Raw genomic sequence first — 55,210 nt, 5'->3', positions numbered from 1 at the left:
CGCCTGCCACAACCGCTCCACGCTGCCCTCCGCCATCAGCACGAGCGCGGCGTGCACGCGTTCCACGTCCTGGTTGCCGGTCTCGGCCAGGGCGAGGGCCTCGAGGGCTTCGGCCGCGCGGTCGCCGAAGTCGCGGCCGATCCGGTTCGCGATCCGCTCCGACACGCTCATCGGGGTGCCACCCGCGGGCTGTCCGCGTCGGGCAGCGGGCGGGCCTGGTCCAGCACCTCGTCGGTGTACTTGTCCAGCAAGCGGGTTCCGATCTGTTGCGCGTAACCGAAGATGACCGCCCACAGCAGCAGCGCGGCGGCCGACGGTATCCCGATCAGGCCGCTCGTGACACCGGCTCCGAGCGCCAGGATGCCGACCACCGCGAGGGCCGCGCCGAGCATGATCTTGATCAGCGCCTGGTAGCCGATCATCACGTACGGCGAGAGCGATGGCCGGCGGCGTAAGAGGAGCACCACGGCGGCCAGCACCGCGCCGAACGAGCCGAGCACCTGTACGAGCCACACGTCCACACCGGACGCTTTCGCGGTGCCGCCCGGGCACACCGTCGGCAGCGCGTTCTCCTTCGGATCGACGCACAGCGGGATGATGCCCGGCTTCACGATGCCGACGACGCCCAGCACGGTGTTGATCACGAACAGCACCAGCGACGCCGCGATCAGCTTGTTGCGCAACGCCCGTGAGCCCGCGTGCGCGAAGTCCGAGTTGTCGTACGCCGCCCGCAGCGCGTCGACCACGATCGCGCGCTCCACTGCCGGCGTGAACTCCCCCGGCCGCAACGCTTCCAGGGCTCGGCGACGCGGATCGTCGTCGTCCAGGTACTGCGCCACGCGCGCCTGCAGACCCGGCAGCCGGCCCAGAAACCCGCGCTCCGCCGAGATCGTCGCCACCTCGGCCTCGTGCAGCGCGCGCCACGCCCGTTCGATGTACCAGCCCGACCACCAGGACGGCACCATGCGCCACCACGGCTCGCGATCGCTCAGCATCGCCTCCACCACCGCCGCCTGCTCCTCGGCGGTACGACGCCACACGTCGCCCTCGGGATCGACCGGGTCCGGCGGGCCGAGCGCAGCCAGATCCGCGCGGACCCGGTCCAACCGGGACTGCACGACGAGTCGCCAGTCGGTGACTCTCGGTTTACGTTCGGCCATGTTCCGATGGTGACAGGAGGGTCTGACAATTTCCGCAGCCATCCGTGTGACGTGCGCAAACATCACCGGAACGCCCATATCCACTTGCGCTTATATACGCCAGCAGTTATAAAACACCCCGTGGACGTCTTCGAGGCCGTGGCCGAACCGAACCGCCGGCACCTGCTGGGCCTGCTGGCCGAACGCGACCGCACCGCGGGCGAACTCGTCGACAGCCTGCCGACGCTGACCCAGCCCGCCGTGTCCCGCCATCTCCGCGTTCTCAGAGAAGTCGGCCTGGTCGAAGTTCGCCCGGACGGCCAGCGCCGCATCTACGCGTTGAAACCCGATGGCCTGCAACGCGTCGACGACTGGATCACGCCGTATCGCCGCTTCTGGCGCGACCACCTGGCAGCACTCGAACAGCACCTGGAGAACCGATGAACGACCTCGGCACCGTGACCACGACCGGCGACCACGCGATCCTCACGTTCGAACGCAGGCTGCCGTTCCCGATCGACCGCGTCTGGGCCGCGATCACCGACCCGGCCGAACGCAAAGCCTGGTTCGGCGCGGGCACCGTGGAACCTCGAGAAGGCGGCGAGGTCGTCATCGAACCGGACGACCCGCCCGCTCCGATGGAGGCCAAGCGCGTCACCGGCCGCATCCTCACCTGGCAGCCACCGGCCAGCGGCCACGCCGTGTTCGAACACGAATGGCAGCAACGAATCGTGGAAGACAGCGTGGTGCGCTACGAACTCAAGACCGAAGGCGACGGCACTGTGCTGACCTTCACCCACATCGGACTGTCCGAACGCAACGCACTGGGTTTCGCCCCGGGAACGCACGCCTTCCTCGACCGGCTGACGGCGCACCTCGACGACGAGACGCTGCCGGGCTGGAGCGAGCGCTACGCCGAGGTCGCACCGGCGTACCCGGCCTGGAAGTGAGTGCTCACCACCACTTCCGGGCGTCCGGGTCCCAGGCTTCGCGCAGTTCTTCGCCGGCCAGCGGATCCACGAACTCGACCACAGCGGCCACGACGTCCCCGAACTGATCGGGCAGGTGGTCGCCATCCGGTCCGAGACGCTTCTTGAACGCCGAATACGCCTGCTGACGCAGCACCGCCAGATCGCCGATCACGACGGACAGCGGCTGTACCTCGACACCGCGGTGACGCGCCGTCGCGTCCAGAGCAGATTTGGCTGATTCGTACGTCACGGTTTGTTTGCCGGTCAGCGTGTAGAGGTCGGCGTAGTCACGAACCCTCGTGTTCGCCTCTCTGAGCGCGATGGCGGTGCTGACCTTCTCCGCCAGGACCGTCTCGATCGGGTAGCCGAGCACGGGGACCGCGGCGATCCCCGGCCGCTGCGACGGCAGGTCGAGCAGCTGGGGTGCGGGGGTCACCGGATCGCCGAAGTTGACGTCCAGCTTGAGTTTCACACTCGCGGTGGAGATCCGGCAGCCCATGCTGACCCGGACACCCGTGTAGAGGTCGTCCTCACGGATCGACTGTGCCACGGTCGTGTCGACCAGGAACTCCACACCGTCTTCGGCGTCCAGTTCGACACCGGCGACGTCCACGACTCGCTCGACGACGGCATCCTCTTCGTTGGCGAGATTGCGGGCGAGCAGGTCCGCGTCGGCAGTGGACCGGCGTGCGTCGAACACCGCGAGGAGCATGCCTCCCTTCAACACGAAGTCACCCGCATGAGGAGACGCGGCCAGGCGAGCGAGCCATCGTTCCAACACGTACAGCGTCTGCAGCTCCTGGGTGGAACGGCGCTCGCGGCGCGCCCGGTTCTGGAGGTCCAGGTAGGCACGGCCACCAGGCGTGGCCTTCGTCGGCCTGCTCACTCGGCGATCACCGCGTCCACCGCAGCACGCACTGGCCCGAAAACACCGAGCTCTCGAGCGAACGTGAACACCTGCCCCGGCCGTGCGCCACGCCGGAGCAGGTACCGGCGGAGCGCTGACAGGGCCAACGGCTCACCGAGCCTGCCTCTCAACCTCATGAGGTCGACGACTGTCCTTTCCGGGCTGTAGATGCGAACGTTCTCGCCCGGTGCCGCTTCGACCTCGGTGAGCCCGAGGTCGAAGGTGGTGGCGCTGAAGCGAAAAACCTCGGTTGGCGGATAGTCGATGAGGGGCGGTCGCCGGCCACGCGGAACCGCGATCTGGACTTCCCGCGGGATCTCGTCGGTCAGGTCGTGGACCGCGGCAGCCGACACGCAGCACACGACCGCAAGCGGCGTGCGCACCGACACCGCCAACAGATCAGGCCACGTCGGAGCCGGTGCGTCCGCCTTGCGGAAGACACCCCTGGAGAGCTCCAGCAGATCACCCTCGTCACGAAGGCGGTACAGGTCGCGATAGTGCAGGCCTGCCTTGTTCGCCCCGCTCGTGGTGAACGTGTCCGGCAACGCCTCGAAGGCTCCCATGGATAGAAGTGTTGCCAGGTCGAGTCGATCTGGCAACACTTCTATCCAACTACCACCACCACTAGGCGGTCTGCGAGGGCTCCACCAGCGCACGGAGCCGGGGAGGCATCCTCTTCTCCAACCCGTACGGTTCGAGGTGAGCCTGCAGCACGCCCGTGAACGCCCGCTCCACCGAAGCGGTGTCCCAGTTGTCGCTCTCCAGAATCGGCTGCTTGAAGTACGGCTGCCCCACGATGTGGAGCTGACGCCCGTTGCAGCGGATGACCTGGCCGGTGATGCCCTCGGCACGGTCCGAGAGCAGGAACAGCACCAGCGGCGCCACCTTGCCCGGCGTGCGGTCCGCCGGAATGGCGCGCAGGGAACGTTCCGACTTCCACACCATCCGCGTGTGCGCGACCGGGCAGACGGCGTTCACGCGGATGCCTTCCGACTCCAGGTCGAGGGCCCACGAGTAGCTCAACGACGCCACGGCGCCCTTGGTCGCCGAATAGGTGGCGAGTTTGCGCTGGCCGAAGGAGGCGCCGGAGGAAATGTTGATGATCGAGCCACCGCCGGTCGCGCGCATCGCCTTCATCGCCGCGATTCCGACGTAGATGACGCCGAGGACGTTCACCTCGACGACGTGCTTGATCGTCTCGGCCTCGTCCTCCCACGGCAACGTCTCGTAGTTGAGGCCCGCGTTGTTCACCAGACCGTCGACGCGGCCGAATTCGTCGACGCACAGGTCGACGATCTTCGCTGCCTCGCTCGGGTCCGCGACCGTGTGGTTCGAGGCGACGGCACGACCGCCGTACCCGCGGATGTGCTCGGCCACCCGCTCCGCGAGGTCACCGTCGTTGTCGTTGACCACCACCGATGCGCCTGCCAGGGCCGCGTGCATCGCGTAGGCCTCGCCGAGTCCTCGGCCCGCCCCCGTGATGACGACCGCTTTTCCGTCCAGGATCCCCATTGCACGCTCTCTTTCATCTTCGGCGGCGGTTCCCCGGAACCCCCCTGTGGTCCTGTACCCGCCTTCGACAAGCGTGCGGACTATCCGAAGCGGCGCAGAACATGTTTCGTTGAGACGTCGCTGCCGAGCGCCCAATGGCGACCTGAGTTCGGCCCGGCAGATAGTGCCGGGCTAATCAGTCCCAAGTGCACGGGGGCTTTAGTCCTAACCCGATCGAGTGACAAAAACGGGCCGCCCTCCCGCGAGGGGAAGGCGGCCCGGAAAACGAGAATTCACCGTTCCGTGTAAGTCAGGTTCCTGCCGCTGGACGGGTCGAAGAGCTGCACCTTGTCCGCGTCGAACCAGATGTCCGCCGAAGCGCCCTCCACCGCGCCGGACGCCGACGACAGGCGCGTCACGAGCGAGATGCCGTCACCCGGCACGTCGTCCGATCCCGCGTCCGCCGCGAGCTCCTGGAGCTCGGCCGAGGCCGCCTGCTCGCCCGTGAGGTTGAAGTAGGCGTACTTGTCCGATCCCATCGACTCGAGCACGTCCACCTGCGACGTGAACTTGCCACCCGCCGACAACGCGGCGGCGTCGACCAGTTCCGCGTCCTCGAAGTGCTCCGGGCGAACGCCCATGATCACCTCGCGGGGCGCGTCGGCACCCTCCAGCAGCTGCCGCACCCGGTCCGTCAGCGTCACGTCGCCGAGGATCGAACGCAACGAGCCGTTCTCCAGCGTCGCCGGCACGACGTTCATCGACGGGGAGCCGATGAAGCCCGCGACGAACAGGTTCGCCGGCTGGTCGTAGAGGAACTGCGGCGCGCCGATCTGCTGCACGACACCGCCGCGCATGACCACGACCCGGTCGCCGAGCGTCATCGCCTCGGTCTGGTCGTGCGTCACGTACACCGTGGTCGTGCCCAGCTGCTTCTGCAGGCGCGACACCGAGGTGCGCATCTGCACGCGCAGCTTGGCGTCCAAGTTGGACAGTGGTTCGTCCATGAGGAACGCCTTGGGGTTGCGCACGATCGCGCGCCCCATCGCCACGCGCTGCCGCTGACCACCGGACAGGTTGGCCGGTTTGCGGTCGAGGTGCTGCGTGAGGTCCAGGATGTCCGCGGCCTCCTGCACCTTGCGCTCGACCGTGGCGTTGTCGACCTTGGCCAGCCGCAACGGGAAGGCCATGTTCTCCTTCACCGTCATGTGCGGGTAGAGCGCGTAGGACTGGAACACCATCGCGATGTCGCGGTCCTTGGGCGCTTTCTCGTTGACGCGCTGCCCGCCGATGCGCAGCTCGCCATCGGTGATGTCCTCCAGGCCCGCGATCATGTTGAGCGTGGTGGACTTCCCGCAGCCGGACGGTCCGACCAGGATGATGAACTCGCCGTCGGCGATCTCGAGGTTGACCTCCTGCACGGCCAGAGCGCCGTCGGGATACCTCTTGGTCACCTGATCCAGAACGATTTCTGCCATTAGCAACTCACCCCTTGACGGCGCCGGAGGTCAGGCCGGCGACGATCCGGCGCTGGAAGAACAACACGAAGAGGATGATCGGGATCGTGATCACGACGGCGGCCGCCGCGATCGATCCGGCCGGGTCCTCGAACTGCGAGCTGCCGGTGAAGAACGACAGCGCCACCGGCACGGTCCGCGACTGCTCGGTCGAGGTGAGCGAGATCGCGAACAGGAAGTCGTTCCAGCAGAAGATGAACACCAGGATCGCCGTGGTGAACACACCCGGCGCGGCCAGCGGCGCGATGACGCGACGGAACGCCTGCCCCGGCGTCGCACCGTCCATCTTCGCCGCCTTCTCGAGCTCCCAGGGGATCTCGCGGAAGAACGCCGACAGGGTGTAGATCGCGAGCGGCAGCGCGAACGTGATGTACGGCAGGATCAGGCCGGGCCACGTGTCGAAGAGCCCCATCGAGCGCTCGATCTCGAACAACGGGGACACCAGCGAGACCTGCGGGAACATCGCGATCAGCAGCGAGACGCCCACCAGCAGGTTCTTGCCCGGGAAGTCCAGCCTGGCGATGGCGTAGGCGGCCATCGTGCCGAACACCACGGCGATCGCGGTCGCGATGATCGCGATGCCGATGGAGTTGATCAGCGCCCTGGTGAACTCCGACGTCGAGAAGATGTTCTGGTAGTTCTCCAGACTCCACTCGCGAGGGATGAAGTTGCCGTCCGCCAACGTCTTCGACGACTTGAACGACAGCGACAGGATCCACAGCACCGGGATCAGCGCGTAGATCACGACGACCGCGTTGAGCAGGCCCCAGCCCCACTTCTTGCCGGTGGTGTCCGCTCCTCCGATGCCTGCCATCAGCGCTTCCCCCCGTCGTCGCTGCCCGGGGCAGCGGTGCCGAAGAGCTTGATGAACACGAACGCGATGATCGCGACCATGATGAAGATCAGCACCGACATCGTCGATCCGATACCGAGGTTCAAGCCCTTGATGAGGTTGTTGTAGGTCAGCATCGACACCGACGACGTGCCCTGCGAACCCGCGGTGAGCACGAAGAGGTTGTCGAAGATGCGGAACGCGTCGAGCGTGCGGAACAGCAGTGCCACCAGGATCGCCGGCTTCATGATCGGCACGGTGATCTTGATGAACCGCTGCCATGCGCTCGCGCCGTCCATCGCGGCGGCCTTGAGCAGGTCGTCCGGCACCAGCGCCAGACCCGCCATCAGCAGCAGGGCCATGAACGGCGTGGTCTTCCAGATCTCCGCGAGACCCACGACCATCAGCGCCGGGATCTTCTCCGTGAGCACGGGATCGCCGCCGAGCGCCTCGGCGAGGTAGCCGGTGCCGGGTGTCCAGGCGAAGCGCCAGGAGAACGCGGCCACGACCGTGACGATGCCGTACGGGATCAGGGTCGTCGTGCGGACGATGCCTCGGCCGACCAGTGCGCGGTGCATGATCAGCGCGAGGACCATGCCCAGCACCAGTTCGACGGCGACCGTGACGACGGTGAGCAACACCGTCACCCACACCGCATTCCACCAGTACGGGCTGCTGAGCACGGTGATGTAGTTGTCGAACCAGATCCACTCGGTGCGATCCGGGAACTTCAGGTCGAACCGCTGCATCGACAACAGCAGCGAGTAGAGGATCGGCCAGCCGGTCACCGCGATCATGGTGATCGCGGCGGGCGCGCAGAGCAGCCAGCCGAGCCTGCGCTCAGCCCGCTTGCCCTCGCTCAGCGCGACCTTCTTCTTCTTGGGGGCGACGGTTTCCGGCGCTGTCCCACCGGCTTTCGCCGTGTCTTCCGTGGTCGCGTGACTCACGGCAACACCCCCTTGGAGTCGAGAGCGTCCTGCAGTTCCTTGCGCAGCCTGTCGGCGGTGGCCTGCGGGTCGATGCTCGCGGGCGGCGACAGGATCGTGGAGATGACCGTCGAGACGTTCTGGTAGGCGGGTGTGCGCGGCCGCACACTCGCGTTCTTGAGCGTCTCCTTGATGTCGTCGCGCATCGGGTACGCCTCGGCCATCTCGGGCTCGTCGTAGACGGCCTCGATGGTCGGCGGCACACCGTCCTTGAGCGCGGCGATCTTCTGGCTTTCCGCGCCGCGCAAGCACAACACCGCGTCGAACGACTCGTCCGAGTGCGTGGTGTAGTTGCTGACGGCGTAGTTGATCCCGCCCACGGTGACCTTCGCGGCCTCACCGCTGACAGTGGGGTACGGCGCCCACTTGAAGTTCTTCGCGAAGTCCGGCTTCTTCTGCGCCGCCGCGTAGACGTACGGCCAGTTGAGCTGGAACGCCGCGTTGCCACCCTCCATGGCGAGGCGCGCGTTGTCCTCGGCCGCGTTGGAGAACGACGGGTCGATCGCCTTGGACGTGGCCAGCTTCTTCAACGCTGCCAACGCTTGTACGGCCTTGTCGTCGACGATGGCCTTGGTGCCGTTCTCGTCGAGGATGGTGCCGCCGTTGGAGTTGACGAGGGTGTTGTACAGCACGACGAGCCCCTCGTACTGCTTTCCCTGCGCCACGATCTGGCCGGGCTTCCCTTCCGCCACCAGCGCCTCGGCCATGGAGATCATCTCGTCCCACGTCTTCGGCGGCGTGGGCACGAGGTCCGAGCGGTACCAGAGGAGCTGGACGTTCGTGTTGTCCGGCGCTCCGTACAGCTTGCCCTCGTAGGTTGCCGTGTCGAGCGGCGTCTTCAGCGTGCCGCTTTCCACCTGCGACTTGACGGAGCCGGTGAACTCCTTGATCCAGCCCGCCTTCGCCAGCTCCGCGGTCCACGTGACGTCCAGCCCGAGGACGTCCATGCTGTCGTCCTCCGCGGCAAGTCTGCGCACCATCTGCTCGCGCTGACCGTCCGCCTCACGCGGCAGTTTGTTGTAAACGATGTTGTAGCGCCCGCCGGCCTTCGCGTTGCAGCTGTCGACGATGGCCTGGAAGTTCTCCTGCGGATATTTGTAGACGTTGACGGTGATGCCGCCGTCGCCCGACCCGCACGCCGTGAGCGTTCCTGCCGCGAGTACCGCGGCTCCCACTCCGGCGGCAAGTCGATAGCGCCGTGTCGCACCCATCGGCCCTGCCTCCTTCCCGACTACACGGAGGAGCCAGACCGCAGCGCCCGGCACCTCGTCGTGCCACCGGCCGCACCGGGCGGACCGGTCAAATGAACCTAGGCCTGGTGATCAGGAGCCGCAACCAAGGGAAGCAACGATTCAGAACCAATGCGCTTTTCGGCGTCTCAATTGCCGGGGTTCACCGGCCGCATCGCGAGCTTCGCGAGCAGGTCACGGCCCTTTTCCGCCGACTTCGGGTGGCAGAGCACGTCATACCGCCCCGCAACAAGTTGACTGGCGGACTGGAAGTCCCGCTTGCCCCGCGCCGACCCGTACCCGACCGCCGCGAACACGAGCCCGAAGAACACGCCGGTGATCAGACCGGTCAGGACCGGCCCCACCGTCACCCCTGGCTCCGGGCTGAACAACGTCAGCAGCAAACCCACGAACAGACCGAACCAGGCACCGCTGGCCGCACCGGTCATGAGCACCCTGCTCCAGGTGAGCTTGCCGGTGATGCGCTCGACGAGCATCAGGTCGACCCCGACGATCATCACGTCCTGCACCGGGAAGTCCTCGACCGCGAGGAAGTCGACCGCGCGCTGCGCCTCCTCGTACGTGGCGTACGAGCCGATCGGCCACCCCGTCGGCGGGGTGGGCAGGCGGGGCGGGACGCCGGGCCGGTTCGGGTTGGCGAACGGACTCGTCACAGGGACCACCTCTGTCGGACGCGCTGATCGTTCCATCCTGCCAGTGCCCGCTGCGGAGTGCTGAGACGCCTACGGGTGTTTTGCCGGTTTCCCCGTCTCCAGCAGCGGGAGCACCTCCTGGGCGAGCGCGCGGACCTCGGCCCACTGCGGGGCGTCCGCGAGCGCGTCCACGTGCCACACCGGGCTCGGCCCGCTCATCGCGTCGAGCAGCCGGTCGATGCGGGCGACCGCCACCGCGGCCTCAGTGCTGCTGGTCAACGGCCCCTGACGTGCGTCGTCGAACTCGAGGGCGAGCTCGTCAGCCGACGGTGCGGTGCCGATCGACTCGAGCCACGCGCGCTGGGCGTCAGCGGGCATCGCCAGCCGCCGCACGCAGTCCTTCAGCCACTCTTCCCTCGACGCGGGCCCGATCCTCAACCACCGCTCGACGTGCGCCACCGCATCGGCCACCCGCTGATGATCGACCGGTCGCTCGCCGTCCGCCTCGACGTGGAACGGCAGCCTGCCGGACGGGAACGTGTCGATCTTGATCTCCGCCCCGTCCCGCGCACGCGTGATCACCCAGACGTTGTCGTCGTCGTTCGGGTTCAACACCGCCAGTCGCTCGACCCGTAGCCCGCGGACTTTCTGCCGCAGGGCCGCGAAGAGTTCGTCGACGGGGCCTCCCGTCACATCGGACGCGTCCCACGGAACGCTCGGATACGACCGCACGATCAGTCCTCCTCTTCGGGCACGACCACGTGTTCGTCGTCGCGATACGGCCGAAAGAACCGCCAGTCCTCATCTCGCACCACACCGTCCCGGCGCACCTCGAGCCGGAAGCCGTCCGAGAGCGAGACCGTCAGATCACCGAGGGAGGTCACCTCGACCGACGTCACGACGATCCGCCCGCCGGCCAGGAACTCGGTCAGCTGCCCGGCTCTGGCGTCGAACCTGTTGGCACCCTGCACGTCCCAGTCGAAGTCACCGTCACCGGTCCAGTCCGGTCCCGGCACGTAGATGTGGGACGACCTGGTGACGAGCCGATCCCCGTGGGTCACCCGCCACGGACACTGCAGGTGCAGCGCGTACTCACCGATCTCGCGGGTCTCACCTCGATGATCGGTCACCTCGCGGTACGGGCCGAACCCCAGCCAGACGAGGTCGCAGGCACGCCCGATGTACAGCCACCGCTCACCGATCAGCTCTGCCGTGGACCGTCGTGCCGCCTCGATCACGGACAGCGCGACCTCGGCCGGGTCATCACTCACCAGGGCAGTGTCGCCGTGACCCCGTCAGCCGGGAAACGCAATTTCGAACCTGTGCGCGAACGCCCGGTACGACCGCGCGTAGACGTCCACTTTGTCCGCCACCCGCTCGAGTTCCTTCTTCAGCACCTCACCGGCCGCGCGGGCGTTCCCGTTGAGCAGGTGGATGATCGCCAGCTTCCGCGCCCGTTCGAAGTCCAGCAGCGACTCCGGCTTGCCGACGAGTTCGCGGGACAGCGCGTCCCACTTGGCGTGCCGGTCGATGTACGGCACACCGTGCTTCACCACAGCACCCACCAGCGACGAAGCCACCGCCGCGTGGTCGCCACCTGGCGTGAAGGCCCACTGCCAGACCGGCTTCTCCCCCATCAGGTAGCCCACCGGCGCGGACACCACGGGTGTCCCGGGGATGCCGACGCCGAGCGCGCGGCAGACCTCGTCGTACCGGCGGAAGCAGACACCCATCAGCGGGGTGACGTCGAGTGAGCCCGCCAGACCGAAACCGAGCCATCCGAAGACGCCGTCACCGCGCTCCTGCAGCCAGACGTGGCCGCGGCGGACGAAGCCCGTCGGTCGCAACGCGGTGTCCACAGCTACGAGCACGTCGGTTTTCACGGAGGGCCTCACCGTCACAGGGTGCCAGGACGGGCCGGATCTCGCCGGGCAACGTCAGCCGAGCTTGCGGAACTCGAGACCTTCGAACTCGAAGATCGCCTGCCTGATCGCGACGCCCACGCTCTCGTGCATCGTGTCGGAGACGACGTTCCACTCGTCGTCGCAGTAGAAGAGATAAACGCCGCTCTCCTCGCCGTACCTGGCCAGGGCCAGACCGGTGACGGCCTCCGCGAAGGTCGTGACGGTGGACGGTGCCGCCCGTCGGCGTCTGCCCGGCACCGACCAGGGCGAACATGAACACCTCTGCGCCGTCCAGCTCGCGAGGCGGCTGTCGCGTCACCTCGCGACCGGCCAGGTGCTCCGCACAGGTCGTGGCCAGGAGCATCCGCCCGCCTTGCTGTACAGCCTCAGCTCGGAATGGCCGACGCCGTAACTCCACAGCTGGAACGACATGCCGGTACGCCACGGAAGCTCGTGCATCTACAACCCTCCCAGGTTCAGTGCAGCACCGGCGCCAGGAACTTCGCCAGCGCGTCCACCGCCTCCGAGGGTACTTCGTCGAGGTGTTCGGTGAGCTGCAAAAGGATTCGGCCGCCGCCCAGGTCCAGCACCGACGAACACGGTGCGGTCGCGCAAACCTCTTGCACGCCACCCAAAGCGGCGACTTGGCGTGGGCCGAGCAACGTCACCCAGTGCGCGCCGCGGGCCAACTCCGCGGCCATGAAAAGAGATTCGTCGAGGCCCACGCCCACGGCGACCTCGTGTGCGGTCCGCACTCCCACGCGGTCCAAGGTGATCCAGCCGCCCGACGCGCGGACCAGGGACGCGCCCGTGCGAAACATCGACAACCAATCTTGTTGCGCGGCATGGGAAATCCAGCCGCCGAACAACGAGCGGGACGCGGTGACCACCACCTGGTGCGGGAACGCGGGGTCGTCCTTCAGCAGGATCTCGGCGCACCAGCCGTCCTCGACCAGGGGCAGGCCCTGGGAGTCGAGCTGGACGAGTTGCACGCGCAGGAACGAGGGCAGGTCCGCCAGTGCGGCGTGCCACGACGGAAGGGTGAAGTCACCCGATGAGAGCAGCAGTCGGGCGTAACCCGGTGGACCCCAAGGAGTTGTGTCAGATGGCATGTAATCGCGGGCCACCGACACGAGCTCCTCCACCGATGCCGGGCAGAGGGGTGCGAGCAGGTCGGTGAACACGGCGCCGAACCAGGTGGCCAGCGCGGGACGGTCGACGGCGGTGAACGTGTCCAGCTCCAGGCGGACGACGTGCGGCGGCGACACAGGTCTCGGAAGCGTCAGATCTGTGCTCAAAGTGAGCGAACCTTAAGGCCCCCAGGCAAAAATCGTTAGGGGCCACTCTCGTGAAAGAATGGCCCCTAACGGGGGAACGTCGAGCCGCGTGTCAGCCGCGTGACTGGTAGTCGCGGAGCAGGCCGCGGGAGATGATGGTCTTCTGGATCTCCGACGTGCCTTCGCCGATCAGCAGGAACGGCGCTTCACGCATCAGGCGCTCGATTTCGTATTCCTTGGAATAGCCGTAGCCGCCGTGGATGCGGAACGACTCCTGCGTCACCTCGGCGCAGTATTCCGACGCGATGAGCTTGGCCATGCCGGCCTCGACGTCGTTGCGCTGGCCCGAGTCCTTCAGGCGCGCGGCGTTGACCATCATCAGGTGCGCCGCCTCGACCTTGGTGGCCATCTCGGCGAGCTTGAAGGCGATGGCCTGGTGCTCGGCGATGATCTTGCCGAACGTCTTGCGCTGCTGGGAGTACTCGATCGCGAGCTCGAAGGCGCGGATCGCGATGCCGCACGCGCGGGCGGCCACGTTCACCCGGCCCACCTCGACGCCGTCCATCATGTGCCGGAAGCCCTGGCCCGTGACACCGCCGAGCACCTGGTCCGCGGCGATCTCGAAGCCGTCGAACACCATCTCGGTGGTGTCGACGCCCTTGTAGCCCATCTTGTCGATCTTGCCGGGGATCGTGAGGCCCGGCAGGACCTCCCCGTAACCCTCCGGCTTCTCGACCAGGAACGTCGTGAGGTTCTGGTGCGGCTTCTCCGCACCCTCGTCGGTCTTCACGAGCACCGCGGTCAGGTTCGACGTGCCGCCGTTCGTCAGCCACATCTTCTGGCCGTTGATCGTGTAGCCGGAATCGCCGCGAACGGCGCGAGTCCGGATCGCCGCGACGTCGGAGCCGAGTTCGGGCTCGGACATGGAGAACGAGCCGCGCACCTCGCCGGCGGCCATCCGCGGCAGGTACTTCTCCTTCTGCTCGGGCGTGCCGTGCTGCTTGAGCATGTGCGCCACGATGAAGTGCGTGTTGATGACACCGGAGACGCTCATCCAGCCGCGCGCGATCTGCTCGACGACCAGCGCGTAGGTCAGCAGGGACTCGCCGAGGCCGCCGTACTCCTCCGGGATCGTCAGGCCGAAGAGGCCCATCTCCTTCATGCCCTCGACGATGTCGGCGGGGTACGTGTCGCCGTGCTCCAGCGTCTGGGCGTGCGGGATGATCTCCTTGTCCACGAACGTGCGAACGGTCGCGAGGATTTCTTCCTGGATGTCCGTGAGACCCGCGGTCTGGGCGAGGCGCGCCATCGCACTTCCCTTCCAAGGCTTTGGTTACCGGCGAGTATGGACCGGTTAACGCCCGTTTGCGACCGCGGTGTGCTCTCCGCAACACAGCAGCGCCCGCTGTACCGAAACAGCATCCCTGACAGGTGTAATCGCGCACCCACACGCGACGAACTCAAAGTGTGGACTTTAAGATCCCGGCTCACCACATCTAGGGGGACCGCATGACCTACGACCCGTACAACCCGAAGCAGCCGGGCGATCCGTACGGCCAGCAACAGCCATACGGACAGCAGCAGCCCTACGGCCAGCCCGGACAGCCTGGCCCGTACGGCCAGCAGCCCATGTACGGCGGTTACGGCTACACGCCGCCCAAGTCTCAGACGAACGCGATCCTCGCGCTCGTGCTGTCGTGCGTGGGTCTTGCCACCTGTGGCGTGACGGCGATCGTCGGCGTCATCTTCGGCCACATCGCGATGGGGAAGATCAGGCGGGGCGAGGAGGACGGCCGCGGCATGGCGCTCGCGGGGGTGATCGTCGGTTACGTCGTCATCGCCGGCTGGCTGCTCTACCTCGCGATCATCATCATCGCGGTCATCGCAGCGGCAAATCAGGGCTACAACTAGCGGGAAGCGGGCTCAGCCCGCGAGGGCGATCTCCAGCGCGCCTCCGCAGTGGCGGCAGACGTCGGCGAACACGTGGACGTCGGCATCGCATCCCGGGCAGCTGCGGAAGCTGCGCTCGAGCAGGTCGTCTTCACGGCGTTTGAAAAGCCGCAACCGTCTGCTCGCCCTGCCGTTACTCGAATGTGACATGCCCAGAGCATGCCCCCACCACGGGGGCGGACCGCAAACTTCGGTGACGGATTGTGCGCCACTTCACCCGTTTTGAACGCAACCTGTGACGGTCGACCACGTCCAGTAACAATCGGGGTGAAGTAGCGCACAATCCGTAACGGATTTGAACCCCGATCAGTCCTCCGGCGGAGACCAGACGTTCGACCGCGACATGCCCGCGGCACGCCCCTTGCCGGAGATCACCAGAGCCATCTTCCGCGACGCCTCGTCGATCATCTCGTCGCCGAGCATCACCGCGCCGCGCTTGCCGCCCGCCTCGGACGTGAAGTACTCGTACGCGTCGAGGATGTTCTCGGCGTGGTCGTAGTCGTCCTGCTTCGGGCTGAAGACCTCGTTGGCCGCGTCGATCTGGCCGGGGTGCAGCACCCACTTGCCGTCGAAGCCCAGCGCCGCGGAACGACCGGCGACGCGCTTGTAGCCCTCGACGTCGCGAATCTGCAGGTAGGGGCCGTCGATGGCCTGCTTGTCGTGGGCCCGAGCGGCCATCAGGATCCGCATCAGGATGTAGTGGTAGGCGTCGCCGACGTCATAGCCCGGCGGCTGCTCGCCCACGACCAGCGACTTCATGTTGATCGACGCCATGAAGTCCGCGGGGCCGAAGATGATCGTCTCGACGCGCGGGGACGCGGTGGCGATCGCGTTGACGTTGTTCAGGCCGAGGGCGTTCTCGATCTGCGCCTCGATGCCGATCTTGCCGACCTCGTAGCCCATCGTCTTCTCGATCTGGGTGATCAGGAAGTCGAGCGCGACGACCTGCTCGGCCGTCTGGACCTTCGGCAGCATGATGCAGTCGAGGTTCGCGCCCGCGCCCTCGACGACCTCGGTGACGTCGCGGTAGGTCCACTCCGTCGTCCAGTCGTTGACGCGCACGACACGGGTCCTGTTGCCCCAGTCGCCCTCGTTGAGCGACGCGACGATGGTCTTGCGGGCATCGGGCTTGGCCAGCGGCGCGCAGGCGTCCTCCAGGTCCAGGAACACCTGGTCCGCCGGCAGCGTGCGCGCCTTGTCGATCATCTTCTGGCTCGAGCCGGGGACCGCCAGACACGAGCGACGGGGACGCTGCTGGTCGACCACTGGAGTACCTCCTTGTACCGGCCGGTAACTATGAGCGCCACAGTGGCACGCATCATCTCCGGGCGCATATTCGCTGAGTCCCGTTTCACAAACGCGAGTTCGCGTTGGTCGTCCGGTCAACCGCTCACGGCGGATTCGGCGAAGCCCAATCCGCCGTGAGCGATTCGGCCGGACGACCAACTACTCGGCGAACTCGCCGCCGTCTGCGGAGCAGCGGCCATCCAACACTGGCAGGCTGAACCGGTGGAGATCACTCGAGTCCTCGATGCGGCGCTGCGCAAAGCGGCGGCCGTCTGGATCACCTCAACCGGCCACGAACCCCGTCTCGTGCACGCGCACTGGCGTGACGACGCCTTGTGGGTCGTCACCGGCGGCAGCGAACAACAGGTGCCGGGCCTGAGCGACCAGGCCCAGGTCACCGTCACCGTGCGCTCCCCCAGCACGCACTCCCACCTCATCGACGCCGAGGCCGTCGCGCACCTGACCGAGCCCGACGAGGAGACGACGCAGGCCCTCAGAACGGCCCGCCTCAACACCAAACCGGAGTGGGAAGCGGTGTACCGGCTGGAGTTCAGCTCATGATCACCGTTCCGGAAGGCTTCGGGAAGGCTCTCGGCGACCGGGCCGACGAGTGGGTGGCCTCGCTGCCGAAGCTCGCCACGAAGGCGTGCTCGCGGTGGCGGCTCACCCCGGACGGGCCGCTGATGAACGGGTTCTGCGCCATCGTGCTCCCGGTCCGCCGAGCCGACGGACACCCGGCGGCGCTCAAGATCACCTGGGTCGGCGAGGAGACGGAGGGCGAACCGCTGGCGCTCAAGCTCTACGACGGCAACGGCACCGTGCGGCTGCTCGACCACGACGAGGAGCTCGGCGCGCTGCTGCTCGAACGCCTCGACCCCGCGCACTCGCTGGACGACGAGCCGATCGACAAGGCCGTCGGGGTGATCTGCGGGCTGCTGCGCCGTCACCGCGACCTGCAAGCCCCCGCGGAGATCCGCGGGTTCCAAGGCGAACTGCGAGATCACCCGGCGATACCGCGCACACTGTTCGACGCGGCACGTGACGTTGCCGACAACAGGACCATGGGCACCACGCTGGTGAACGAGGACCTGCACTACGAGAACGTGCTGCGCGGCGACCGCGAGCCGTGGTTGATGATCGATCCGAAACCGCTGTCCGGTGACCCCGAGTACAGCGTGATTCCGTTGCTGTGGAACAGGTTCGACGAGCTCGACGGTCGCAGGGGGTTGACCGACCGCTTCCTCACCATCTGCGATGCCGCCGAGCTGGACGTGACGAAGGCGCGGGACTGGACGCTCTACCGGGCGGTCGCGAACTGGGCCTGGTGCCTGGAAGAGGACTTGGACGACTTTGCGGTCAACCTCGCCGAGATCGCCCGGTGGGCGGTCAGATCCTGATCTAGCCTGGTCATGTGGTGGCTGTGAACCGGATCTACATCGCCCAACTGGCCGGACTTCCCGTCTTCGGCCCCGATGGCGAACCCATCGGCAAGGCCCGTGACGTCGTCATCAGCCTCCGGATCGACCGGCAACCACCGCGCGTGCTCGGCATGGTCGTCGAACTGGTGACGCGCCGGCGGATCTTCGTGCCGATGCTGCGACTCACCTCGATCGAGCCGAACGCGGTCACGCTCGCGACGGGATCGGTGAACCTGCGCCCGTTCCACCAGCGCGTCAACGAGGTGCTGGTGATCGGCGAGGTGCTGGACGCCAGGATCCAGCTCGAGGACGGCGGCACGGCGATCGTCGTCGACGCCGCGATGGAACTCACCCGCACCCGCGACTGGCGGATGGTCCGCGTCGCCGTCCGGCAGCGCACCGGCCGGTTCAGCCCCAAGGGCCCGGTGCAGGTGTTCCGGTGGGAGGACATCGGCGGCCTGAGCGTCAACGAGATCGCCGGCCAGCCGCAGGGCGCCCAGCAGCTCGTCGCGGTGTTCGAAGGCATGCGCGCGGCAGACGTCGCGAACGCGATGCACGAGCTGCCACCCAAACGCCGTTACGAGGTCGCGGACGCACTGGACGACGAACGGCTCGCGGACGTCATCGAGGAACTGTCCGAAGAGGACCAGAAGGACGTTCTGGCGCACCTGGACGAGGAACGTGCCGCGGACATCCTCGAAGCGATGAACCCGGACGACGCGGCCGACCTGCTCGCGGAACTCTCCGAAGGCACCAAGGACCGGCTGCTGGAACTGATGGAACCCGAGGAGTCCGAACCGGTCCGGCGCCTGTTGGAGTACTCGTTCGACACCGCCGGCGGCCTCATGACCCCGGAGCCGATCATCCTCACCCCGGACGCGACGATCGCGGAAGCGTTGGCACGAGTGCGAAATCCCGACCTCACGCCGGCGCTGGCGTCGATGGTCTTCGTGTGCCGCTCGCCCTCCGCAACGCCGACCGGTCGTTATCTCGGCTGCGTGCACATCCAACGACTGCTGCGCGAACCGCCGTTCGACCTGGTCGCCGGTGTGCTCGACACGGACATGGCGCGCCTCTCACCGAACGCCTCGCTGAGCGACGTGACGCGCTACTTCGCGACCTACAACCTGGTGTGCGCCCCGGTGCTCGACGAGGCCGAGCACCTGCTCGGCGCGGTCACCGTGGACGACGTGCTGGACCACCTGCTGCCGGACAACTGGCGCGAGACGGGACTGAGCCATGCCTGAACTGCTGCCTCGGCGCAGACTCGACCAGCCGCGCGAGCCCCGCGGCTTCCGCTTCTCGATCGACCCGGACACGTTCGGCCAGCTCTCCGAACGACTCGCGCGCTTCCTCGGCACCGGCAAGTTCCTGTTCTGGCAGACGCTGATCGTCCTCGCCTGGATCACGGTGAACCTCGTCGCGGTGTCGCTGCGCTGGGACCCGTACCCGTTCATCCTGCTGAACCTGGCGTTCTCGACGCAGGCCGCCTACGCCGCGCCGTTGATCCTGCTCGCCCAGAACCGGCAGGACGACCGGGACCGGGTGTCGCTGGAGGAGGACCGGGCGCGGGCGGCGCAGACCAAGGCGGACACCGAGTACCTGGCGCGCGAACTGGCCGCGGTGAGGCTGGCGCTCGGCGAGGTGGCGACGCGTGACTTCATCCGCAACGAGCTGGACAAGCTCGTGAAGGAGCAGAACAACCGCAAGAAGGTCCGGCCGTGACGATCGAGGAGTTCGGCGACGTCGTGGCGTTGTGGTGGGTGAAGGAGAAGTCCGCCGGTGACGTCGTGTTCGCCGCCTGCGACCTGTTGATGGAGGACGTCCCGGCGCCCTCGCTGGCCGTGCTGGCGGCGGTGTCGCGGCGGGAAGCCGACGTCGAGGTGCCGATCCGGCTCCGGGACGTGCTGCCGGAACTCGGTCTGGAATGGCACGAGAGGGGCACCATCGCGGCGAAGGAAGCGGCGTTGCGGGCCATGTCCCGGCGCGTGCTCGCCGGAGAACTGGCACCGAAAGACCTGACGAGGTGGGTGCACCGGAAGTTCGGGCACGACTGCATCGAGCTGGCGGACGAACTCGCGGTGCTGGACGACGACTACGACATCCTGGACGCCACCGGCGGGGCCGAAGCCGATGTGGACGAACAGGTGATGGCCGAAGTGCGGCGGATCACGTCCTGATCTGTCCGCCTGCGACCAGGTCCGCCAGGACCTCGTGGATCGCGGGCGCCGTCTCGGCGTGCTCGCGGTACTCGTCCCGCGTCACATAAGTGAGCTCGGCGATCTCACTGGTGGGCTGCGGCGTGCCGTGGAGCTGAGCGGTGAAACAGGTCATGTCGACCATCGCGCCCTCGCCCTCCCCGTAAGCGGGAGCGACGTAGCGCTTGAGCACGACAGGCCGTGCGAGCTCGATTCCGAGCTCCTCCCGGACCTCCCGGCGCAGAGCGTCCTCAGGGGACTCTCCCTGCTCGATCTTCCCGCCGGGAAGGTAGAAGGCCTTCTTGTTGCGTGAGCGCACAACGAGGAGACGGCCAGCCTCGACGTGCACAAGTCCCACGACGGTGATCACGGAAAGACGTCGTCCGCTGCCAAGCGATCACACGTGCGGCCGAAGGCTTCGAGCTCACCCGGCCCGAAGCTCTCCCCGAAGTGTTCCGCGACACCCGCGAGGTGGGTGGCGGAAGCGCTGCGGAGACGTTCTGCCCCGAGCGGTGTGAGCACGGCCACGATGCCGCGTCCATCACCGTCGGCGCGTTCCCGCCCGACCAGGCCGGCGCGTTCCAAACGGTCCACCAGGCGGGTCACGCCGGAGCGGGACAGCAGGACGGCATCGGCGAGTTCGGTCATGCGCATGCGCATGGAAGGCGTCTCGGCCAGTTGAACCAGCACGTCGTACGCCGCGAGCGATAGGCGCTGCTCAGCAATCAGTTCGGCCTCGAGGACCCTCGTGATCCGTGCATGCGCGCGGAGGAACGATCGCCACACCCCTAGCTCGACACGGGTGGGCAACCGGGAACTACCCGATTCCGGCACGGACGTCGATGTTACGGACAGCGCCGACCCAGCTACGACCTGGCCCTGTCGTCAAAAGTGACCGGCCGGTAGGACAGGCGTGAACCGGACGTAGCATGGCCTGGTGACCACCACCCAGCCGCTCCCCACCGTCGAGGACGTCCGCAAGGCGCTCGCCGGTGTGCAGGACCCCGAGATCAGGCGCCCGATCACCGAGATCGGCATGGTCAAGGACGTCGAGGTGGGCGCCGACGGCGCCGTGGTCGTGGGCGTGTTCCTGACGGTCGCGGGCTGCCCGATGCGCGACAAGATCACGAAGGACGTCACCGAGGCGGTCCAGGCCCTCGACGGCGTCTCGTCCGTCCGGGTGGACCTGGACGTGATGAGCGACGCCCAGCGCACCGAACTGCGCAAGACCCTGCGCGGCGGCGCCGAGGAACCGGTCATCCCCTTCGCCCAGCCGGGTTCGCTGACGCGCGTGTACTGCGTCGCCTCGGGCAAGGGCGGCGTGGGCAAGTCGTCCGTGACGGTGAACCTGGCCGTCGCCATGGCCGCCCGCGGCCTGTCCGTCGGCATCGTGGACGCCGACATCTACGGCCACTCGATCCCCCGCATGCTGGGCGCCGACGGCCGCCCCACCCAGGTCGAAAAGATGATCATGCCGCCGTCCGCGCACGGCGTGAAGGTCATCTCGATCGGCATGTTCACGCCGGGCAACACCCCCGTCGTGTGGCGTGGCCCGATGCTGCACCGCGCCCTGCAGCAGTTCCTGGCCGACGTGTTCTGGGGCGACCTGGACGTGCTGCTGATCGACCTGCCGCCCGGCACCGGCGACATCGCGATCTCCGTCGCCCAGCTCGTGCCGAACGCCGAGATCCTGGTCGTCACCACCCCGCAGCAGGCCGCCGCCGAGGTGGCGGAACGGGCCGGCTCGATCGCGCTCCAGACCCGGCAGCGCGTGGCGGGCGTCATCGAGAACATGTCGTGGCTGGAGATGCCCGACGGCTCGCGCATGGAGGTCTTCGGCACCGGCGGCGGCGTGGCCGTCGCGGAGTCGTTGACCAAGGCCATCGGTTCCGAGGTGCCGCTGCTCGGCCAGGTGCCGCTGGATCCGCGCCTGCGGGAGAACGGCGACTCGGGCACGCCGATCGTGCAGGCCGTGCCGGACTCCGCCGCGGCCAAGGTGCTCACCGAGGTGGCGACGAAGCTGTCCGTGCGGTCGCGCGGGCTGGCGGGGCGCTTGCTGAACGTGTCACCGGCCGGCCGCTGATCCTCGGCGCGCTCACCTCACCTTGCGTGGGTGGTCGCGTCGGGCGTGGACGAGGGCGTGGGAGTGCACCGCCGCTGCGCGACGATTGCGATTGGGGCTTGACCTCGAGCCTCTGGCGGGATGCTGAATCGGCCTCAAAAGCCGGGGTGAAAAGCGCCCCGGCCGAACCCGAACAGGGAAGCATCCCGCCCCCTCGAGGTAAAGCCCCAATCGCTTGGCGTGGGCGCATCACCGCCGCTCAGCTGCACATCGCACCTGGGCGTACCCAGCGCGGCATCCGTGCCGAGCGAGAACGCCCCCCGCCAGCCACGGCTTCGAACGCACGGCGGCGCAGCCCGCCCCACCAGGGGGACCTTGCCTCCCAATACGTGTGACGCTAGCGGCAGACAACGGCCGTCAAGCCACCGCTCGGCGATCTGTGGACAACTCGGGCCAGGCCCCAGAACTCAGGTCGCGTCCGGGTCGTACGGCGGACGCTCGCCCGGCGCGAGCGGGCGCTGTTCGGGTGCAGGTGGCGTGGACGGCGTCGGGTAGCCGTTGGCCTTGGTGGGTTCGGGGTCGTCGAACAGGTGCTTGGCGACCGCGCGCTTCGGATCGAAGTTGCGGAGCTCGCGCAGGTCTTCCAGGGGCTTGCGGAGCGACTCGAACTCCGGGCCCATCTCCTGCTTGAGCTGCTCGCGCGCGCCGGTCGCGTATTCGCGGACCTGGCGCACCGTCTTTCCCAACCATGCTGCCGCGGACGGCAGGCGTTCGGGCCCCAGGATGAAGAGACCCGCGACGACGATGATGAGGATCTCTACCCATCCGATGCTGTCGAACACAGGTCTCAGCCTACTTGTCAGTCGGACTTCAGGGTCACGTCTAGTTTGAGCTCTCGGCCCTGCCGGGCCAGCACCACCTGGACCGTTTGGCCGATCTCGTGCTCGCGAACGGCGACAACCAGCTCGGCGGCGTTGCGGACGATGCGGTTGCCGACCTTCGTGATCACGTCGCCCTCCTGGATGCCGGCGGCCGCCGCGGCACCGCCTGCGGGGACGTTCTGCACCTGGGCGCCTTCTGAGGTCTCGGCGGACACGGACTTCACGTTGACGTTCATGTCCGCGTGCTTCACCGAGCCGCTGCGGATCAGCTCCTGGCTGATCTTGCGGGCCTGGTTGCCGGAGATCGCGAAGCCGAGGCCGACGGAGCCGCCGGACTCGGTGCGGATCGCGGAGTTGATGCCGATGAGGGCGCCGCGCGAGTCGACCAGGGCGCCGCCCGAGTTGCCCGGGTTGATGGCCGCGTCGGTCTGGATCGCGTCGTAGGTGACCTGGGGGCCGGCGTTCTCGCCCGCGGCGGTCACCGGGCGGTGCAGTGCGGAGACGATGCCTTCGGTGACCGTGTTGGACAGCTGCAGCGGCGAGCCGATGGCGATCACGCTGTCGCCCACCTGGAGTTCGTCGGAGTTGCCGAACTGCAGGACGGTGGGGTTGGTGACCTCGACCTTGATGACGGCGAGGTCGGTCTTCGGGTCGCGGCCGACGACGCGGGCCGCGGCGCGGGTGCCGTCGGTGAAGACGGCGCTGAGCTTGGCCGACGAGTCCTGGGCCGCCGGGGCGACCACGTGGTCGTTGGTCAGGATGTAGCCGCCGCCCTCGATGACGACGCCGGAACCGACGCCCGCCACGTTGGCGCCCTTGAACTCGATCGACACCACGCTGGGCGTGACGCGCTTGGCGATGTCCGAGATCGAACCCGGCGGGCGCTCCTTGCCCTGCTCGACCTCGGCCAGCGTCACCGTCGAGTCGGTCAGCGGGTTGCCCGCCCTGCCGATCAGCCAGCCGATCAGGCCGCCGACGGAACCGACGAGCAGTGCCGCGACCATCAGCAACGCGAGTGCGGCCGGCTTCACCCGACGGCCGAAGAGGAGTTCGGGAACGCTCAGCTGCGGACCCGGCTCCGGCTTGCGCTCAGGTTCGCCCGGTGGGTCCTCGCCCACGGCGGGCGGGCCGATCACGGCACCGGCGGCGGGGTCGCGCCACGGGTCACCGGCGGGCTTGTCGCCCCAGAACACCGGATCGATGTCCGGATCGGGGTCGGAGACGGGCTGCGGGGGCCGCTGCAGGAGCTCCGCGGAGCCCTGCCGGCCGAACGCGCTGACGAGCGACTCCGGAGGGGGTGGCGCCGACTGGACGTCGGGCACGGGCACGTCTCGCGTGGCGAACGCGCTGGAGACACCGTCCGGGCGGCCGAACGCCGACGCGTACGCGGGGTCTACCGGCGGCTGCACCAAGGGCCGTGGCCGGAGCCTGCGATGCGCTCCGTCGTCCACTCCGGACACAGGTGTGGGCGTCTGGCCGTTGGGCGACTGCTGGCTCATCTCTCCCCGAATTTTCCGCTAGGAGTGCTGAACTACAGCGTGCCTCACGAACAGTGAAATGACTGTCAGGGGGTGGTCGCGAAGACCGCGCGGGCGTTCTGCGGCGCGGACGGCGAGGCGGGCGCGTCGCTGTCCGGCGTGGTGAACGCGAGCGCGCCGAGCAGCATGCCGCTCACGACGACCCCGGCACCCTGGCGGGCACGGCGGCCGTTGAACCAGCCGTTGCTGCCCAGGGGTCTCGACGAACCCAGCACCGGCCCTGAGCCGAACGCGGGCTTGTCGGTCCGCTGCACTGCGACGAACTGTCCGTCCTCGGTGATCGCGAGCCCGTCCGGAGCGGACGGCAGATCGACCTCTTGCGGGATGGCACCGAGCCTGTCGAGCAGCGACGCCGACGCCGTGGGCGCGGAGGCGGTGCGCACCGCGGAGCGCGCCTGCTGCTGCGTGTAGGTCTCGAAAGCACAGAAGCCACAGCGCTGAATGTGCGACGAGGCTCGCTCGTGGGCTACCGAGGACAGTTCTCCGTCCACGAAAGCAACCACGGCATCCGGCAAGAGATGCTGCTCAGGCAGGCCCCAACCACGGAGGTCGGTCATGCAGAGTCCTCCAGCAACGATTCCTGACGACGGCGTTCGAGCGCGACCTTCAGAGCCTGGCGGCCCCGATGGATCCTGCTCCTCACGGTACCCATCTTCACCCCGAGCGTGGCGCCGATCTCCTCGTAGGAGAGACCTTCCACGTCACAGAGCACGACCGCGGCGCGGAACTCCGGCGGGAGCTCGTCCAGCGCGGCCTGCAGGTCGGGGTCGAGGTGGTTCTCGTCGTAGATTTCCTCAGGGGACAGGTCGTCACCCTCGAGGCGGTCGTTGTCCTCGGGCAGCGCCTCCATGCGCACGCGGCTGCGCCGGCGTGCCATGTCGAGGAAGAGGTTGGTGGTGATGCGGTGCAGCCACCCCTCGAAGGTGCCCGGCTTGTACGACGCGAGCGACCGGAAGACGCGGATGAACGTCTCCTGGGTCAGGTCCTCGGCGTCGTGCTGGTTGCCGGTCAGGCGGTACGCGAGCCGGTAGACCCTGTCCGCGTGTTCACGGACGATTGCGTCCCACGAGGGCGGCGTCCAGTCGGCCGTCTCGATGGGCGCGACGGCCTCCGGCGAACTCGACTGCGTGCGCATCAGGTGTTTCGGCACCTCCATGTGGGCCGCCCGGCGACCCTTATGCGGCTCAACGGGCGACGGGTCCGGCTTGTTCCCGACTAGAGCCTGGCTTGTTGCTTCTGTACCTTCTCCTGCTCTCTTTAAACGATCGTGAGAGTGGGCTGAGAGCATCCTGAGAATCTCGGTTCGGGCCGCGTTCACCCGTTTTGGGCACCCGAAGCACTAACCTGCTTATCCGTGACAGCGGAATCGGCCCTGCGGGAGTACGTCGAGCAGTACCTCCCCGAGGACGACGTGCACCTGGCAGCGCGAGCACGCGGCCAGGAGCTGGGCTGCGTGCCCATCGGTGCTGGTGGCGGAGCCGCACTGCGGTTCCTCGCGACAGCGCTGCAAGCCAAGGCCGTCGTGGAGATCGGGACGGGCGCGGGCACCAGCGGCCTGTACCTGCTGGCGGGGATGCCCCAGTCGGGCATCCTGACCTCCATCGACGTGGCCCCCGACCACCAACGCGCCGCCCGCGAGGCGTACGCGTCCGCAGGCATCTCGCCCTCGCGCACCCGCCTGATCATGGGCAAAGCGCTGGACGTCCTGCCGAGGCTGACCGACGCGGCCTACGACCTGGTCTTCGTCGACGCCTACAAACCCGAATACCCGCAGTACCTGGCCCACGGCGTGCGCATGCTGCGCCCCGGCGGCGTCATCGCGTTCGACAACGTGCTGTGGCACGGCGCCGTCGTCGATCCCAGCAAGCGGGACGAGTCGACCCAAGCCATGCGGGACATCGCCCGGCTGGTGAAGGAGGACGACAGGCTCGTGCCTGTCATCCTGCCGCTGGGCGACGGCCTGCTGGTCGCCGCACGCAAACCCTGAGTGGCACCGATAAAGATTCTTGCTGGACCACCTGAGTGACGCGGTAACAACGCCTCACGGCAATTCGACATGCCCTCCGCAAGGTCGGGGATCGTCCATTCCCCGAAAGGGGCTCAGGTGAAACCAACAAGAGTTCTCGCCGCGCTGGCGGCTGCCGCGATACCGCTCATCGGCCTCGTCACCCCCGCACAGGCAACCGGTCCGTGCTGGGGAAACGGCGACGACATGATCCACTCCAGCTGCGGCCGCGATACATACATCCTGGATCCTGGCCTGCACACCGAACTGACCCCGAACGACATTCGCCAGGCCGAGGGCTATTACCTCGGGCGTGGCTTCAACCGCAATTTCCTCTGGTACGCACCAGCCGGAAACCGACAATTCCACTCGGACGCGGAAGAATGGTCGCACTGCGTCGACGACATGCCGCAGGACGTGCCGTGCACGCCCGGCCACGAGGACTACCACCCGATCGGCATCGCCTTCTCCGAGCGGCCGATCGTGCTGCACTCGCTGACCTACGGCGGCAGCTTCATCACGTTGACCTGCGGAAACTTCTCGCGGGACAAGTCGGGCAAGCCGGTCCCGGTGATCAGCGGGCACAAGTACCACGACGCCAACCGCAACGGCGTGCGCGACGCCGGCGAAGAGGGCATGGCCGGCTGGACCATCACTCTGCACCGCGACCGTTCCGACGCAGGTCAGGGCACTGGAGCAGTCGCCACGACCTCCACTGACGGCAACGGCTACTACGAGTTCCGGCTCGACGGCCACCTGCCGGGCGACTACGCGCTCACCGAGGAGAGCCGCGACGGCTGGACCCGCACGAGCGGCCCCGAACGGCACGCCCTGAACGTGGCCCCGAACATCGGCGACGCCCGGTTCGACGGCCGCGACTTCGGCAACGTCGAGACCACGGCCGACGCGGTGAAGGTCGCCTTCGAGTTCATCGACCCACCCGCGGAGATGACCGCGGACAGCCCTCACCTCCTGCGGATACGGGCCTTGCTGGAGAACCGGGGTCCCGCACCGGTGATCGACGTGGGGGACTGGCTCCAGGCGCTGGCCCTGCCGCCGGACTGTTCCGTCATGTACATGACGTCACCGGCACCGACCAGGCAGCTGGTGATCGGCAGGCCGGTCGAGGTGATCTTCGAGGTGGAAGTCTCCTGCTCTCAGCCGAGCTTCCACCGCTTCGCGTACTCCAACACGTTGGTCGTCCTCACCCCTGGCGTGACTGATCCCGACGACTCCAGCAACTTCCGGACCACGGAAACGACCATCGCCGTGATCGACGAGGCGAACGTCGGCATCGCCGACACCCGGCTCGACTGCGCGGCCCGCACCTACGTGCGTGACCAGTTCGAATGCACCGTCACTGCTGTCGCGGTCAACCTGGGCGACCACGGCCCGGTGAACACCGACGTCGCTCTCGGCCTCACCGGCCCTGCGGACTGCACTCTGACTCCCAACACCGCCACGACCCACGAGGTGTCGATCAGCAGCCCGGCGACCGTCTCGTCGAAGTGGGACGTGACCTGCGCGAACCGCAGCTATCACGACTTCACCGCGTCCGCGGAGGCCGTGCTCGACCACCTGCACGTCATCGACCCCGACCCCGCGAACAACAACGGCACAGCGACCGACCGCGTCGAGGTGTTCGAGCGCACCGACCTCTCGGTGACCGACGTCAGGCTGACGTGCACCGAACGTCAGTACCAGACCCAGGCGTTCGACTGCGCCAGCAAGGTGACCGTCGCGAACGCCGGCCCGGCCGACGCTGTGCACACGCTGACCACCGTGACGTTCGGCGCACCGGCGGACTGCACGATCTCGCCGAACACCGGACAGCAACAGGCGCACGTCCTCAACGCCGGCACGACCGCGACGTTCACCAAGAACTGGACGGTGTCCTGCACCGAGGCCCGCAGGCACCTGCTCTCCACCACCGCGGTGATCGCCGCCGACGAACCCCACCCGGAGGACACCAACCGCGCCAACGACGTCCGCTCGATCGACTGGGTGCCGCAGGACGTGAAGCCGCGCAGCTTCCCCAGCTCGATCAACGTGAAGAAGGAGGGCCTGATCCCGGTGGCGATCCTGTCCACCGCGGAGTTCAACGCCGTCACTCAGGTCGACCGGACGAGCCTCACCTTCGGCGCCACCGGCCTCGAACACAGCCTCGTCCGGTGCGGATCACCGGGTGAGGACGTCAACGACGACGGCCGCGCCGATCTGGTCTGCCAGTTCGACACCACCAAGACCGGCCTGACGTGCGGCATGACCAGTGCGACCCTCGTCGGCCGCACGGTCGACGGCCGCCGGTTCGAAGGTCAGGACGACATCAAGCTGACGGGCTGTTAGGCCGGCACGACCGTTCGTTCAGTAAGCCCGGACGCCCTTGCCGAGGACCGTGACACCGCTCGCGGACACCGTGTAGCGCTCACGGTCCATCGGCGCGTCCACTCCGATCAACGCCCCGTCCGGCACCACGACGTTCTTGTCCAGGATCGCGCGCCGGACCACAGCGCCCTTGCCGATCCGGACGCCGGGCAGCAGCACCGAGCCCTGCACCACGGAGCCGACCTCGACGATCACGTCGGACGAGATCACCGAACCGTGGATCTTCCCGGAGATGATCGAGCCAGGACCCACCATCGAGTCCTCAGCGGACCCACCGGCGATGAACTTGGCCGGCGGCAACGGCGGCGTGGCCGTCCGAATAGGCCACAGCTGGTTGTACAGGTTGAAGATCGGATGAACGGACACGAGGTCCATGTGCGCGTCGTAGTAGGCGTCGATGGTTCCCACGTCACGCCAGTACCCGCGGTCCCGGTCGGTGGCGCCGGGAACCTGGTTGTCCTGGAAGTCGTAGACGTGCGCCTTACCCCGGTCCACCAGCATGGGGATGATGTCGCCACCCATGTCGTGGTCGGAGTCCGGGTTCAACGCGTCCCCGCGCAGCGCGTCCAGCAGCGCCTCGGTGGTGAAGATGTAGTTGCCCATCGACGCGAACGTCACTTCTGGATCGTCCGGCACGTGCGGCGGCTCGGACGGCTTCTCCAGGAAGCGCGTGATCTTGCCGGACGCGTCGGAGTCGATGCACCCGAACGCCTTGGCCTCGTTGCGCGGCACCCGAATGCCGGCAACGGTCACGGCCGCGCCCGACTCGACGTGCTGCGTGATCATCTGGCCGGGGTCCATCCGGTACACGTGGTCGGCACCGAAGATCACCACGTGGTCCGGCTTCTCGTCGTGGACGAGGTTCAGCGACTGGAAGATCGCGTCGGCGGACCCCGTGTACCAGCGAGGGCCCAGGCGTTGCTGGGCCGGAACCGGTGTCACGTACTGACCGAGCACATTGGACAGGCGCCACGTCGTGGAGATGTGGCGGTCCAGTGAGTGCGATTTGTACTGCGTCAGCACGCAGAGCTTCGCGAGCCCCGCGTTGACCAGGTTCGACAGCACGAAGTCGACCAGCCGGTAGTTGCCCCCGAAGGGCACAGCCGGTTTCGCGCGGTCGGCCGTCAGTGGCCACAGGCGCTTGCCCTCACCACCGGCAAGCACAATTCCGAGAACGTGCGGCTGCCCCTTCACGGTATGTGACCCTATCTGTGCGATCGCGCTTCAACCAGACGCAAACTGCTTTGTCCCAACCGGTACCGCCGTGATCTACGGTGGGTGCGTGCGAGTAGCGCTGATGACGCGGGAGTATCCACCGGAGGTCTACGGCGGCGCTGGCGTGCACGTGGGATTCCTCGTGCCCCATCTCCGCGAACTCGTCGACGTCGACGTGCACTGCTTCGGTGCGCCGAGATCGGACGCGACGGCACACAACCCTCCGCACAGCCTGGAGCAGGCGAACGCGGCTCTCACGACCCTCGCGGTCGATCTCGAGATGGCCGCGGCGGTGGCCTCCGCGAACCTCGTCCACTCGCACACCTGGTACGCCAACATGGGCGGCCACCTGGCCAAACTCCTGCACGGCGTGCCCCACGTGGTCACCGCGCACTCGCTGGAGCCGCGCCGGCCGTGGAAGGCCGAGCAGCTCGGCGGCGGGTACCGGATCTCGTCGTGGGCCGAGCGAACGGCGTACGAACACGCCGACGCGATCATCGCCGTCAGCGAGGGGATGCGGGCCGACGTGCTGGACGCCTACCCCGCGCTCGACCCCGCGCGCGTGCACGTCGTGCGCAATGGGATCGATTCCACGGCCTACCACCCCGTCACCGAGACGGACGCGCTCACGGCCTACGGCATCGACCCGGAAAAACCGATCGTGGCGTTCGTGGGGCGGATCACCCGGCAGAAGGGCGTCGGACATCTCGTCGCCGCCGCGCACCACATCGACCCGGCCGCGCAGATCGTGCTGTGCGCCGGCGCCCCGGACACCCCGGAGATCGCCGAGGAGACCCGCCAGGCGGTGAGTGAACTCTCGGCCGGACGCGAGGGCGTCTTCTGGATCCAGAAGATGCTGCAGCCCGCCGAGGTGCGGCAGATCCTCAGCCACGCGACCGTGTTCGCCTGCCCGTCGGTCTACGAGCCGCTCGGCATCGTGAACCTGGAGGCGATGGCCTGCGGCACGGCGGTCGTCGCGAGTGACGTCGGCGGCATCCCGGAGGTCGTCGTGCACGGCGAGACGGGCCTTCTCGTCCACTACGACGAGCATGATTTGTCGACATATCGACTAGAACTCGCTCACTCGATCAACCAGCTCATCGCCGACCCGGACCGGGCCCGGCGTTTCGGTGCCGCCGGGCGCACACGGGCTGAGCAGGAGTTCTCGTGGTCGACGATGGCCGCGCAGACGGTCGAGGTCTACCGCGCTGTGATTTGAGACACACTCGGTCGGGGCAACCCCAAAGTGTGAAGGCCGCCTTTAACCAGTAGTGACGTTGTGACTTCAACTGGTGAGGGGCGCGAGAACTGTGCGTTGTGCACTGCTGGGTCTGACGGTCCTCCTCGCAGTGACTGGATGCGCCACAGCACCTGCCGCACAGCCGACGACCGTCCAGCTCACCATCGAGGGCAAGAAGCTCGCCGACGCCGCCGAGCTCCAGTCCCAGGCCGAAGCTCAGCTCGCCTACACGCTCGAGTACGGCTACGTGGCACGGGCGGGCGCCGCGGCGGTCAGCTGCTGGTTCGGCAAGACCGGCCAGGACGCCGAGGTGGACAAGCGGCTCTGGTGCGGACCGGTCCAGGTCCCCGGCACCGGCGCCGGCACCGACTGGGTGCCCGTGCCGATGAAGGAACTCGCCAAGAAGGACGACGAGGTCCGCTACGAGGTGCAGTCGCCGCAGGTGCCGGAGAACGGCAAGCGCAGCACCCCGACCGGCAAGCTCGTGCGCACCGACGGCAAGGAGTTCGACCCGTCGAAGCAGCAGGACCTCACCGCCGGACGCGACTTCCTCGCCGTGCTGCCCGACGACGGCAAGCGCTCCAACGTCGACCTCGGGCTCGGCAACGCCGACATCAAGCTGCGCGACGACCTGCTCTCCACCGCCGTCACCGGCTGGGCGAACCCGGACATCTGGTTCACCGCGGACGGCACGGTGCGCGCCGAGCCCGGCTCGCGGCTGCGCGTGGTCAGGATGAAGGTCGACAAGCACTACGAGACGGACAGCGGATTCCTGCGCACCAACTGGCAGGGGTTCGCCCCGCAGCCGTCCGAGCTCGCGCTGGAGGTGCCGGGCAAGCGCCACCTGCTGCCCCCCGACCGCCTGCCGGCCAGCGGTTCGGTGTTCGTCGTCTACACCGTGCCCGACCCGCAGGCGGGCGCCGAGATGCTCACCCTCGGCACGCTCGGCGCAAAATCGCTGGAGCAGCGCGCCGAGGTGCCCAGCGGCAAGCGCACCGACAACCCGCCGCACGTGCTGGAGCGCGCCGGCGCCCCCGCCCAGTTCCAGGAGCCGACCCAGAAGATCCGCTTCGGCGACCGCGAGCTCGGCATGAAGATCACCGGGATCCGGCTCGGCCGCCAGCGCCCGATCAAGCTCGGCGAGAGCCAGTACGACGTCGCCACGATCTCCGCGCCGGACAAGGCGTTGCTGGAGGTGCGGTTCGAGGCGGTGGGCAACCTGCCGGACACCGCGGGCGGCAGGCTGACCAAGGACCTGATCACCGTCACGCTGCCGGACGGGTCCACCGCCAAGCAGGTAGGCGCCCGCTACGACGGCGGTCCGCTGCCGTTCGCGGTCGTGGTCGAGATCCCGGCCGACACCCGCTCGGTCTCGGTCGGCATGGGCGAGGGCGCCCCGGAACTGCCGCGGCTCGGCCAGACCGCCATCTCCCCCGTCGACTCGCGCATCACCCTCGCGCTGGAGTTCTGAGCGAGCATCGCGGCCAGGGCCAGCCAGCCGAGGATCACCAGGACCAGGCCGGTCCAGCCCCACTCCTCGTACGCGGTGCTGCCGGACGTGCCACCGATGCTGCTGCCCAGGTAGAACCCGCAGAGATACAGCCCGGACGCGTGGCCGCGAGCGTGTTCGGGCGCCCGCGCGGCGACCCAGCCACTCGCCGTGGCGTGCGAGGCGAAGAACCCGGCGGTGACGATCGCCAGTCCGAGCGGCACCCACAGCAGGCTCGCCACCGCACCGAAGGCGAGCACACCGATGCACAGCAGCAGAACACGACCACGTCCGTACCGATCGGCCAGCCTGCCCGCCAACGCCGCCGACGTGCTGCCGAACCCGTAGAAGAGGAACACCAGCGTCTCCAGCCACGCCGGACCGGTGAGCTGGAAACCCGCGACGTTGTAGAACGAGATGAACGACCCCACGAGCAGCACGGCCACCGCGTACAACGAGAGCAGCACGGGGTCCTTCAAGGCGGCCTTCATGCCGCGCGGCGCACGCTTCGGCCTGCCCTGCGACCTGGGCAGGAAGAACACCACCACCAGCGCCGCGGCCAGTCCGAACACCCCGGCGAGCAGCACCGAGCCACGCCACCCCAGCCAGTCCGCGGTCATGCCCGAGACCAGCCGGCCGGACATGCCGCCCAGGCTGTTGCCCGCGATCATCGCGCCCACCGCGGCGCCGAGCCTCCTGCCGTCCAGCTCGTCCGCGAGGTAGGCCATCGACGCCGCCGGCACCCCGGCCGCCGCGATCCCCTGCAGCACGCGCAGCGCCAGGAACAGCTCGTAGTTCGGCGCGAACGGCAGCACGAGCCCCAGCACCGCCGCCACCAGGACGCTGACCACGATCACCGGCCGGCGCCCTGCCCGTTCGGACAGCATCGCGATCGGCACGACCGCCGCCGCCAGCGCGAGCGTCGCCGCGGAGAGCGCGAGCGACGCGCCGCCAGGACCCAGCCCGTACTCCTCGGCGATCTGCGGCATGACCGGCTGCGGCGTGTACAGCAGCGCGAAGCACGCGAAGCCGGAAGCGGCGATGGACGCGGTCAACCTGTTCACGCATCTGACGCTAAGCCATACGTCCAATACGGAAATGTGCCAGAATCAATACGTGGATGAATTGGAGCTGGCACCGAAGCTGGCGGTGCTGAAAGCGCTTGCCGCCGACGAACACGTGACTCGTGTCGCCGAACGCGTCGGGTTGCCGCAACCCACGATCAGCCGCTGGCTCGCCGAGCTCGGTGAGCAGCTGGGCGCTCCGATCATCGTCAGGAGCGGCAGGAGGGTCCGGCTGACCCGCGCGGGCCGGCTGCTCGCCGACGCCGCGACCAGGTCGCTGGCCGCGCTCGAACCCGGCCTGCGCGAGGTCGAGGAGGAGCTCGACCCCGAGAAGGGCCGTGTCGTGCTGGGCTTTCTGCACATGCTCGGCCGGTCCGTGGTGCCGGAGCTGGTCCGCGGGTTCCGCGCCGAGCACCCGCACGTCCGGTTCGGACTGATCCAGAACGCCCGGTACACGGTGGTCGAGAAGCTTCTCAGCGGCGAGATCGACCTCGCCCTGGTCGCGCCACCGCCGGACGGTCCCGAGTTCGAGTCGGAGATCATCTTCGAGCAGGAGCTGATCGTCGTCGTGCCGTCGGGGCACCGGTTGGAGTCGCGCGAGGCCGTGCGGCTCACGGACCTCGTGGACGAGGACCTGATCGTCCTGGAACACGGCTACGGCCTGCGGCAGATCACCGACGACATGTTCGCCGCCGCCGGGATCACTCCTCGCATCGCGTTCGAGAGCCAGGAGATCGAGACCGTGCGCGGCCTGGTGGCGGCGGGACTCGGCGTCGCGCTTCTCACGCACGCCGAGTCCACACCGCCCGCCGGGCTGCGCGAACTACCGCTGACCCCGCGGGCCAGCCGTGTCTTCGGGCTGGCGTGGCTGAAGGACCAGCCGTTGCCGCCCGCCGTCCGAGCCTTCCGCGACCACGCCTTCCGGACTCACGGCGTCCAGCGCTGAGAGCCCGACCACGTCCGCAGGTACGACTCGGCGCCGCCGAGCATGTCCTGGACGAGCTGGTCGCCGCCGAGCTGGCGGACCTTCTCGACCCAGTCCGGCAGCAGACCGATGTGCGCGCCGCCGTCAACGTTGATGTCCCAGACGCGCTCACCGGTGCGCTGCCGGTCGACCAGCGGGCCGTCCGGGTAGCTGCGGAACGGGTAGGTCACTCCGGTCTGCGGAGCCGGGTGCGAGCCCACGCCGTTGTAGTCGGAGCCGAACCCGATGCCCACGTCGTACTTGCGCCGCAACGACTCCGCGGCGGCCGCCTGCGCGACGTACCCGCCGGGATCGTTCTCGTAGCCCGCCACGAACCCGCCGAGCTGGTAGACCTTCTCGGTCCACTGCGCGTCCATCCAGCTGTGGCTGGAGATGATGCCGGGGTAGCGGGCCTGCGCGGCGAGATCCAGCGTGCGACCGGCGGCCTTCACGCTCATGTGGTCGACCTCGATCATCATGTGCCGGCGCATCATGCCCTTCACCGCGTACTCGCCGAGCGACGTCAGGCCGCGCACGTTGCAGCGCTTCGCCGGGTCGTACGCCGGCGCGACGGCCGAGGCGGGGACCAGCGCGTTCGGGCCGACGGAGCCGATCGGGTTGTCCTGCTGCGGTCCCTTGCACTGCTCGGTCTGCCACCACTGGCCGGTGCGCAGGAACTGGCCCGCGTTGATCACGCCGCCCTGCGTGCCCGAGTCGAACCGGACGCCGCACAGCGCGTTGTCGAACTTGTGGCACAGGAACGCGCTGCGCACGCCGAGCGCGTACATCTCGTCGAGGCCCCGGTCGATGTCGGCCCTGCTGCACAACGGGATGTCGAGGAACGTCCGGCAGCCGAAGATCTCGGAGGTCTCGATGCCGAGCACCACCGCGAGCTTGCCCTGCGTGACCACGTCGCGGGCCTGCTCTGCCGAGGTGACGATGCGGAACCAGCCCTTGCCCGTGCCACCGAACTGCTTGTCGATGAACGCCTGCAGCTCGTAGGTGCGCTGGGCCTGCAACCGCACGGACGCCATCTCGTCGCAGGGCTTGTCCTTGAACGGGTGGATGACGCAGAGCTCGGCGTTGCTCGTCAGGTCCTGCACCAGCACGCGCTGGCCGCCGCGCCAGGCGCGCTCCACCCAGGCGTAGTAGTTCTGCTGGTGCGAGACCGTCGTGTACGAGGGCCAGCCCTTGAACGTCGGCCAGCCCACCGGGTCGTGGCCGTCGAAGTCTCCCGTCACGATCGCCTCGAAGATCGCGCCGAGGCCTGCCGGGTAGTGCTCGGGGCAGTCCTTCAGCGCGTCCGCGATGCCCTGCTCCGAGAACGGCTTGCCGCAGATCAGCTTGCCGCCGAAGCCCTCGTTGGTCATCAGGTGGTTGTGCGCGTCGACGAACCCGCGCACCCTGCCCTGCCCGTCGACGCCCTTGAACGGCTCGCCCGTGACGTTGATCTGCGAGTCCGGCGCCGGCCTCGCCACGGGTTCCCACCAGGGCGAGGCGGCCGATGCGGGGGTCAGGGCCGCTAAGACCAGTGAGATGGCGAGAGCCAGGCGAAGTAACACGAGCGCTCCTCTACGACGGTGTGAAGGCGCTCACATCATGCCGTGGAACGTCGCTGTCTCGTATCGGCAGATCGTAGGTACTAACGCGAATATTTTTCAGCCAACTCGATCAGCGTGCGCGCACCGAAGCCGGTGGCGCCCGCGACCACCTCGTCGTAGACCTTCTCCGACCGCGCCGGGCCCGCGATGTCGAGGTGCGCCCACGGCACGTCACCCGCGAACTTCTGCAGGAACAGCGCCGCCGTGATGCCACCGGGGCCGGGCGGGCACTGCTTGTAGTCCGCGATCTCGCTGGTGACGGAGGCGACGTGCTCCTCCAGCAACGGCATCCGCCACCACTTCTCGCCGACCTTCGCGCCCGCGTCGACCACGTTCGCGGCGAGGTCGTCGGACGAGCTGAACACGGCCCCCGTGCGCAGGCCGAGCGACACCTTCATGGCACCGGTCAGCGTCGCGACGTCCACGACCAGGTCCGGCTTGAGGTTCTTCACGGCGTACGCCATCGCGTCGGCCAGGACCATGCGGCCCTCGGCGTCGGTGTTCTGCACCTCGGTGGTCGCGCCGCCGTAGTGCCGCACGACGTCACCCGGCCGGTACGACGACCCGCTCACGTGGTTCTCCGCGCACGGCACGAGCCCGGTGACCTTGATCGGCAGCTGCCTGCGGGCCACGGCCAGCAGCGCGGAGATCACCGCGCCACCGCCCGCCATGTCGGTGCGCATCAGGTGCATGCCGTCGGCGGGCTTGATCGAGATGCCGCCGGTGTCGAACGTGATGCCCTTGCCGATGAAGACCAGGTGCTCGCTGCCACCGCCGTCGTAGGTGAGCTCCAGGAACCGCGGCGGACGGGCCGATCCGCCACCGACCGCCAGCACACCGCCGAAGCCTTGCTGTGCCAGCCACTTCTCGTCGCGCACGACGGCGGACAGCCCGTCGAGCTTCTCCGCGAGCCTGGCGGCCGTCGTGGTGAGCCAGCGCGGGTCCTTGACGTTGGACGGCGTGTTCGCGAGATCACGGGCCAGCGAGGTGGCGGTGGCCAGCGCGTGGGCCTTCAGCGCGGCCGACGTCAGCACCTCGTCGAAGCCGGTGTCGCCGGTGACGAGCCGCAGCGAGGCGACCCGCTTGGGACCGTCCTCACCGGTGACCTTGAAGCGGTAGCCGCCGAGCGCCGCGCCCAGCACGAACGCGCGCACCTTCTCGGCGTCGAAGTCCGGGGTCAGCAGGACGTCCGCCGTCTTGGGAGCGTCGTCGCCACTCAGCGCCCGCACGAGTGACGCACCCGCGGTGCGAAGATCGCCGAGGGTGCTGGTGCCGACACCGAGCGTCCACACGTCGGTCCCGTGCTGACGGACGGCCTCACCCGCCTTGCCGGTGATCTCCGAGGTGTCGAGCTCGTCGCCACCCGGTCCCAGCGCCGGCCCGGTGGTCGCGAGCACGACCGCCGGAACGTTGCGACGCGTGGTGGTGGCCACCTCCACGTCGACGAGCTTGGTCGGCACTGACGGAACCGTCGACGCCACGACTGGACCTCCCCATGTGTTGACAACCGCTCATTCTGGCCTAAGGCAGAACGAAGCGATGCCCCGGTCTCCACTGTGGAAACCGGGGCTTCACGTGCTTCTCACCGGGAGGCCTCAGCCGGCGGCGGCCTTCAGCGCGTCGCCCAAGGCGCTGGCCTCGTCCGCCGACATCTCGACGACGAGGCGCCCACCACCCTCGAGCGGCACGCGCATGACGATGCCGCGTCCCTCCTTGGTGACCTCGAGGGGACCGTCGCCGGTCCGGGGCTTCATGGCCGCCATCGCGTGCTCCCTCCGTCAACATCTTCCCCGTCCGGCCAGGCCGGATCTGCTCCATTCTCCCCTATGGCGACTCAGGGGCGAAACCGAACCGATCTTTTGGCGAGTTCGGGTGACATTTGTGGATCTTGCTTCGCACCTGATCACCACGCGTTTTCACTTCTGCGCAACAGTTTCGGCACAGCTCGGTGTGGCGTGACAGACTGGGCCGGGTGCGAGCCCGTTCCGCGCTCTTCGACGTCTACGGCGGCCACCTGCGCGAACGAGGTGGTGCCGCCACCATTGCCGCCCTCGTCCGACTGCTCGAGCCCCTGGGCTTCGCCGCGCCGGCTGTGCGCACGGCTGTGTCCCGAACGGTCAGGCAGGGCTGGTTGCACCCGGTGCGGCTGCCCGACGGGCCGGGTTACGCGATGACACCTCGCGGGGAACGAAGGCTCGACGAGGCCGCCGCCCGCATCTATCGCACCGGGCCGTCCACGTGGGACGGTCGCTGGCACGTGGTGGTGCTGGAGGAGATGCCCGGCCGCGACTCGCGTGATCACCTCGCCTCCTCGCTGCAACTGCTCGGCTACGGCGCGCTCGGGCCTGTGACGTGGATCGCGCCCAGGCCGTCGCCGGAACTGGCCGACGTGCTCGCCGCGGAGGAAGTTCCCGCACGAACTTTTCACGGTTCACACGACGGTGGCGACGCCGAGCTCGCCGCGAAGGCCTGGGACCTGGCCGAACTGGGCCGCGACTACGCCGGGTTCGTCGCGCACTGGCGGGCGACGGTGTCCGTTGTGGACGAAACCGACGACTCGGCGGCGTTCGCGGCCTCGCAGCAGCTGCTGCACGCGTGGCGGAAGTTCCTGTTCCGCGATCCCGGTCTTCCTGCTGAACTGTTGCCACCGGACTGGCCGGGGCACGCGGCAGCGTCGTTCTTCGACGAACAGACTCTGCGGCTGGCACCGGGCACGAGTCGGTTCGTCGACGACTGCCTGCGGCCCGTTCGCAACGTTTCCACTGCTTGATGGAGGTTCAGTGTCCGAGCTCCTCGTCGACGACGCCGATGGTGTGCGCACGTTCACGTTCAACCGCCCCGAGTCGTTCAACGCCTTCACCATCGCGCTGAAGGAGTCGTTCCTCAGCGCGCTGAAGGAGGCCGCGGCCGACGCCTCGGTGCGCGCGGTGGTGATCACGGGTGCGGGCCGGGCGTTCTGCGCGGGCCAGGACCTCAAGGAGCACATCGGCTTGCTGCAGGCCGGTGATCCCGCGCCATTGCACACCGTGGAGAAGCACTACAACCCGATCGTGCGCGAGCTGATCGGCATGCCGAAGCCGGTGATCGCCGCGGTCAACGGCAGCGCGGCCGGCGCCGGCGCGTCCTTCGCCTACGCCGCGGACCTGCGCATCGCGGGCAAGTCGGCGAAGTTCCTGATGGCCTTCGCGAACGTGGGCCTGACCGCGGACTCCGGCGCGTCGTACACGCTCCCCCGGCTGATCGGCCACGGCCGCGCGATGGAGATGATGCTGCTCGCCCAGCCGGTCGGCGCAGAGGAGGCGCTGCGGGTGGGCATGGTCAACCAGGTCGTGCCGGACGAGGAACTGCTGTCCACCGCACACCTGCTCGCCGCGAAGCTCGCCGCCGGCCCCACCACGGCGTACGCGAAGATCAAGGAAGCGCTGGCCGCGGCGGCGGACGGCACGCTGGAGGACGCGCTGGAGGCGGAGCGTCGCACCCAGGCCGACTGCGGCGCGACCGAGGACCACCGCGAGGCCGTCGACGCGTTCGTGAACAAGCGCGCCCCGAAGTTCATCGGCCGCTAACACCAATCGGCCCACACCCCAGTTCAGCCAGTTGTAACGTGAGTCACACGCCGCCCTAGGGAGGCGGCTGACTGGGGTGTTGGCTGATGAATGTTCTCGATGAGATCGACGCGGCCGTACGACAACACACGGCCCGACAACAACAACTGACGCAAGCTCAGGCCGAAGTGGCCGGGCGGCGCTTCACCGACGAGATTCCGGACGTCGTCCGCGTGACCGTGAACGGCACGGGCGACCTCCTCGACATCGAACTCGCGCCCGGCTGCCTGGACACGGGCCGCCAGCCGCACCTGCTCGGCGACCGGATCACCAGAGCCGTCACGAACGCACGCAGGCACGCCTCCACGGCGGCCCGCGAGACGTTGGCGGAGGTGATCGGCGAGCAGGCCGCGAACTGGATCGCCGGGGACGCGGAACCAAAACCGTTGCCGCGCGGTCGAAGCAGTCGACCGGACAAGAGCACCGACGACTACTTCGACGACAAGGACTCCTCCGGGTTCATGGAGGAGCAGCCGTGGCTTCCCTGAACGAGCTGGAGATCCTCGTCGCCGAGCGCACGCGCGAATTCCGTGCGCTCAAAGAGAAAGCTGCGGAGTCGAAGGTGATCGGCGAACCGGTCGCGGGCGGCGTCGGACTGGTCCAAGTGGACATCACCGGCCGGCTGGTCGGCATCGAGTTCGACCAGGAACGGTTGCGGTCGCTGGACGAACGCCGCCTGGGCCGGCTGCTCGTGGACGCGATCCGCGCCGCGGAGGCGAAGGCCGCGACGGTCAGGGACGTACTACTGGGGGAAAGCACATGACGGCAGGCGGGATCATCGGCCCCAACCATCCGATGCAGCAACGGGCGAACGAGCTGCAGGGCTACCACGTGGTGCCACGACAGCTCGCCCTCGCGGGAGACGAGCTCAAATCCACCGCGACCAGCCTGTCCGGGCTCGTCGTCGGCAGCCTGGAGGACACGCACCTCGCGGAGGGCGACCTCGGCTTCCTCGGCAAGCAGGAGCAGGCGCCCGCGAAGTACAACGACTCGATGGGGGACTGCGTCGACCACTTCAACCGGCTGGCCAAGACGTTGCAGGCAGCGGGCGAGGTCCTGAACGAGGTCGCCGCGCACTACGCGGCGATGGACGACTCGTATTACGAGAAGTTCGGCCGCATGGACGACCACTAGGGGGATGGCATGGCAGAAACACCGGTCTGGCCGTCCGAGCAGGACGCCAAGATTCGTGAAGTGGCCGCTGAAATGGGCGACAACGCCGCCATCGCGGTGCTCGACAAGCTGAAGGACATCCTCGGCCACGCGCCGAAGATGGAGCGGTACGGGGACGTCTGGTCGCCTGACACGATGGACCGCCTCACGGGAGCGCAGGAGGACTTCGACCTCTGCGTGTCGCACATCAACGACATGTGGCAGGGCCCCGCCGCCGACGAGTTCAAGGCGTGGGCGTTGAAGTACCGCAACTCGTTGGGCGACTTCAAAGGCGTCGTCGACGGCATGCGCAAGGCGTTGTACGACTGCAGCAAGACGATCACCGAGGTCTACAAGACGGCGATCAACCTGGTCGCCATGATCGCCGCGCAACTCGTCAAGCTGACCACCGGCATCCTCGGTTCCTTCCCGAACCCGTTCGGCGTCGCCGACGTCATCGGCGGCGTGCTCGGCGCGTTCATCGAGCAGGCGGGCAAGATCATCGGCGACGGCCTCAGCAGGATGCAGGAGTTCCGCACGATCATGTCCGAGATCGACAGCAAGGTCGCGTCGCTCGCCGAGCTCGTGCCGATGGGTCACGTGGTCGCGGAGAAGGGCGGCTGGGAAGTCCGCTCTGCTAACTAGCCCGGAAGCAGGTCGAGATGTGGTCGTCGACCATGCCGGTGGCCTGCATCAGCGCGTAGCACGTGGTGGGGCCGAGGAACTTGAAGCCGCGGCGCTTCAGTTCCTTGGCCATCGCCTTGGACTCGTCCGTGATCGCGGGAACGTCCGTGATCCGGGCGGGCCTGCGGTGTTTCTTCGGCGCGAACGACCACAGCAGAGCGTCCAGGTCGACGTCGTCCTCGACGATCGTGCGGGCGTTGTGGATGGTCGCGTCGATCTTCATCCGGTTCCGGACGATGCCCGCGTCGGCCATCAGCCGTTCGACGTCGGCGGGCCCGAACTCCGCCACCAGCTTGGGATCGAACTCGACGAACGCCGCCCGGAACGCGGGCCGCTTGCGCAGGATCGTGATCCACGACAGCCCGGATTGGAACGCCTCCAACGACATCCGCTCGTACAGGGCGTTCGTGCCGTGCAGCTCCACGCCCCACTCGGAGTCGTGGTACTCGGCGTAATCCGGGGTCGAGTCACCCCACGGGCAACGGGCGATCACCGGTACTCCTCGGCGAAACGGGCGAACCGCTGCAACGACCGGCGCAGCATCAGCACGAAGAGCGGCTTCACCAACGGGTAGAAGAACGGCACGTCGAGACGCTCCGTCCACACGAAACGGCTGCCCTTGACCGCGAACACGCCCGTTCCGCGAACCACCTTGCCGAGGTGCTCGACCTCGACGGCGTGCGGCGGGTCCCAGCGGGTGATCCGCATCCGGTCGCTGACGCCGAGCGTGACCGCGTCGATCTCGCTGCCGACCGACCGCCCGTCCCCTTCGACGATCTTCACCTTGGTGCCGAAGATCCACTCGCCCTGACGTTCCCAGTCGCTCATGGCGTTGAAGATCGTCGCAGGAGGCGCCGCCACCTGCACGGACAGCTCAAGATCGGTGGTCACTGCTCTCCAGCTCCTCGACGCGCGCCCGCAGCTGCCCGACCTCGGTCGCGAGGCGCTGCAGCACCCAGTCGACCTCGCTCATCTTGTAGCCGCGGAACACCTGCTGGAACTTCAGCTCGCGGACGTCCTCCGCGGTGATGTCGTCCGACGGCAGCCGCGTCGGCGAGGCACCGGGCGGCAGCGGCGCGAGCTCCTCGCCGCGCCCGAACACCAACGCCGCGAGCAGGAACACCACTGCCGCGACGGCCACCATCACGATCAGGTAGATCAGGGCGTTGGTCACGCGACGATCGTGGCACAGCTCAGGCAGCGGCGAGCGAGCAGACCAAGACGAACGATCACGGTCCAGGTGATCAGGCTCGCGATGCTCATCGGCAACGACTGCACCAACCGGCTCGCGTCCACGTGCGCGGTGGCCACGATGATCGCGACGTTGCCCAGCAGCACCGCCCCGACCGCCAGGATCGCGATCGACGCGGCGAGCTTGGCCAGCAGCTTCGTGTCGTACGTGCGGGCCAGAATCCGGCCGAGCACCAACGCCACGAGAGCGACACCGGACGCGATACCGCTCGTCAGGTCGTTGGCCTTGGCGATGAACAGGTACCAGGCCGGCGGCATCGCGCCGAAGTCCTGCCACGGCCCGATGAGCAGCAGCCGGCCGTACTCCCACGCCATGTGCATGAGCGGCAGAACGATCGCCAGCCAGATGAGCGTCCTCGTGCCGTACGCGACGGCCAGCTCGGCCTGGTACTCGTTCGCGATCTCCTTGACCGGCCCGAACTCCTCGACCGCCTTCTTCCTGGCCTCGTGTTCGGTGAAGCCCTTCTCGAGGTGCGCCTCGGTGGCGTCTTCGAGGCTGTCCCGCGTCTCCGTGAGCAGATCCCTGACCTGCTTCTTCGAGCCCTGGAGTCTCGTTCCCAGGTCGGTCACGTAGCTGTCGATCACGTCTGTGCCCACTTGCCGCCACCTCCCAGCACCCCGTCGATGACCGTCGTGAACTCACGCCAGGCGTTGCGCTCGGCGTGCAGTGCCTTCTGCCCGGTCTGCGTGAGCTTGTAGGTGCGCCGCTTGCGCCCGCCGACCGTGCTCCAGTCGCTGGTGACGTGGCCTGCCCGCTCCAGCCGCCGCAGCGCCGGGTAGACCGTGCCCGTCGGGAGGTCCAGCGCGCCTCCGCTGCCCAGCTGCAACGCCTCGATGATCGCGTATCCGTGCAGCTGTTTGCCGTCGAGCGTCGCCAGCAGCAACGCGTCGAGGTGGCCGCGCAGGGCGTCGGGCTTCATGGGTAGTGAGTCTACTGATGCGGGGCCTCGGGCGACCCCTGAAATCTGCGCTCAGGGTCTGCCCTGAGATCCCCCTGAAATGCGCGTTCGAGCCTTCATAAGTAGCGGGCCTACACATAGCTTTCCTACCCATGAGCGCAGCAGACCTCGCCAGACTCCAGTTCGCGTCGACGACGTCGTTCCACTTCCTGTTCGTGCTGCTCACACTGGGCCTGGTGACCCTGCTCGTGATCATGCAGACGCGGTTCACGATCACCGGCGCGCCCGTGCACGAGCGGATGACGCGGTTCTGGGGCCGGATCTACGTGATCAACTACGCGCTCGGGATCGTCACCGGCATCGTGATGGAGTTCCAGTTCGGCCTGAACTGGTCGGGCCTCGCGACCTACGCCGGCGACGTGTTCGGGGCGCCGCTCGCACTGGAGACGCTGATCGCGTTCTTCCTGGAGTCGACGTTCCTCGGCCTGTGGATCTTCGGCTGGGGCAAGCTCAACCGCTGGGTGCACCTGAGCCTGCTGTACCTCACCGCGCTCACCGCGTACGCGTCGGCGTTCTGGATCATGGCGGCGAACGGCTTCCTGCAGCACCCCGTCGGCTACCGGGTCGAGGGGAACGTGTTGCGGCTGGACGACTTCAGCGCGTTGCTCTCGAACCCGACGTTCACCTCCGCGCTGATGCACGTGGTCTTCGCGTCGATCACGGTCGGCGGCGTGTTCATGACCGGGGTGTCGGCGTACCACTTCATCAAGCGCACGCCAGAGGTCGACTTCTTCCGGCGCTCGCTGCGGATGGGCGTTATCACCACCGCGCTGGCCACGCCGTCGCTGATCGGGGCGGGCTTCGCGCAGTTCCCGATCATCGCGAAGTTCCAGCCGGACAAGACCGAGGCGGCACCGTGGATCGGGGCGCCGCTCGGGTTCATGATCCTGATCGGGATGACGCTGACGATGGTCAGCTGGCTCACGCTGCCGTTGCTGATCAAGGACGCGGTGATCCGGATGAGATTCCCGTTGTACCTCATGGTGATCGGGATTCCGCTGCCGTTCTGCGCTGCCATCTTCGGGTGGGTGTTCCGCGAGGTCGGGCGGCAGCCGTGGCTGATCTACGGGCTGCTCAGGACCGAGGATGCGGTGTCCCACGTGGAACCGCAGCAGATCCTGTTGTCGCTCATCGTCTTCACGTCCCTGTTCGTGCTGCTGGCCTGCGTTGACTGGGCGTTGATCGCACGTGCGGTCCGCCGTGGTCCGGACGTCGCGCCGGCTCCCGTCTCCCCGCTGGTGGTGACCCTCTGATGGAAACGCTCTGGTTGGTCGTGCTCGGTGTTCTCACCGTCGGGTACTTCGCGTTGGCCGGCTTCGACTACGGCACCGGCCTGCTGCTGCCGTTCCGCGGGAAAGACCAGGCATTACAACGGATGACCCCGTTCTTCCTGGGCAACGAGGTGTGGCTGGTCGCCGCGATCGGGGTGCTGTTCGCCGCGTTCCCCCGGCTCGAAGGTGAGCTGCTGTCCGGAGCGCACAGCACGTTCACGCTGGTCCTGGCCGGGCTGGTGCTGTTCATGGCCGCGGTGCAGCTGCGGTTGTGGTGGTGGCTGGTGTTCACGGGTGCGCTGATGGTGTCCGTGGGCTGGGGGCTGTTCCTGGCGCACCTGCTGGAAGCGCCCTGGCCCGTCGCGTTCGTGATGCCGGTGCTGTTCGCGGTGCACGGCTGGGTGTTCCAGACCAGGAACTGGAAGCTGTTCCCGTTCACCGCGTTGCTCTGCGCGTTGCCGATCCCGCTCTCGTTCAGCTCGATCTACACGAGCGGGCTGATGTCGCACACCGACACGCTCGGCCTGCTCGCGTGGGTCGCTGTCCCGATCATCCCGCTGGTGGTGTTGCTGCAATGGTCGATCGTCGCCATCTCCTCGCGCTGATCCCGATCCCGTTCCTGGTGCTGGCCCAGGCCGAACTCCTGGCGTCAGTGCTGAGCGGCAACCAGGGGTTCCTCCTGCTGTGCCTGGTCATCGGCGCGCGGGTGCTCGTGTGGTGGGTCCACCGCGAGTGGGCGCATCGGGCCGCCGAACGCACTCGCACACGGCTGAGACAGGCGTTTCTGAGCGAGCCCGGCACCAAGGCCGGTGAGGTCGCCACGTTGGTGACGCGCGGCGTGCACGACGTGACGCCGTACGTCGTCGGGTATCTGCCACAACAGGTTCTGGCCGTGGCTGTTCCACTCGCTGTGGTCATCAGGTTGGCGTTCGCCGACCTGACCGCCGCGCTGACGATCCTCGCGACGCTGCCGTTGATCCCGATCTTCGGGGCACTGGTCGGCGCACACACCCGTGAGCGGACGGCGAGGCAGTGGACCGCGCTGGCCACCCTCGGCGGGCATTTCCTGGACGTGGTCAAGGGCATCGGCACGCTGAGGGCGTTCGGCCGGGCAGAGGCGCAGTCCACCACGGTCCGAAAACTCGCCGCACAGCACATGAACGAGACGATGAGTGCACTCAGAGTCGCGTTCCTGTCGGCCTTCGTGCTGGAACTGGTCGCGACGATGTCGGTGGCGATGGTCGCGGTGCCGGTCGGGCTCAGGCTGCTCGACGGCGGAGTCCCGCTGCACACCGCGCTCCTCGTGCTCTTCCTCGCCCCGGAGGCGTTCCTGTCCCTGCGAGCCGCCGGAGCGCAGTACCACGCCAGCGCGCAGGGCCGGGAAGTCCTCGCCAAGCTGCCCAATGCGACCGAGCACACCGGCCAGGCCCCGCCCGACCTGAGCCAGGCCGAGATCGTGTTCGACAACGTGAGCGTCCGCAGCCTCAAGAACTTCGAGCTCACCATCAAACCCGGCGAACGGATCGCGCTGGTCGGCCCGAGCGGCGCGGGCAAGAGCACGATCCTGGGGCTGTTGCTGGGTTTCGTGACGCCGGACGAGGGCCGCGTCCTCGTCGGCGGTGTCGACCTCCAGAAGATCGACAGGACCAAGTGGCTGGAAGCGCTGTCGTGGGTGCCGCAACGACCCACGCTCGTCCCCGCCACCCTCTCGTCCGGCGAGCAGCAACGCGTGGCACTGGCGAACGCGCTGGACCGCCAGAACGCCACCCTCTTCCTGCTGGACGAACCAACCGCGCACCTGGACGCGGACACCGAAGCACGAGTGCTCGAAGCGACCAGAGAGTTCACGAAAGGTCGCACGGCCGTGATCGTGGCGCACCGGCCAACGCTGCTCAACGAGGTCAACAGGGTGGTGACGGTGTGAAGCTCGCGATCTTCGTCGGCATGCTCGCCGAACTGGCCGGCGTCGGCCTCACCGCGACCGCGACCTGGCTGATCATGCGCGCCGCCGAACACCCGCCGATGCAGGCGCTGACCGTGGCGATCGTCGCGGTCCGCACGCTCGCCCTCGCCAAGGGCGCCCTCCGCTACCTCGAACGCCTGACCAGCCACAAGGCCGTGCTCAGCGAGGCCGTCGAACTCCGCGGCCGGGTCTACGACGACCTCGTGCACCGCCGGCACGTCCCGTCCGGCACCGCCCTCACCCGCATCGTCACGAACGTCGACCAGCACCTCGACACCAGGCTCCGCACCACCCTGCCGTGGATCACCGCGGCTCTCGTTAGCGCAACGGTGATCGCCTTCTCCGGTTTCTCCCTGCCCCTCACCGCGGGCCTGCTGATCAACCTCGCCGTGCTCCCCTGGCTGGCCACCAGAAACCCCGAAGACCTCACGCCGTTGCGCGCCAAGCTCACCGAGCAGACCACCGAACTGGTCCACAGCAAGGCAGAACTGATCGCCTACGGCCTGTTCCCCCAGAAACTCGCCGAAGCCACCAAGACCGCGAAAGAGCTGTCCCGCAAGGAACGCACAAGAGACCTGACTCCGGCAGCGATCGCCGTCCAGTTCGCCGCGGCACTCCTGATGCTCACCCAGAACGAACCTGCGTGGCTCATCATGGCCGCCATCGCGACGTTCGAGATCACCATCCCACTGGCCGCGATGACCAGGCCCAGTCCGGAACCCACCGACGAACCCGAACCGGCGCACACCCCGGAAACCCCGGAACTCCAAGGCAGGACAGCGATCGTCGGCCCGAGCGGCGCCGGCAAGACCACGCTGCTCAACGCCATCGCACACCAGCTGGAACCGAGCAAGGGCGCGCTGGCCGACGCACACGTCTTCCACACCACGGTCCGCACGAACGTCCTGCTGGCCAAACCCGATGCCACACAAGAAGAACTGGACCAAGCAGCGGCAACAACCGAACTGGACCTCGACTGGGACCAGGTCGTCGGTGAACGCGGTGAGGAGATCTCCGGCGGCCAGCGCCAACGCCTGATCCTCACCAGATCAGTGCTGGCGAACCCGGAAATCCTGCTCATGGACGAGCCGACAGAAGGCCTCGACCCCGAACAAGCAGACCGCGTGCTCAGGAAGGTCCTGGACAACTGCCAGGGCACCGCTCTGGTCGTGACCCACCGCAAAGAGCAGCTAGCCCTCTTCGACCACGTGCGTCATCGGGGGCCGATCGGCCACGAGCACGTCGGTCGAGTCCGGTAGCCACTCCCCGCCGACCTGCACGAACTGAGTCAGCGGCCCGGAGTCGGCAGCAACTCCGCAGCGGGCCAGCGCAGTCCCCATGATCTGCGAGGACATCACCCCGAGCTGCAACAACGACCTGTTCCGGTGCTTGCGCACACCCAAGTTCACCTGGGCCAACGCCGACAGCCCGTAGATCCGGTGCACGTCGAGCAACAACCCGATCTCCACCCCGTACCCGGCAGCGAACGGCACGGACTCCAAAAAGGACCGCGTGGCCGCGTACTCGCCGCCGAGCGGTTGCACCACACCGGAAAGCTCCGGCCGCAACGTGTTCAGCAACGGCCGCGCCACCAGCTCGGTGACCCGTCCGCCACCGGAGCTCTCCAGCCGCAACGGCCGCCGGTAGAACCCCTTCACCAGGTGCACATCGGCATCCAGCAACAACGGCCCGAGCAACGCCGTCACAAAAGCCGTCTCCGGATCCACCAGATCGGAGTCCAGGAACACGACCAGATCCCCGGAAGTGGCGGCCAGCGACCGCCACAGCACCTCACCCTTGCCGGGCAACGGTTCCAGCCAAGGCACCACGTCGGAACGCAGGACAACCCGCGCTCCGGCCTCGGCGGCGACGGCAACGGTCCGGTCGGTCGACCCCGAGTCCATCACCACCAGCTCGTCAACGAGCGTCCCGAGCAACGGCCGGACCACCCGGACGACGGCGCCGACGGTCTCTTCCTCGTTCAACGCGGGCAGCACCACGGACACGGTCCGGCCGCGCTTCAACGCCATCAGCTCGTCGACCGTCCAGGACGGCTGCTGCCAGGTGTGCGTGGCGAACCAGGCTTCGACGGAGGGCAGCATCAGGCGAGCGCCCGCACCGCTCGCGCCGGCGGACGGGTCCCCGTCACGCTCGCGACCATCTCCACGACCTTCCTCGCCTGCCTCACGTCAGATGCACGAACGGCCCGTGCTCCGGACATCGCAGCCACTGTGGCAGCCGCCAGCGTGAAGTCCTCGTCCCCTGCTGGGATCGTCACCACGTCCAACGTTTCGGTGAGCGACGGCAGTTCCAGATCTCCGTCGAATTCGACGACATCGACACCGTCGGCAACAGCCCGTTCGACAGCATCCGCGCTGGTCAGATGCGCAACGACCAGGACCCGGTCTTTCGGCAGCTCAGTGACGCGGAATCGGTTCACACCACCCAGCGTAAACAGTGACCTGACTCACAGCGTCTTGCTACCCACGAGTAGCAATCTGGTTTACTCCCCAGTAACAACCCTGTGTGATCTACGTCATGGTCAAGGAGGACCAGCGTGCGACGATCACTTGTTTTGGTCCTGGTACTCCTCACATCCCTGCTCGGTGCTCCGGCTGCCATCGCGGCGCCCGGACACCAGATCTCCTACGAGACCATCCCCGGCGTCGGCGGCACTCCCCTGAAGGCCTTCGTCGTCGAGCCCACCGGCCAGGGCAACGGCCCGTTCCCGTTGCTCGTCATGCCGTCCAGCTGGGCGGTGCCGAACATCGAGTACGTCGGCGCGGCGGCGAAGCTCGCCAAGCAGTCCGGGTACGTCGTGGTCAGCTACACCAGCCGCGGCTTCTGGGACTCCGGCGGCGAGATCGACATCGCCGGGCCGGACACCGTCGGTGACGTCAGCTTGGTCATCGACTGGGCGATCGCGAACGCGCACGCCGACGGCACCAAGGTCGGCGCGGCCGGGATCTCCTACGGTGCCGGGCAGTCCCTGCTGGCGGCGGCGAACGACAAGCGCATCAAGGCCGCGGCGGCGTTGAGCACGTGGACCGACCTGGCCCGCTCGCTCTACCCGAACAACACCGTGAACAGGCAGGCCGTCGAGGTCCTGCTCGGTGCCGGGCACGCCACCGGACGTCCTGGACCCGTCCTGCTGGAAGCCGAGGACGCCTACCGCGACGGCAGGTTCTGGGAGGTCGTGCCGATCTCCGCAGGGCGTTCGGCGGCCTCGAAGATCGACCAGATCAACGCCAACGGCACCGCGGTCATGCTCGGCAACGCCTGGAACGACGGCATCTTCGCGCCGGGCCAGATCGCGGACTTCTACGGCAAGCTCACCGGCCCGAAGCGGCTCATGCTCTCGCCGGGCGACCACGCCACCGCCGAACTGTTCGGCGCGGCGGGGCTGCCCAACGAGATCTGGGAGTCGGTCGGTCGCTGGTTCGACCGTTACGTCAAGGGCGCGGCCAACGGCATCGACGCCGAACAGCCGGTGCAGCTCAAGCCCAACAACGGCGGTACGTGGAAGAAGTTCGGCGCGTGGCCGACGGGCAGCACCGACACCGTGCAGCTCGACGGCAGGAGGATCCACGCCGGCTGGGGCACTGTCGCCGACAGCGGCACGATCCTGCTCTCCGGTGCGCTGCAAGGGTTCCTGAACATCCCGACCGGGGTGTCACTGCCGTTCGTCGACCGCAACGTCGCAGGCGTGTGGGGCGGGCCCGAGTACCCGCGCGGCGCGACCCTCGCGGGCACGCCGAAGCTGAAGTTGCAGGTGACGCCCAGCGCGGAAACCACCACGCTGTTCGCCTACCTGTACGAGGTCGGGCCACTGGGCCTCGGCGCGCTGATCACGCACAAGCCGATCAAGGTGACCGGTGCCGGCCGCACGCAGACGCTCGACGTGGAACTCGAGCCGACGGTGTGGAACGTCGGCTCCGGCAACCGGCTCGCACTGGTGATCGACACGGTGGACCCGCGCTACCTCACGGAATCAACGCGTGGCTCAACTGTCACCTTCGGACCGTCGAGCCTCACGGTTCCGAAGGCGTAAGAATGTCCGGGTGGACTTCACCCGGCAGCAGGTGCTCTTCCACCGGATCCATCAGCACGAGCTGGACCGGCGGATCTCCGACGCGACCGAGCTGGCGGTGTTGGCCCTGGGTGTCCAGGACAACACCTCCGGCTCGGCCGTGCTGAGTCTGGCCGCCCGGCTCGCTGAACCGACCGTGGACGACTTCATCCTGACCTGGTCCGTGCGCGGCGCTCCCCACCTGCACCGGGCGGGCGAGCTGAAGGCGTTCTCCCGCGCGCTGTGGCCGTGGAGCGACGCCGACGCGCTGTCCCGCGCGTCCCGCCCGAAGGTCGATGACATGCTGGCGTCGCTGCGGCACATCGCCACCGCGATGAGGTCGATCGTCACCAAGCCGATGACCAAGGGCGATCTCAGCAAGGCACTGACCCCGTTGGCACCCAAGCAGACCGTCGAGGCGTGCCGGGGCTGCCAGACCGAGCACGTCAGCGACCCGATCTTCCGCCTCGGCGCACTGCCCGCCGGCCTCCGGATCATCCCGGAGGAGAAGACCGTGACGTTCGAACGCATCCACGGCTGGCCTGGCGTGCCGCGCAAGACCGCGGGCTTCGACGAGCTGGTGCACCGCTACCTGACGCTGCACGGCCCCGCCGGACCGTCCGAAGTGGCCAGTTACTTCGGCACGACCACGCGCGAGGTCAAGAAGCAGTGGCCGGCGAAGGGCCTGGTCGAGGTGACCGTCGAGGGCGAGAAGGCGTGGCTGCCGGAAGACCTGGAGATCGCCGACGCCGAACCACCGGACGTCCGCCTGCTCCCGCCGACCGACCCGTACCTGCAAGCGCGCGACCGCGACCTGTTGCTGCCGGACAAGGCCGCGCAGAAGGACATCTTCCGCATCCTCGGCCGGCGCGGCGCGATCCTGGTGGACGGCGAGATCGCGGGCTCCTGGCAGGGCAGGGTGGTGTCCGGCAAGCGGTTCGAGGTCACGGCCACGCCGTACCGCCCGCTGCCGGACCTCCTGCCGGAGGCCCAGATCCTGGCTCAGGCCAAGGGACTAGACGACGCAAGCGTCAAGAGCAACTGACACGTCGTCCGTCACGATGAGCGAGCCGAGGGCGGCGTGCGAGACAAAACCCTTGTCCCGCAACTCACCCAGCCACTCGACGAGTCCCTTGTAGTGGTTGTCGACGTCGAGCAGCACGACCGGCTTGGTGTGCATGCCCAGCACACCGGCCGTCCACACCTCGAAGAACTCCTCAGCCGTCCCGATGCCACCGGGCAACGTGAGGAACGCGTCGGCCTTGTCGTCCATCATCTTCTTGCGCTCGCGCATGGTGTCGACGACGTGCAGCTCGGTCGACTCGCGGTCGGCGATCTCCCTGGTGGCCAGCCCCTTGGGAATCACTCCGTACGTGTGCGACCCGCCTGCACGAGCCTCGCGGGCCACCGCCCCCATCATCGACGTCTGCCCGCCACCCCAGACGAGGTGCCAGCCGCGAGCCGCGATCTGACGCCCCACCTCGGCGGCGAGGTCGACGTAACTCTGCGGAACGGTCGCAAGGCTTCCGCAGTAGACAGCGACATACATCAGTGTGCGTCCGCCCATGCCTTGTGCGCGTCCTTGACCACGCGGACCGCGTCGTCGATGTCGTCGGTGAGGTGCAGCAGCGTGAGGTCCTGCTCGCCGACCTTGCCGCCTTCCAGCACCGAACTCTTGATCCAGTCGTAAAGGCCCTGCCAGTACGACGTGCCGAACAGCACGACCGGGAACTTGGTGACCTTCTTGGTCTGCACCAGCGTCAACGCCTCGAACAGTTCGTCGAGCGTGCCGAAACCACCGGGCAGGCAGATGAAGGCCTGCGAGTACTTGATGAACATCGTCTTGCGCACGAAGAAGTAGCGGAAGTTCACGCCGAGGTCGACCCACGGGTTGAGGCCCTGCTCGAACGGAAGCTCGATGCCGAGCCCGATCGAGAAGCCACCGGCCTCCGAACAACCGCGGTTGACCGCCTCCATGGCACCGGGACCGCCACCGGTGATGGCCGCGAACCCGGCCTCGGCCAGCGCCGCGCCCAGTTCACGCCCGGTCTGGTACTCCGGGTGGTCACGGCCGGTGCGCGCGGATCCGAAGACCGTCACCGCGCTCGGCACCTCGGCCAAGGCGCCGAAACCCTCGACGAACTCGGCCTGGATGCGCAGCACCCGCCACGGGTCGGTGTGCACCCAGTCCGACGGCCCGCGGGAATCCAGCAACCGCTGGTCAGTGGTGGTGGTGCGGTCGTCCTTGCGATCACGCCGCTCCACGACCGGGCCGCGACGCTTCTCCGATGGGCGCTCGTCGACGGCGCCGTTCTTCTTTTCTTCCGTCATCACTGAGATTCTAGTGATCAGTCCAGCAAAAAACGCTTAAGCACGGCGAAACACCCGGTGATCTGCTGGACCGGCACGTTCTCCTCCTGGGTGTGCGCGAGCGTCGGATCGCCCGGCCCGAAGTTGACCGCGGGCATTCCCAGAGCCGCGAACCGCGCCACGTCCGTCCAGCCGAGCTTGGCCACCGGCGTGCCTCCGGCGGCCGTCACGAGTTCCTGGGCGGCGGGAGCGTGCAGACCCGGCAACGCACCGGCCGCGAAGTCCGTGACGGTGACGTCGAAGCCCTCGAAGACCTCACGCAGGTGCTGTTCGGCCTGCTCCACCGTGCGGTCCGGCGCGAACCGGTGGTTGACCGTGAGCACGGCCTCGTCCGGCACGACGTTGCCCGCGACGCCGCCGCTGATCTTCACGGCCTGCAGCCCCTCGTGGTAGTGGCAGCCATCAATCTCAGGCTGACGCGCCTCATACGCCTCCAGCCGCCGAAGCGCCTCACCCAACCCATGAATGGCGTTGCGGCCCATCCAGGCCCTGGCGGTGTGGGCGCGCTTGCCGGTGGTCCTGATCTCGATGCGCATCGTGCCCTGACAACCGGCCTCGACCGTGCCGTTGGACGGCTCGCACACGATCGCCAGGTCGCCCATCAGCCACTCTTGAAGCTCGCGCGCGATCCTGGTGAGCCCGTTGCGCTCAGCCTCGATCTCCTCGCAGTCGTAAAACACGAACGTGAGGTCGTGGCTCGCGTTCTCACTCAGGCCCGCGATCGCGAGCATGACCGCGTCGCCACCCTTCATGTCGACGGTCCCGCACCCGTGCAAGACATCGCCGTCACGCCGACTGGGAAAGTTCGAATTGATCGGCACGGTGTCCAGGTGCCCGGCCAGCACCACCCGCCGCTCCCGCCCCAAATTCGTGCGCGCCAACACCGAGTTCCCCGATCGAGTGATCTCAAGATGCGGCGCATGCACCCGCAACGACCGCTCGACAAGGTCCGCGATCTCCGCCTCCTCCCCGGACACGCTGCGCACATCCACCAACGCAGCAGTCAACTCAACCGGATCAGCCAGGAGATCAAGGGCATCAGACACCCCGCCACCCTACTAACTCGCTTTGGCCACTAGCCCATTCAGCCGATACCGTGCGCTGCGTGATCAAACGCACACTCCTGGTCATCACCTTGCTCCTCATGACCACAGGCTGCGGCGAAGCCCCAGCAGCCTGCGACCGGCAGTGCGGCGAAATCCGATCCCTCTTCACCGCCCCGTGCGGCTCCCAACACAGCGCCACCCCAGCCGACTGCGCAGCCTGGGTGACCAGCGTCAGCTCAATGACCCAAAAACTGAACAAGTCCCTTCACGGCAAACACGTCCAAGACGACGTGAGCCAAGTCCTCCCCCGCCTGATGACCGCAGTAGGCGACTTCGAGGCACACCAGTGCGGCGAAGTGCGAGTGGACAACGTCTCCAGCACAGACGCCCGCCAGTCAAAGTGCAACGAGGCCCTGATCGCCACCAGAGGCGACCTGAGCTCCCTCTACTTCAGCGCAGACGTGCCGGACTAACCGCGCGAAGCGCCACCTCAAGCCCGAAGCCGCAGGCGAGGCGACCCGATGGCGAAGCCGAGGCGCTTGAACGCTTGAAACGGGAGGTTCCGGTGGGTGGTCCCGTCACGAGTCGTGCCCAGCACTTGCTGCAACCAGGCAGGGGTGTCAACTCGACACGCTTT

Annotated in this window: 65 protein-coding genes (1 of these 65 cut by a window edge); 26 read left to right on the top strand and 39 right to left on the bottom strand. The window is 67.8% G+C overall.

The window, feature by feature from the left end; genetic code table 11:
• Together ACWGE0_RS40025 and ACWGE0_RS40020 are read right to left on the bottom strand one after the other, a co-directional pair.
• On the bottom strand, positions 1 to 171 hold the 5' portion of the coding sequence (locus ACWGE0_RS40025) for a hypothetical protein (protein WP_452266093.1). Its footprint begins 105 nt before the window's first position; 171 of the gene's 276 nt are visible here — the first part of the coding sequence; the start codon lies at positions 169 to 171; its stop codon lies off the left edge, out of view.
• Positions 168 to 1,160 carry a hypothetical protein gene (locus ACWGE0_RS40020; protein ID WP_319971233.1) on the bottom strand — a complete coding sequence of 331 codons (993 nt, stop codon included), beginning with the start codon at positions 1,158 to 1,160 and terminating at the stop codon, positions 168 to 170. The genes ACWGE0_RS40025 and ACWGE0_RS40020 overlap by 4 nt, the downstream gene beginning before the upstream one ends.
• A gap of 120 nt (positions 1,161 to 1,280) precedes the next feature.
• Here ACWGE0_RS40020 and ACWGE0_RS40015 point away from each other — a divergent pair, with 120 nt between their 5' ends.
• Together ACWGE0_RS40015 and ACWGE0_RS40010 are read left to right on the top strand one after the other, a co-directional pair.
• Positions 1,281 to 1,583, top strand: coding sequence for an ArsR/SmtB family transcription factor (locus tag ACWGE0_RS40015; RefSeq protein ID WP_452266092.1), 303 nt, complete (start codon positions 1,281 to 1,283; stop codon positions 1,581 to 1,583).
• Complete coding sequence (locus ACWGE0_RS40010) at positions 1,580 to 2,089, top strand: SRPBCC family protein (protein ID WP_452266091.1); 510 nt, start codon at positions 1,580 to 1,582, stop codon at positions 2,087 to 2,089. The genes ACWGE0_RS40015 and ACWGE0_RS40010 overlap by 4 nt, the downstream gene beginning before the upstream one ends.
• 4 nt (positions 2,090 to 2,093) lie before the next feature.
• Here ACWGE0_RS40010 and ACWGE0_RS40005 read toward each other — a convergent pair whose 3' ends face one another.
• From ACWGE0_RS40005 to ACWGE0_RS39940, 14 genes are all read right to left on the bottom strand, one after another.
• Entirely contained in the window at positions 2,094 to 2,996 is a 903-nt protein-coding gene (locus tag ACWGE0_RS40005) for a nucleotidyl transferase AbiEii/AbiGii toxin family protein (RefSeq protein WP_452266090.1), read from the bottom strand.
• Entirely contained in the window at positions 2,993 to 3,580 is a 588-nt protein-coding gene (locus ACWGE0_RS40000; RefSeq protein WP_452266089.1) for a type IV toxin-antitoxin system AbiEi family antitoxin domain-containing protein, read from the bottom strand. The genes ACWGE0_RS40005 and ACWGE0_RS40000 overlap by 4 nt, the downstream gene beginning before the upstream one ends.
• Positions 3,581 to 3,641: 61 nt before the next feature.
• Entirely contained in the window at positions 3,642 to 4,529 is an 888-nt protein-coding gene (locus ACWGE0_RS39995; RefSeq protein ID WP_452266088.1) for an SDR family NAD(P)-dependent oxidoreductase, read from the bottom strand.
• A gap of 272 nt (positions 4,530 to 4,801) precedes the next feature.
• Entirely contained in the window at positions 4,802 to 5,986 is a 1,185-nt protein-coding gene (locus ACWGE0_RS39990; protein ID WP_452266087.1) for an ABC transporter ATP-binding protein, read from the bottom strand.
• Positions 5,987 to 5,993: 7 nt separating this feature from the next.
• A complete protein-coding gene (locus tag ACWGE0_RS39985; RefSeq protein WP_452266086.1) occupies positions 5,994 to 6,839 on the bottom strand; it encodes a carbohydrate ABC transporter permease in 846 nt (281 codons plus the stop codon).
• Entirely contained in the window at positions 6,839 to 7,804 is a 966-nt protein-coding gene (locus tag ACWGE0_RS39980) for a carbohydrate ABC transporter permease (RefSeq protein ID WP_452266085.1), read from the bottom strand. The genes ACWGE0_RS39985 and ACWGE0_RS39980 overlap by 1 nt, the downstream gene beginning before the upstream one ends.
• Positions 7,801 to 9,054 (bottom strand): ABC transporter substrate-binding protein, encoded by a 1,254-nt coding sequence (locus ACWGE0_RS39975; RefSeq protein ID WP_452266084.1) that lies wholly within the window; start codon positions 9,052 to 9,054, stop codon positions 7,801 to 7,803. Before ACWGE0_RS39975 ends, ACWGE0_RS39980 begins: the two co-directional genes overlap by 4 nt.
• A gap of 167 nt (positions 9,055 to 9,221) precedes the next feature.
• A complete protein-coding gene (locus ACWGE0_RS39970; RefSeq protein WP_319971225.1) occupies positions 9,222 to 9,782 on the bottom strand; it encodes a general stress protein in 561 nt (186 codons plus the stop codon).
• A gap of 33 nt (positions 9,783 to 9,815) precedes the next feature.
• Positions 9,816 to 10,457 carry a hypothetical protein gene (locus tag ACWGE0_RS39965; protein ID WP_452266083.1) on the bottom strand — a complete coding sequence of 214 codons (642 nt, stop codon included), beginning with the start codon at positions 10,455 to 10,457 and terminating at the stop codon, positions 9,816 to 9,818.
• Between the two features lie 2 nt (positions 10,458 to 10,459).
• Positions 10,460 to 10,996, bottom strand: a complete 537-nt coding sequence (locus ACWGE0_RS39960) for a hypothetical protein (protein WP_452266082.1) — start codon at positions 10,994 to 10,996, stop codon at positions 10,460 to 10,462.
• Positions 10,997 to 11,020: 24 nt separating this feature from the next.
• Positions 11,021 to 11,620: a hypothetical protein gene (locus ACWGE0_RS39955; RefSeq protein WP_452266081.1), complete on the bottom strand. Its 600-nt coding sequence runs from the start codon at positions 11,618 to 11,620 to the stop codon at positions 11,021 to 11,023.
• Between the two features lie 42 nt (positions 11,621 to 11,662).
• Positions 11,663 to 11,887 (bottom strand): hypothetical protein, encoded by a 225-nt coding sequence (locus ACWGE0_RS39950; RefSeq protein ID WP_452266080.1) that lies wholly within the window; start codon positions 11,885 to 11,887, stop codon positions 11,663 to 11,665.
• Positions 11,888 to 12,105: 218 nt separating this feature from the next.
• Entirely contained in the window at positions 12,106 to 12,927 is an 822-nt protein-coding gene (locus tag ACWGE0_RS39945; RefSeq protein WP_452266079.1) for a hypothetical protein, read from the bottom strand.
• Positions 12,928 to 13,018: 91 nt separating this feature from the next.
• Positions 13,019 to 14,215 (bottom strand): acyl-CoA dehydrogenase family protein, encoded by a 1,197-nt coding sequence (locus ACWGE0_RS39940; RefSeq protein WP_452266078.1) that lies wholly within the window; start codon positions 14,213 to 14,215, stop codon positions 13,019 to 13,021.
• A gap of 200 nt (positions 14,216 to 14,415) precedes the next feature.
• Here ACWGE0_RS39940 and ACWGE0_RS39935 point away from each other — a divergent pair, with 200 nt between their 5' ends.
• A complete protein-coding gene (locus tag ACWGE0_RS39935; protein WP_452266077.1) occupies positions 14,416 to 14,817 on the top strand; it encodes a DUF4190 domain-containing protein in 402 nt (133 codons plus the stop codon).
• A 12-nt stretch (positions 14,818 to 14,829) separates the two neighbouring features.
• Here the strand turns inward: ACWGE0_RS39935 and ACWGE0_RS39930 are convergent, their stop codons facing one another.
• On the bottom strand, positions 14,830 to 15,006 hold the full coding sequence (locus tag ACWGE0_RS39930) for a hypothetical protein (RefSeq protein ID WP_452266076.1): 177 nt from the start codon (positions 15,004 to 15,006) through the stop codon (positions 14,830 to 14,832).
• A 156-nt stretch (positions 15,007 to 15,162) separates the two neighbouring features.
• The gene (locus ACWGE0_RS39925; protein ID WP_452266075.1) at positions 15,163 to 16,122 is read right to left on the bottom strand and encodes an HpcH/HpaI aldolase/citrate lyase family protein; all 960 of its coding nucleotides are present in this window, start codon (positions 16,120 to 16,122) and stop codon (positions 15,163 to 15,165) included.
• Between the two features lie 243 nt (positions 16,123 to 16,365).
• On the opposite strand from ACWGE0_RS39925, the gene ACWGE0_RS39920 reads away from it, so the two are divergent.
• From ACWGE0_RS39920 to ACWGE0_RS39900, 5 genes are read left to right on the top strand one after another with little or no spacing between them, the layout of a single operon-like run.
• Positions 16,366 to 16,704: a hypothetical protein gene (locus ACWGE0_RS39920; protein WP_452266074.1), complete on the top strand. Its 339-nt coding sequence runs from the start codon at positions 16,366 to 16,368 to the stop codon at positions 16,702 to 16,704.
• Complete coding sequence (locus ACWGE0_RS39915; RefSeq protein ID WP_452266073.1) at positions 16,701 to 17,540, top strand: aminoglycoside phosphotransferase family protein; 840 nt, start codon at positions 16,701 to 16,703, stop codon at positions 17,538 to 17,540. Before ACWGE0_RS39920 ends, ACWGE0_RS39915 begins: the two co-directional genes overlap by 4 nt.
• Before the next feature lie 14 nt (positions 17,541 to 17,554).
• Positions 17,555 to 18,808 (top strand): magnesium transporter MgtE N-terminal domain-containing protein, encoded by a 1,254-nt coding sequence (locus ACWGE0_RS39910; RefSeq protein ID WP_452266072.1) that lies wholly within the window; start codon positions 17,555 to 17,557, stop codon positions 18,806 to 18,808.
• Positions 18,801 to 19,286 (top strand): DUF1003 domain-containing protein, encoded by a 486-nt coding sequence (locus ACWGE0_RS39905; RefSeq protein WP_452266071.1) that lies wholly within the window; start codon positions 18,801 to 18,803, stop codon positions 19,284 to 19,286. Before ACWGE0_RS39910 ends, ACWGE0_RS39905 begins: the two co-directional genes overlap by 8 nt.
• Positions 19,283 to 19,741 carry a hypothetical protein gene (locus ACWGE0_RS39900; RefSeq protein WP_452266070.1) on the top strand — a complete coding sequence of 153 codons (459 nt, stop codon included), beginning with the start codon at positions 19,283 to 19,285 and terminating at the stop codon, positions 19,739 to 19,741. The genes ACWGE0_RS39905 and ACWGE0_RS39900 overlap by 4 nt, the downstream gene beginning before the upstream one ends.
• Here the strand turns inward: ACWGE0_RS39900 and ACWGE0_RS39895 are convergent.
• Together ACWGE0_RS39895 and ACWGE0_RS39890 are read right to left on the bottom strand one after the other, a co-directional pair.
• Positions 19,731 to 20,129 carry an NUDIX hydrolase gene (locus ACWGE0_RS39895; protein ID WP_452266069.1) on the bottom strand — a complete coding sequence of 133 codons (399 nt, stop codon included), beginning with the start codon at positions 20,127 to 20,129 and terminating at the stop codon, positions 19,731 to 19,733. The two genes, ACWGE0_RS39900 and ACWGE0_RS39895, sit on opposite strands and share 11 nt — an antisense overlap.
• Positions 20,126 to 20,593, bottom strand: coding sequence for a MarR family winged helix-turn-helix transcriptional regulator (locus ACWGE0_RS39890; RefSeq protein ID WP_089909775.1), 468 nt, complete (start codon positions 20,591 to 20,593; stop codon positions 20,126 to 20,128). The genes ACWGE0_RS39895 and ACWGE0_RS39890 overlap by 4 nt, the downstream gene beginning before the upstream one ends.
• A 103-nt stretch (positions 20,594 to 20,696) precedes the next feature.
• On the opposite strand from ACWGE0_RS39890, the gene ACWGE0_RS39885 reads away from it, so the two are divergent.
• Positions 20,697 to 21,842 carry an Mrp/NBP35 family ATP-binding protein gene (locus tag ACWGE0_RS39885; protein WP_452266068.1) on the top strand — a complete coding sequence of 382 codons (1,146 nt, stop codon included), beginning with the start codon at positions 20,697 to 20,699 and terminating at the stop codon, positions 21,840 to 21,842.
• A 446-nt stretch (positions 21,843 to 22,288) separates the two neighbouring features.
• Here the strand turns inward: ACWGE0_RS39885 and tatB are convergent, their stop codons facing one another.
• From tatB to sigE, 4 genes are all read right to left on the bottom strand, one after another.
• Entirely contained in the window at positions 22,289 to 22,663 is a 375-nt protein-coding gene (tatB, locus tag ACWGE0_RS39880; RefSeq protein ID WP_452266067.1) for a Sec-independent protein translocase protein TatB, read from the bottom strand.
• A gap of 17 nt (positions 22,664 to 22,680) precedes the next feature.
• Entirely contained in the window at positions 22,681 to 24,201 is a 1,521-nt protein-coding gene (locus ACWGE0_RS39875; RefSeq protein ID WP_452266066.1) for a trypsin-like peptidase domain-containing protein, read from the bottom strand.
• Between the two features lie 65 nt (positions 24,202 to 24,266).
• Positions 24,267 to 24,797, bottom strand: coding sequence for a zf-HC2 domain-containing protein (locus ACWGE0_RS39870; protein WP_452266065.1), 531 nt, complete (start codon positions 24,795 to 24,797; stop codon positions 24,267 to 24,269).
• Positions 24,794 to 25,375, bottom strand: coding sequence for an RNA polymerase sigma factor SigE (sigE, locus tag ACWGE0_RS39865; RefSeq protein WP_082374044.1), 582 nt, complete (start codon positions 25,373 to 25,375; stop codon positions 24,794 to 24,796). The genes ACWGE0_RS39870 and sigE overlap by 4 nt, the downstream gene beginning before the upstream one ends.
• Before the next feature lie 219 nt (positions 25,376 to 25,594).
• Here sigE and ACWGE0_RS39860 point away from each other — a divergent pair, with 219 nt between their 5' ends.
• Both ACWGE0_RS39860 and ACWGE0_RS39855 read left to right on the top strand, forming a co-directional pair.
• The gene (locus ACWGE0_RS39860) at positions 25,595 to 26,227 is read left to right on the top strand and encodes an O-methyltransferase (RefSeq protein WP_452266064.1); all 633 of its coding nucleotides are present in this window, start codon (positions 25,595 to 25,597) and stop codon (positions 26,225 to 26,227) included.
• Between the two features lie 117 nt (positions 26,228 to 26,344).
• Positions 26,345 to 28,591 (top strand): SdrD B-like domain-containing protein, encoded by a 2,247-nt coding sequence (locus ACWGE0_RS39855; protein WP_452266063.1) that lies wholly within the window; start codon positions 26,345 to 26,347, stop codon positions 28,589 to 28,591.
• Positions 28,592 to 28,609: 18 nt separating this feature from the next.
• Here ACWGE0_RS39855 and glgC read toward each other — a convergent pair whose 3' ends face one another.
• A complete protein-coding gene (gene glgC / locus ACWGE0_RS39850) occupies positions 28,610 to 29,824 on the bottom strand; it encodes a glucose-1-phosphate adenylyltransferase (RefSeq protein WP_452266062.1) in 1,215 nt (404 codons plus the stop codon).
• Positions 29,825 to 29,912: 88 nt separating this feature from the next.
• Between glgC and glgA the strand changes: the two genes are divergently transcribed.
• Positions 29,913 to 31,064, top strand: a complete 1,152-nt coding sequence (gene glgA, locus ACWGE0_RS39845; protein WP_452266061.1) for a glycogen synthase — start codon at positions 29,913 to 29,915, stop codon at positions 31,062 to 31,064.
• 1,329 nt (positions 31,065 to 32,393) lie between these two features.
• Here the strand turns inward: glgA and ACWGE0_RS39840 are convergent.
• Positions 32,394 to 33,638, bottom strand: coding sequence for an MFS transporter (locus ACWGE0_RS39840; protein ID WP_452266060.1), 1,245 nt, complete (start codon positions 33,636 to 33,638; stop codon positions 32,394 to 32,396).
• A 52-nt stretch (positions 33,639 to 33,690) separates the two neighbouring features.
• Here ACWGE0_RS39840 and ACWGE0_RS39835 point away from each other — a divergent pair, with 52 nt between their 5' ends.
• The gene (locus ACWGE0_RS39835; RefSeq protein ID WP_452266059.1) at positions 33,691 to 34,584 is read left to right on the top strand and encodes a LysR family transcriptional regulator; all 894 of its coding nucleotides are present in this window, start codon (positions 33,691 to 33,693) and stop codon (positions 34,582 to 34,584) included.
• On the opposite strand, the gene ACWGE0_RS39830 is transcribed toward ACWGE0_RS39835, so the two are convergent.
• From ACWGE0_RS39830 to ACWGE0_RS39820, 3 genes are all read right to left on the bottom strand, one after another.
• Positions 34,566 to 36,164 carry a hypothetical protein gene (locus ACWGE0_RS39830; protein WP_452266058.1) on the bottom strand — a complete coding sequence of 533 codons (1,599 nt, stop codon included), beginning with the start codon at positions 36,162 to 36,164 and terminating at the stop codon, positions 34,566 to 34,568. The genes ACWGE0_RS39835 and ACWGE0_RS39830 overlap by 19 nt on opposite strands.
• Before the next feature lie 80 nt (positions 36,165 to 36,244).
• Entirely contained in the window at positions 36,245 to 37,663 is a 1,419-nt protein-coding gene (locus tag ACWGE0_RS39825; RefSeq protein WP_452266057.1) for a leucyl aminopeptidase family protein, read from the bottom strand.
• Between the two features lie 135 nt (positions 37,664 to 37,798).
• Complete coding sequence (locus ACWGE0_RS39820) at positions 37,799 to 37,966, bottom strand: DUF3117 domain-containing protein (RefSeq protein WP_065914675.1); 168 nt, start codon at positions 37,964 to 37,966, stop codon at positions 37,799 to 37,801.
• 209 nt (positions 37,967 to 38,175) lie between these two features.
• On the opposite strand from ACWGE0_RS39820, the gene ACWGE0_RS39815 reads away from it, so the two are divergent.
• The 6 genes from ACWGE0_RS39815 (at position 38,176) to ACWGE0_RS39790 (ending at position 41,605) form a co-directional block, all read left to right on the top strand.
• On the top strand, positions 38,176 to 38,973 hold the full coding sequence (locus ACWGE0_RS39815; protein WP_452266056.1) for a PaaX family transcriptional regulator: 798 nt from the start codon (positions 38,176 to 38,178) through the stop codon (positions 38,971 to 38,973).
• A 10-nt stretch (positions 38,974 to 38,983) separates the two neighbouring features.
• A complete protein-coding gene (locus ACWGE0_RS39810) occupies positions 38,984 to 39,769 on the top strand; it encodes an enoyl-CoA hydratase-related protein (protein WP_452266055.1) in 786 nt (261 codons plus the stop codon).
• A gap of 86 nt (positions 39,770 to 39,855) precedes the next feature.
• Entirely contained in the window at positions 39,856 to 40,296 is a 441-nt protein-coding gene (locus ACWGE0_RS39805; RefSeq protein ID WP_452266054.1) for a YbaB/EbfC family nucleoid-associated protein, read from the top strand.
• Positions 40,284 to 40,571, top strand: coding sequence for a hypothetical protein (locus ACWGE0_RS39800; RefSeq protein ID WP_452266053.1), 288 nt, complete (start codon positions 40,284 to 40,286; stop codon positions 40,569 to 40,571). Before ACWGE0_RS39805 ends, ACWGE0_RS39800 begins: the two co-directional genes overlap by 13 nt.
• The gene (locus ACWGE0_RS39795; protein ID WP_452266052.1) at positions 40,568 to 40,942 is read left to right on the top strand and encodes a hypothetical protein; all 375 of its coding nucleotides are present in this window, start codon (positions 40,568 to 40,570) and stop codon (positions 40,940 to 40,942) included. The genes ACWGE0_RS39800 and ACWGE0_RS39795 overlap by 4 nt, the downstream gene beginning before the upstream one ends.
• 9 nt (positions 40,943 to 40,951) lie before the next feature.
• Positions 40,952 to 41,605 carry a hypothetical protein gene (locus ACWGE0_RS39790; protein ID WP_452266051.1) on the top strand — a complete coding sequence of 218 codons (654 nt, stop codon included), beginning with the start codon at positions 40,952 to 40,954 and terminating at the stop codon, positions 41,603 to 41,605.
• Here ACWGE0_RS39790 and ACWGE0_RS39785 read toward each other — a convergent pair.
• Genes ACWGE0_RS39785 through ACWGE0_RS39765 form a run of 5 tightly spaced genes read right to left on the bottom strand, consistent with a single transcriptional unit; the run spans position 41,598 to position 43,815 of the window.
• Positions 41,598 to 42,134 (bottom strand): DNA-3-methyladenine glycosylase I, encoded by a 537-nt coding sequence (locus ACWGE0_RS39785; protein ID WP_452266102.1) that lies wholly within the window; start codon positions 42,132 to 42,134, stop codon positions 41,598 to 41,600. The genes ACWGE0_RS39790 and ACWGE0_RS39785 overlap by 8 nt on opposite strands.
• Positions 42,134 to 42,472, bottom strand: coding sequence for an SRPBCC family protein (locus ACWGE0_RS39780; RefSeq protein ID WP_452266101.1), 339 nt, complete (start codon positions 42,470 to 42,472; stop codon positions 42,134 to 42,136). Before ACWGE0_RS39780 ends, ACWGE0_RS39785 begins: the two co-directional genes overlap by 1 nt.
• Positions 42,473 to 42,518: 46 nt before the next feature.
• Positions 42,519 to 42,818, bottom strand: coding sequence for a DivIVA domain-containing protein (locus tag ACWGE0_RS39775; protein WP_319971190.1), 300 nt, complete (start codon positions 42,816 to 42,818; stop codon positions 42,519 to 42,521).
• The gene (locus tag ACWGE0_RS39770) at positions 42,815 to 43,492 is read right to left on the bottom strand and encodes a permease prefix domain 1-containing protein (RefSeq protein WP_452266050.1); all 678 of its coding nucleotides are present in this window, start codon (positions 43,490 to 43,492) and stop codon (positions 42,815 to 42,817) included. Before ACWGE0_RS39770 ends, ACWGE0_RS39775 begins: the two co-directional genes overlap by 4 nt.
• Positions 43,477 to 43,815: a PadR family transcriptional regulator gene (locus tag ACWGE0_RS39765; protein ID WP_452266049.1), complete on the bottom strand. Its 339-nt coding sequence runs from the start codon at positions 43,813 to 43,815 to the stop codon at positions 43,477 to 43,479. Before ACWGE0_RS39765 ends, ACWGE0_RS39770 begins: the two co-directional genes overlap by 16 nt.
• Positions 43,816 to 43,946: 131 nt before the next feature.
• Here ACWGE0_RS39765 and ACWGE0_RS39760 point away from each other — a divergent pair, with 131 nt between their 5' ends.
• The 4 genes from ACWGE0_RS39760 to ACWGE0_RS39745 are packed head-to-tail and all read left to right on the top strand — an operon-like array spanning position 43,947 to position 48,347.
• Positions 43,947 to 45,107 carry a cytochrome ubiquinol oxidase subunit I gene (locus tag ACWGE0_RS39760; protein ID WP_452266048.1) on the top strand — a complete coding sequence of 387 codons (1,161 nt, stop codon included), beginning with the start codon at positions 43,947 to 43,949 and terminating at the stop codon, positions 45,105 to 45,107.
• Positions 45,107 to 45,730 (top strand): cytochrome d ubiquinol oxidase subunit II, encoded by a 624-nt coding sequence (locus tag ACWGE0_RS39755; RefSeq protein ID WP_452266047.1) that lies wholly within the window; start codon positions 45,107 to 45,109, stop codon positions 45,728 to 45,730. Before ACWGE0_RS39760 ends, ACWGE0_RS39755 begins: the two co-directional genes overlap by 1 nt.
• Positions 45,700 to 47,049, top strand: a complete 1,350-nt coding sequence (locus ACWGE0_RS39750; RefSeq protein ID WP_452266046.1) for an ABC transporter ATP-binding protein/permease — start codon at positions 45,700 to 45,702, stop codon at positions 47,047 to 47,049. Before ACWGE0_RS39755 ends, ACWGE0_RS39750 begins: the two co-directional genes overlap by 31 nt.
• Positions 47,046 to 48,347 carry an amino acid ABC transporter ATP-binding/permease protein gene (locus tag ACWGE0_RS39745; protein ID WP_452266045.1) on the top strand — a complete coding sequence of 434 codons (1,302 nt, stop codon included), beginning with the start codon at positions 47,046 to 47,048 and terminating at the stop codon, positions 48,345 to 48,347. The genes ACWGE0_RS39750 and ACWGE0_RS39745 overlap by 4 nt, the downstream gene beginning before the upstream one ends.
• On the opposite strand, the gene ACWGE0_RS39740 is transcribed toward ACWGE0_RS39745, so the two are convergent.
• Entirely contained in the window at positions 48,279 to 49,190 is a 912-nt protein-coding gene (locus ACWGE0_RS39740; protein ID WP_452266044.1) for a glucosyl-3-phosphoglycerate synthase, read from the bottom strand. The genes ACWGE0_RS39745 and ACWGE0_RS39740 overlap by 69 nt on opposite strands.
• The gene (locus ACWGE0_RS39735; protein ID WP_452266043.1) at positions 49,190 to 49,528 is read right to left on the bottom strand and encodes a hypothetical protein; all 339 of its coding nucleotides are present in this window, start codon (positions 49,526 to 49,528) and stop codon (positions 49,190 to 49,192) included. Before ACWGE0_RS39735 ends, ACWGE0_RS39740 begins: the two co-directional genes overlap by 1 nt.
• A 117-nt stretch (positions 49,529 to 49,645) precedes the next feature.
• On the opposite strand from ACWGE0_RS39735, the gene ACWGE0_RS39730 reads away from it, so the two are divergent.
• The gene (locus ACWGE0_RS39730) at positions 49,646 to 51,139 is read left to right on the top strand and encodes a CocE/NonD family hydrolase (protein ID WP_452266042.1); all 1,494 of its coding nucleotides are present in this window, start codon (positions 49,646 to 49,648) and stop codon (positions 51,137 to 51,139) included.
• A 10-nt stretch (positions 51,140 to 51,149) separates the two neighbouring features.
• On the top strand, positions 51,150 to 52,202 hold the full coding sequence (locus ACWGE0_RS39725) for a winged helix DNA-binding domain-containing protein (RefSeq protein ID WP_452266041.1): 1,053 nt from the start codon (positions 51,150 to 51,152) through the stop codon (positions 52,200 to 52,202).
• Here the strand turns inward: ACWGE0_RS39725 and ACWGE0_RS39720 are convergent.
• Genes ACWGE0_RS39720 through dapE form a run of 3 tightly spaced genes read right to left on the bottom strand, consistent with a single transcriptional unit; the run spans position 52,173 to position 54,573 of the window.
• On the bottom strand, positions 52,173 to 52,724 hold the full coding sequence (locus ACWGE0_RS39720) for an LOG family protein (protein WP_452266040.1): 552 nt from the start codon (positions 52,722 to 52,724) through the stop codon (positions 52,173 to 52,175). The two genes, ACWGE0_RS39725 and ACWGE0_RS39720, sit on opposite strands and share 30 nt — an antisense overlap.
• Positions 52,706 to 53,488: an LOG family protein gene (locus ACWGE0_RS39715; protein ID WP_452266039.1), complete on the bottom strand. Its 783-nt coding sequence runs from the start codon at positions 53,486 to 53,488 to the stop codon at positions 52,706 to 52,708. The genes ACWGE0_RS39720 and ACWGE0_RS39715 overlap by 19 nt, the downstream gene beginning before the upstream one ends.
• Positions 53,489 to 53,505: 17 nt before the next feature.
• Positions 53,506 to 54,573: a succinyl-diaminopimelate desuccinylase gene (dapE, locus tag ACWGE0_RS39710; protein ID WP_452266038.1), complete on the bottom strand. Its 1,068-nt coding sequence runs from the start codon at positions 54,571 to 54,573 to the stop codon at positions 53,506 to 53,508.
• A 59-nt stretch (positions 54,574 to 54,632) separates the two neighbouring features.
• Between dapE and ACWGE0_RS39705 the strand changes: the two genes are divergently transcribed.
• Positions 54,633 to 55,046 carry a hypothetical protein gene (locus ACWGE0_RS39705; RefSeq protein WP_452266037.1) on the top strand — a complete coding sequence of 138 codons (414 nt, stop codon included), beginning with the start codon at positions 54,633 to 54,635 and terminating at the stop codon, positions 55,044 to 55,046.
• Positions 55,047 to 55,210 lie beyond the last annotated feature (164 nt).

This window comes from Lentzea sp. NPDC054927, assembly GCF_053610285.1.
This window is presented reverse-complemented; position numbering and strand designations above follow the sequence as displayed.

Coding starts and splice junctions, on each gene's coding strand:
- ACWGE0_RS39755 (WP_452266047.1), top strand. CDS start 45,107: ATGGAAACGCTCTGGTTGGTCGTGCTCGGTGTTCTCACCGTCGGGTAC.
- ACWGE0_RS40020 (WP_319971233.1), bottom strand. CDS start 1,160: ATGGCCGAACGTAAACCGAGAGTCACCGACTGGCGACTCGTCGTGCAG.
- ACWGE0_RS39935 (WP_452266077.1), top strand. CDS start 14,416: ATGACCTACGACCCGTACAACCCGAAGCAGCCGGGCGATCCGTACGGC.
- ACWGE0_RS39990 (WP_452266087.1), bottom strand. CDS start 5,986: ATGGCAGAAATCGTTCTGGATCAGGTGACCAAGAGGTATCCCGACGGC.
- ACWGE0_RS39985 (WP_452266086.1), bottom strand. CDS start 6,839: ATGGCAGGCATCGGAGGAGCGGACACCACCGGCAAGAAGTGGGGCTGG.
- ACWGE0_RS39790 (WP_452266051.1), top strand. CDS start 40,952: ATGGCAGAAACACCGGTCTGGCCGTCCGAGCAGGACGCCAAGATTCGT.
- ACWGE0_RS39870 (WP_452266065.1), bottom strand. CDS start 24,797: ATGACCGACCTCCGTGGTTGGGGCCTGCCTGAGCAGCATCTCTTGCCG.
- sigE (WP_082374044.1), bottom strand. CDS start 25,375: ATGCGCACGCAGTCGAGTTCGCCGGAGGCCGTCGCGCCCATCGAGACG.
- ACWGE0_RS39765 (WP_452266049.1), bottom strand. CDS start 43,815: ATGAAGCCCGACGCCCTGCGCGGCCACCTCGACGCGTTGCTGCTGGCG.
- ACWGE0_RS39930 (WP_452266076.1), bottom strand. CDS start 15,006: ATGTCACATTCGAGTAACGGCAGGGCGAGCAGACGGTTGCGGCTTTTC.
- ACWGE0_RS39715 (WP_452266039.1), bottom strand. CDS start 53,488: ATGACGGAAGAAAAGAAGAACGGCGCCGTCGACGAGCGCCCATCGGAG.
- ACWGE0_RS39720 (WP_452266040.1), bottom strand. CDS start 52,724: ATGGGCGGACGCACACTGATGTATGTCGCTGTCTACTGCGGAAGCCTT.
- ACWGE0_RS39915 (WP_452266073.1), top strand. CDS start 16,701: ATGATCACCGTTCCGGAAGGCTTCGGGAAGGCTCTCGGCGACCGGGCC.
- ACWGE0_RS39875 (WP_452266066.1), bottom strand. CDS start 24,201: ATGAGCCAGCAGTCGCCCAACGGCCAGACGCCCACACCTGTGTCCGGA.
- ACWGE0_RS39820 (WP_065914675.1), bottom strand. CDS start 37,966: ATGGCGGCCATGAAGCCCCGGACCGGCGACGGTCCCCTCGAGGTCACC.
- ACWGE0_RS39805 (WP_452266054.1), top strand. CDS start 39,856: ATGAATGTTCTCGATGAGATCGACGCGGCCGTACGACAACACACGGCC.
- ACWGE0_RS39795 (WP_452266052.1), top strand. CDS start 40,568: ATGACGGCAGGCGGGATCATCGGCCCCAACCATCCGATGCAGCAACGG.
- ACWGE0_RS39970 (WP_319971225.1), bottom strand. CDS start 9,782: ATGGAACGATCAGCGCGTCCGACAGAGGTGGTCCCTGTGACGAGTCCG.
- ACWGE0_RS39995 (WP_452266088.1), bottom strand. CDS start 4,529: ATGGGGATCCTGGACGGAAAAGCGGTCGTCATCACGGGGGCGGGCCGA.
- ACWGE0_RS39750 (WP_452266046.1), top strand. CDS start 45,700: ATGGTCGATCGTCGCCATCTCCTCGCGCTGATCCCGATCCCGTTCCTG.
- ACWGE0_RS39780 (WP_452266101.1), bottom strand. CDS start 42,472: ATGAGCGACTGGGAACGTCAGGGCGAGTGGATCTTCGGCACCAAGGTG.
- ACWGE0_RS40000 (WP_452266089.1), bottom strand. CDS start 3,580: ATGGGAGCCTTCGAGGCGTTGCCGGACACGTTCACCACGAGCGGGGCG.
- ACWGE0_RS39760 (WP_452266048.1), top strand. CDS start 43,947: ATGAGCGCAGCAGACCTCGCCAGACTCCAGTTCGCGTCGACGACGTCG.
- ACWGE0_RS39905 (WP_452266071.1), top strand. CDS start 18,801: ATGCCTGAACTGCTGCCTCGGCGCAGACTCGACCAGCCGCGCGAGCCC.
- ACWGE0_RS40010 (WP_452266091.1), top strand. CDS start 1,580: ATGAACGACCTCGGCACCGTGACCACGACCGGCGACCACGCGATCCTC.
- ACWGE0_RS39740 (WP_452266044.1), bottom strand. CDS start 49,190: ATGCTGCCCTCCGTCGAAGCCTGGTTCGCCACGCACACCTGGCAGCAG.
- ACWGE0_RS39975 (WP_452266084.1), bottom strand. CDS start 9,054: ATGGGTGCGACACGGCGCTATCGACTTGCCGCCGGAGTGGGAGCCGCG.
- ACWGE0_RS39940 (WP_452266078.1), bottom strand. CDS start 14,215: ATGGCGCGCCTCGCCCAGACCGCGGGTCTCACGGACATCCAGGAAGAA.